The sequence below is a fragment of the Nonomuraea sp. NPDC048882 genome, assembly GCF_040649755.1.
GTDB lineage: Bacteria > Actinomycetota > Actinomycetes > Streptosporangiales > Streptosporangiaceae > Nonomuraea > Nonomuraea maheshkhaliensis.
In genome coordinates this window covers 54,653-108,624 of sequence record NZ_JBEZGB010000021.1, presented here as the reverse complement: position 1 = coordinate 108,624, position 53,972 = coordinate 54,653, and the positions used below count along the sequence as shown (strand labels likewise).

Genomic DNA, 53,972 nt, shown 5'->3' with positions numbered 1-53,972 from the left:
GGCCGTCGAGCCGATCCATCCCGAACTGGAAGAGGCGCTCGAACCCATCCTGGGCGACACCTACCACCTGGTCGTCTTCCAGGAGCAGGTCATGGCCATCGCCCAGCAACTCGCCGGCTACTCGCTCGGCGCCGCCGACATGCTGCGCCGGGCCATGGGCAAGAAGAAGAAAGAGGTCCTGGACGCCGAATGGGACCGCTTCGCGGCGGGCATGCGCGGACGCGGCTTCTCCGCCGGCGCGATCAAGGCGGTTTGGGACGTGCTCGTGCCCTTCAGCGGGTACGGCTTCAACAAGTCCCACACCGCCGGCTACGGCCTCGTCTCCTACTGGACCGCCTACCTCAAGGCCAACCATCCCAGCGAATACCTGGCCGCGCTGCTCACCTCCGTCGGGGACGACAAGGACAAGATGGCCGTCTACCTGGCCGACTGCCGGCGGCTCGGCATCAAGGTGCTGCCGCCCGACGTCAACGAGAGCCTGCTCGACTTCGCCGCCACCGGCTTCGACATCCGCTTCGGGCTGGGGGCCGTACGCAACGTGGGGGCCAACGTCGTGGACGCCATCGTCACCGCCCGGCGGGCCGAGGGGCCGTACACCGATTTCGACGACTTCCTGGCCAAGGTGCCCGCCGTCGTCTGCAACAAGCGCGTCATCGAGTCGCTGGCCAAGGCGGGCGCCTTCGACGGCCTCGGACACCACCGCAAGGGCCTGGTCGCGGTGCACGAGCAGGCCGTGGACGCCGTCGCCGACGTCAAGCGCAATGCCGCGTACGGCCAGGACTCCCTGTTCGGCGAGGCCGGGCGCGCCGGGGCCTTCACCGTCGCGATCCCGGAGGGGGAGTGGGACCAGGCGACCCTGCTCGCCTTCGAACGCGAGATGCTCGGCCTGTACGTCTCCAGCCATCCGCTCGACGGCGCCGAGCCCGTCCTGGAGGCCCATCGCGACACCACCATCGCCGGCCTGCTCGCCTCGGGACGCCCGGACGGGGCGGCCCGGATCAGCGGCATCGTCTCCGGCCTGCAGCGCAAGGTCACCAAGCAGGGCAGCCCGTGGGCGATCGTCACCGTCGAGGACCACGACGCCGCCGTGGAGTGCCTGGTCTTCCCCAAGACGTACGCCCTGTACGGGGAGACGCTCGCCGAGGATCGGGTGGTGTCGGTACGGGGGCGGATCAACGTACGCGACGAGGCCGTCAGCCTGTACGGCGAGGAGATCACCGTCCTCGACGTCACCCAGGCCGGCGCCGAGCCGCCCGTGGTCATCTCCATCCAGGAGCCGCAGCTGAACCCCCGGCTGGTGCGGGAGTTGCGGCACATCCTGAGCACGCACCCCGGCCGGGCGCCCGTCCACGTCCGGCTGCACCGGCGCGTCGGCCCGGGCGTCCTGCTGGACCTGCGGCCCTACCGCGTCACCGCGGCCCCCGCCCTGTACGGCGACATCAAGGCCCTGCTCGGCGCCACCGCGATCGGCCCCGCATGACCGGCTCGGGAGCTACCGGCATCGGTTTCCCCGACGACACCGGGACGCCGGGTGACGGCGAGGCGACCGGCGACACCGGGATGACCGGCGGCGGTGAGGCGATCGTGACCGGCGACATCGAGGTGGCCGGCGACGGTGAGCCCGGCCGGGAGTGTCCTCGGTGCCGCACCGGTGAGGTCCTGGCCGTGCTGCGCCGTCCGCACACCTGGACGAACGCGTCGGGACGGCAGGTCCGGGGGACGAGCGAGGTCCTGCTGTGCGCCCGCTGCGACGCCGGCGACCCCCTGGGCGGCCCGATCGTCGCCTACTTCGCCCGCCACCCCGTCGCACTGCCGGAACACGTCCCGGAGCTCGCCCGCCTGCTGCGCCGCTGGATCGGCGGCACGCCCCCGTCGGCCCCGTCCGGCGAGGCCCTGCGGTCGGAGGCCGACGCCTGGCACAGGGGCGAACTGTGACGGTCGCCGGCCGCGCCCGCCACACCGGAGGCGTCGGCCGCGGCGTCACGCCTGGATACGGCTGGACCGCGATGTGATGCCCGAATGAGGTCGCGGCTACCCTTGCCCGGGTGACGATCCGCCCCAGAACCTCGCAAGACCTCCCCGCATGTGTTGAAGCGCTCGCCCAGGTCCAGGCCGCCGACCGGTATCCGGTGGACTGGCCGGACGACCCGGCCGGCTGGCTGACACCTGATGACCTGGCGTCGGCCTGGATCGCGGTGGAGCCGGGCGCGGTGGTCGGGCACGTAGGGCTGACCGGGGACGGCGAGGTCGTGCGCCTGTTCGTGACCCCGGCGGCACGCGGCGGCGGGCTGGCCGCCCGGCTCCTCGAAACCGCCAGGACCGCCGCGACCGGCCCGCTCAAGCTGCAGGTGTCCTCGGAGGGCAAGGCGGCCATCGCCTTCTACGAGCGCGCGGGCTGGCGCAGGATCGGCAGCGACCGCGCCACCTGGCTCAACGCGGCCGGCGAGCCCGCCCTGGTGCACCACTACGTCAGCCCTTGACCCCGACCCGCCGCAGAGCCCGGCGACGACCCGCCCCTTTGCCTGTTTGGTCGAGACAGAGCGGCCGAGAGCCTTCGGTGATCACCTCTGTCCGTCCGGTGGCCGGACGGTGGAACCGATGCTCGGTGGCGCGCTGGTGAGCGTCACTCAGGACGATGCGGTCTGGCCGGTCAGGCAGTGCTGCACGAGTGGTCCGAACCAGCTGACCAGTTCGTCGACGGACGATGATGCGATCGGTTCGATCCGTACGATGTAGCGCGCCACGGTGAGGCCCAGAAGTTGGACGTTGACCATGCCGGCCCGCATCGCGGCGTCCGGTGTGCCGAGCAGTGTCGCCACTCGGCTGGTGATTTCCCGGTCGATGTATTCGCGGATCAAGGTTTCGGACTGGTCGTTGGTCCGGGCCGACCGGGTGAGCATCGCAAGCGGGGTGCGGCCCGATGCGTCGATGTTCTCCACGAGTGTCCGGACGATGCGCTCGCCCATGCCGTCGAGGCCGCCGGTGAAGATCGATTCGATGGCCGGCGGGAGCTGGGAGGACATCTCGACAGCGGCGGCGAACAGGCCCTGTTTGCTGCCGAAGAAGTAGAACACCATCGCTGAGTCGACTTCCGCGCGGGCGGCGACCGCGCGCACCGTGGTGCCGCCGTAGCCGTGCTCGCGGAACAGTGCACGTGCCGCGTCCAGGATCCGCTGTTTGCTTTCCGCGCCCGTTCGCCAGCGCCCGGGGCGAGCAGGGGAACTGTGTTCTGTCATGACCTGACGAGTCTATCGAAGTTTCTTCACCATAGGTGGACTTTCATGTCCGAGCCCCGGTAGCTTGAACTTCATCGGCGATGAAGAAAGGGGCTGCGATGAAGGTGATCGTGATCGGTGCCGGTCTGGGCGGGTTGACGCTGGCACAGGGCTTACGCCGGTCGGGAATCGAGGTCGTCGTGTATGAGCGAGACGGTGCACGAGGACGCGCGCAGGGCGTCAGCCTGCATGTCGACGACCGCGGCGCCAGGGCGCTGCGAGCCTGCCTGCCTCCGGCGCACGCCGCGATGGTCGAGGCCACGATGGGCGGTTCGCGCGAGCGGACACTGACGTTGTCCGAAGTGGATGGAGCGCTCACCGTGGTGGGTGCTCAGCCGTCCACCGGCGTGGCGGGCCGGCCGCGGCCCGGGCGGCAGGTTCATCGTCCGTTGCTGCGTGCGGTGTTGCTGACGGGGCTGGAGGACGTGGTTCGGTTCGGGACGGAGTTCACGCGGTTCGAGCAGCGGGCCGACGGGATGGTCCAGGTGTGGTTCGCCGACGGCGGCACGGACACGGCGGACGTGCTGGTCGGCGCGGACGGGATCGGTTCGGCGGTCCGCCGTCAGTACCTGCCCCACGCGCGGGTGGTCGACACTGGACGGCGCATGCTCATGGGCGCGACCGGGCTGCGGATGATCGCCGATACCGGGCTGCCTGAGCTGGTCGGCGACAGCCCCGCCGGCGTTCAGGTGGACGGCACGATGATGGTGCTGGGCGTGCTGCGGTTCACCGAGTCGCCGGTGGCCGCGCGGCAGCGGTGGCTGCCTGCCCTGCCTCTCGATGCGGTCACCACGGTCGAGGACTACGCGATGTGGGCTCTGCCGATCACACGGGAGCAACTCGGCCAGGCCGCGTCGCCGGCCGCGAGGTGGCGCCTGGCCAAGGAGTCGAGCGTGAACCTGCCCTCGGCCATGCGGCTGGTCCTCGCCGAGGCGTGGCCGGATCTCACGGTCGCCCTGCGCATCGGGACGATCCCGCCGATACCCGCCTGGCCCGCCGGTCCGGTGACGGTCATCGGCGACGCCATCCACCTGGCCCCGGGTTTCGGCGGCAACCTGGCCATGCAGGATGCGCACCACCTCTGCGAGGCCCTGGTCGAGACGTATCGCGGCCGGCTGGATCTGATCGACGCGATCGACGCCTACGAGGACACGATGCGCCGCAACAGCTTCTCCGCGCCTGCCGCGGTGAAGGCGGGCGCATGAGCCTCAACGTCCTGACCCAGAAGTCGTTGTCCTGGTTCGCCGCGATGGGTGGTTGGCGCACGGTCGCCGAAGGAGCCACGTCCCGGGTGTTGTTCCTGGTCGCCTATCTGGTGACCGATCAGGTGTCGACCTCCGCGCTGGTGGCGGTGGGTGGCGTGGTGGTGTTCGCCGCGGCCCGGGTGTTCACCGACCGGAAGTACTGGCAGGCAGCGGTCGGGCTGGTCGTCGTGGGCGCCTCCGCGTTGCTGGCCGGGAGTACTGGGCACGCGGTCGACTTCTACCTTCCGACCGTGCTCATGCAGGCGGGCGGGGGTGTGGTGTTCCTCGTATCGATTGTGGTGCGGTGGCCCGTGATCGGATTGGCGGTGGGGGCAGTACGCGGTGAACGCTTCGGCTGGCGGCGAGACCCTGCACGGCGACGGCGTTATCAGGTGTGCACGGCTATCTTCCTGGCGAAGTACGGCATCGCCACCATGGTGCTGGTACCTCTGTACCTGGCCGGAAAGGTGACTCCACTGGGCATCGCCGCCACACTGCTGGGCGGTGCGCCCGCAATGGGCGTCTGCGTCTATCTGTGCTGGCGAATCCTGCGCGCTCAAGCGGACCCGACGGACGCGGCCCCGGTTCCGGCTGTCATCGGGCAAAGTCACTGAGTGGGCATTTGATTTGAGTAGATTGTGGCTCGTGTTCGAGTAGGTGCCTCGCCAGGCTGGGTCAGGGCGGCAGCGGCGACCGACGCTCCCGCCTGACGCCTACCCTCCTGTCACACCCCGCGGTCCGGAATGGTCGTCGTGCCGATCAGAGGGCATCCTCAGAGCCCGGCGGCCTCGTACAGCGCGGCCAGGTCGATCTTCCGCATGCCGAGCATCGCCTTCATCGCCCCCTGCGCCGCCACCGGGTCGGCGTGGCCGAGCAGTTCCGGCAGCTGCCGGGGGATGATCTGCCAGGAAACGCCCCAGCGGTCCTTCAGCCACCCGCACTGCCCCTCCTCGCCCCCGTTCTCGGTGAGCCGGGTCCACAGCTCGTCGATCTCCTCCTGCGACTCGCAGGCCACGTGCACGGACGTGGCCTCGGTGAAGGCGGAGTCGGGGCCGCCGTTCAGCGCCATGAAGTGCTGCCCGGCCAGCTCGAACGTGACCGCCATGGCCGTGCCGGGGGTGCCGGGACCGTCCTCGCCGAACCGCTGCACCTCCAGGATCTCGGAGCCGGGGATGAGCGAGGTGTAAAGGGTCGCGGCCTCCTCGGCCTGGGTGGCGAACCAGAGGCACGTGGTGATCTTCCGCATGGTGAGTCCCTCCATCGGGAGTCGTCGTCGTGGTCGTTCACCAGAGCGTCGAACACGCCGGGCGCGGATCGACACCCGCGCGGGAAAGTTTTTCTAACCGAGGACCGCGCCGAGCGCCGCCATGATCGGGATGGACAGTCCCGTGGTCACCAGCACGGCGCCACGGGCCAGCCGCCTGCCCGTGTCGTAGGTGACGGCGTACACATAGATGTTCTGCGCGGTGGGCAGCGCCGCGAAGAGGGTGGCGGCCAGCAACTGCGTGCCCTCCAGGCCGAGCAGGCGGGCGGTCGCGTACGCCACCGCGGGCTGGGCGAACGCCTTGAGCGCCACCGCCAGGAAGATGTCCCTGGCCACGCCGTCCTCCTCAGGGGCCGGGGCGGCGCGGCGCGAGCCGTACAGGCTGAGCCCGTACGCCAGCAGCGCCACCGGCACGGCCGCGCCGCCGAGCAGGTCGATCGGGCGCATGACCGTGACCGGCAGCGCGACCCCCGACAGCGCGAACGCGAGCCCGACCAGCGAGGCCACCGTGAGCGGGTTGCGCAGCGGCAGCAGCAGCGCGGCCCGCGGCGAGCGGGAGCCCTTGTCGAGCACGAGGAAAGAGAGCGGGGTGAGCACGAGCAACTGGAAGAGCAGGATCGGGGCGACCAGGGCGGCGTCGCCGAGCACGTACAGGGAGATCGGCACGCCCAGATTGCCGGCGTTGACGTAGGAGGAGGCGAGCGCGCCGATCGTGAGCTGCCGCGCGGTACGCCGCCAGGCGAGCTTGGCCACCAGCACGAACACGAGCGCCGTGAACGCCACCGCGACGATCTGGGTCAGCAGCACCGGCGACAGCAGCGCGCTCAGGTCGGCCCTGGACACCGTGGCGAACATCAGCGCCGGGGTGGCCACGAAGAACGCCAGCCGCGACAGCACCAGCTCGTCGCTGACGCGCAGCAGGCCGATGACACCGATGACGTACCCGAGCACGGCGACCGACACCAGAGCGGCGAACGCCGCGACAACCCCCGACAACCTGTTCCCTCCAAAAGTGGACGTTCAGGAGCGTATCTGAGGGCTTTCCGGGCGTTTTGGCCGGTCCGCGCCGCTTGGGGTCTTCGGCGGGAAATGGCGTCCGGTGATGGTCATCCGGGATCGCGGGTCGTGCGAAGCAAGGGGTGGGCGGGATCGCCGTGCCCGGAGGTGTCCGTGCGCGGCGCCGGTTCCGTCCGAGGCCCCTACCTGGAGGAGACGGACATGCGTCGTACGTCGTACAAGCTCGCCCTGCCTGCCGTGGCGGCGGCCGGAATGCTGATGTTCCCCGGCGCGCTCCCCGCGTCGGCTTCGGCCACCACCTTGTCATCCGCGTCCAGCGCGGCGGCCCTCACGCTCACCGGCGGCAGCTGCGAGGGACTCGCGCGGCGCTTCCTCTGCTCGGTCGCCTTCACCGGGGCGGTCGCGCCGGTCAGCGTCCGCTGGTTCGTCGACGGGTTCCACGTGCCCGCGTACGACAACAGGACGTTCGTCGGGATCGGCTGCCAGCCGACCTTCCGTTACGACATCCGGGCGGTGATCTCGGACAGTACGGGCGCGTCCGTGGAGTTCCGCTCGTCCCCGGTCTGCCGCTCCGGCAACCCGTGACCCGCCGCACCGCCCCTGAGCAAGATCCGCTCGGGTAAGTGCGGTGAATGCCGCGTAAACGCAGGTCCGTCCGCGCCATCGTCCTCGACCCTGACGATCGGGTCCTGCTCTGCCGCCACGACCTGACCGCCCTGGACGGCCCCGTCGTCTGGGTGATGCCGGGCGGCGGGGTGGAGCCGGGCGAGTCGGACCTGCGCGCGCTCGGGTGGCGGTGACGACCTGTTCTCGCCTCGCGACCTGGCCGGGACGCTGGGTGCGCTACTGGCGGACGGCGTACCGGACGAGCCGATCAGACTGGGCCTGTGAGCTGGGCTTGAGCGAGGCGTGAGCGCGGTCCAGGGGCGGGGCCGTCAGCGGCGGTCGCGGAACGTGCGGCGCAGGTCGTCCACCCATTCCGCCGGAGTCTCCCACGGGATGAAGTGGCCGCCGCGGTCGTGGGCGGTGATGTTGACGTGGTTGTACCAGGCCGCCCGGTCGCTGCCGAGGAACCCGCGCACCCGCTCCTCGCTGGTCCGCACGCCGGGCGGGTTCTCGTGGCCGACGAACGTGATGCCCGTGGGCGCCTCGACCACCGGCCACCGGTCGTGCGACGGCGTCCACGGGTAGCGGTTGTTGTTGGCGTACGTGCGGATCGAGGTGCCGATCCCGCCGCCCGCCCAGAAGATCGTCGCGTGGGTGAGCAGGTCATCCTTGCTGAAGACACTCTCGACATCCCCGCCGTTGTCCGACCATTTCGCCCAGCGTTCCAGGATCCAGGCCAGCATGCCGGCGGGGGAGTCGTTCAGCCCGTGGCCGAGCGTGGACGGCGCCATCATGTGCGCGGCCAGGTGCACGGCGAAGCGCCGGTCCATCTCCAGGAATCTCGCGTGGACGTCGGCGGGCAGGCCGGAGGGGATGGGCGCGCCGCCGCTGAAGTCCCAGGCGCGGTCGCCGTTGAACAGGGTGAGCTTCAGCGCCGAGCCGATGTGGATCCCGTACAGCTCGCCGGCGTACTTGTGGCCGAGCTGCCCCGTGATCAGCGCGCCGACGTCGCAGCCGCCGGCCGCGTACCTGTCGTGCCCGAGCACGCCGGTCATCAGCTCGTGCCAGATCTCGGCGATCTTCCAGAAGTTCATGTCCGGACGGTTCGTCAGCGGGGTCGAGAAGCCGAAGCCCGGCAGCGACGGCACGATCACGTCGAACGCCTCCGCCGGATCGCCCCCGTGCGCGCCCGGGTCGGCGAGCGGGCCGATCACCTTCGACCAGTGCCAGAACGTCCACGGCCAGCCGTGGCTGAGGATCAGCGGAACCGGGTCGGGGCCGACGCCGGGCTTGCGCATGAAGTGCACGGGCACGCCGCCGATGTCCACGCGGTAGTGCTCGAACGCGTTGATCGCCCGCTCGGCGGCTCGCCAGTCGAAGCCGTCCGCCCAGTAGGAGACCAGCTCCTCCAGGTACGCGCTGCGCACGCCGTAGTAGCCGTCGTCGTTGCCCACGTCCGGCTGCCACCGGGTCATCACCAGTCTGCGCCGCAGGTCGTCGAGCACGTCGTCGGGGACGTGCAGGGGCTGCGGTTCGAGCGGGAACGGCCGGGTCGGCATGGGTCTCCTCCTGGGTTCTGGAGCTGATGGGGCTGGTCGTACGGGATCAGTCGTCGAGGCTCGCGGCGATCTCGGTCAGGCGTCCGAGCACCCGCGCCGAGCCGGCCAGCGCCGCCCGTTCCTCGTCGTTCAGGTGGTCCACCAGCCGTGACAGCCGCGCCACCCGGTCGGCGTGGCGGGAGCGGACGATCCCCAGGCCCTCCTCGGTGAGCTCCAGCAGGACGGCCCGGCCGTCGCGCGGGTCGGGGCGGCGCGAGACGAGCCCGTCCTGCTCCAGCTTGGCGACCAGGCTGGTGAGTGCGGGCTGCTTGAGCTGCTCGGTCGCCGTCAGCGCGGTCAGCCGCATCGGCCCCCGGCGCTGCAGCGTGTGCAGCACCGACAGGGTCGAGAAGCTGAGCTTCCTGACCGACGGGAGCCGGATGAAGTAGGTGTTGAAGTCCTCGATCGCGGTGGCCAGCTCGTCGAGGTCGAGGTCGAGGTCGAGGTCGAGGGCAGGGCTGGGTGCGGAGGCGGGCTCCGGATCGGGCGGCGCGGGCGTCACGCCCGTATTTATATCAAATATCGATGTATTTCACCCGAACGCCAAGGGGCGGTCAGCCCGTGGCGGAGTCGCGAGTACGGCCGTGGGCGTCGTGCGGCAGGTCGGCGTAGTGCCACTGGTGGTCGCGAGCCTCCCGGCACGCCGTCTCCAGATCACCCGCCTCGATCGCCGCCAGCAACTCGGCATGATCGCGGGCGACGTCGTGCAGATCGACCTCGGTGGCGACCATGGTGACCGACGTGCGCGCCTCGATCTGCAGGCTGTCCCAGGTGAGCTTGAGCAGCTCGTTGTGGGCCGCCTCGACGATGTGACGATGGAACGACACGCTCGCCCGCGCCGACGCCTCGGTGTCACCGCGATCGGCGGCGGCCTTCATCGCCTCGACGTCGGCCCGCATCGCCTCCGCCGGAACCGTCCCGGCCAGCAGGGCGAGCCGGGTGGCGGTCTCCTCCAGCGCGGCCCGCACCACGTAACTCTCGCGCAGGGTCTCCTGGACGAACGGGCGCACGAACGTGCCCCGGCGCGGCAGGGTCTCCACCAGCCGCATGGCCTCCAGCTCGCGCAGCGCCTCGCGTACGGGTGCCTGACTGGTGCCGTAGGTGGCCGCGAGCCGGGTCTCCACCAGCCGCTCGCCCGGCCTGACCTGCCCGGAGACGATCCTGCTGACCAGCGAGTCGCGGATCTGCCGAGCCAGCGTGAGCCGCGGCAGCTTCGGGGGCTCTTCGGTCATGGGCAGATCCTACCGATCGGCGATGAGGGAAGATCTCTTGACGCGGGAATCTCGATAATCAATTATCGAGAATTATAGCGCCGGAAACCCCGAGCAGGGAGGCCGCACATGCTGATCGAGGCGGTGCACGTGCCCGAGTCCGTCGAAGCCGTGGTGACCCGCTCGGCCGCGGGCGGCCTGGTCATGGGCGGGGGAACGGTCGTGATGCCGCTGGTCAACAGCGGATCCGCGGGCGTGACCGAGCTGATCAGCCTGCGCCGCGCGGGCCTGGACGGCATCGAGGTGAGCGACGGCGTGGCCGTGATCGGGGCGGCGGCCACGCTCACCGCCGTCGCCGAGCATCCCGCTCTCGCCTTCCTGCGCCCGGCGCTGCGCACGATCGCCTCCCCGACCCTGCGCAACCAGGCCACCGTGGGCGGGAACCTGTTCGTCGCGCAGCCGTACGGGGACCTGGCCGTCTGCCTGCTCGCCCTCGACGCCGCCTGCGAGATCGCCGGCCCCGCCGGTCGGCGGGACGCACCGGTCGCGGACGTGCTGGCCGCCGGGCTCGCTCCCGGCGAGCTCGTCGTCGCGGTACGGTTCACGCCGCCCCCGCCGGGCGCCTGGCACTACCACAAGGCCATGCGCCGCCGGCTGAACTCCGCCTCCATCGTCACCGTCGCCGCCGTCACCTTGGAGGGGGCCTCGGACTGCAGGATCGCGCTGGGCGGCGTGGCCCCTCGTCCCGTACGGGCGCTGTCCGCCGAACGCGTCCTGCGCGGTCGTCCCCTGACCGAGGAGAGCGTCAACGAGGCGGGCCTGGCCGCCCGCGCCGACATCGACCCCTTCGACGACGCCTACGCCAGCGCGTGGTACCGGACCCGCGTCCTGCCCGTGCACTTCCGCCGCACATTCTTCCCCGAAGCGCCTCATAACGCCTGAGGTCACCCCTGTAAGCGCCCGCATCAGAAGAGGTGGGACCGTGCCGTCACAGATCGTCTCGCTCGTCGTCAACGGCGAGCACCATGAGTTCATCGCCGCGCCGGGAGCCACCCTCCTCGCCTGCCTGCGGGAGTCGCTGGGCCTCACCGCCGCCAAACGCGGCTGCGCCCAGGGCGCCTGCGGCAGCTGCACGGTCCTGGTCGACGGCCGGCCGCAGGCGTCCTGCCTGGTCGCCGTCGAGACCGTGGCCGGCGCCTCCGTCCGCACACTGGAGGGCGTCGCCACCGGCGGCGACCTGGACGAGGTGCAGAGCGCCTTCGTGGAGTGTTTCGCCACCCAGTGCGGCTTCTGCACCTCCGGCATGATCATGGTCGCCGAGGCGCTGCTCGACCGAAACCCCGACCCGAGCGAGGAGGACGTGATCGAGGCGATCTCGGGCAACGTCTGCCGCTGCACCGGCTACCGGCCCATCGTGCAGGCCGTCCTGGAGGCGGCCCGCCGACGCGGGGAGGGGGCGGTGACGCGATGACGTACCGGCTCGCCCCCATCGACACCACCACCTTCGCCGCCGAACGGGACGGCGGCGACCTGACCGTGATCGGCTCGGTGGTCCAGCGCTCCGACGCCCGCGGGCACGTCACCGGCAGGACCGAGTTCTTCGAGGACGTGGCCCCGCCCCGGCTCGCCCACCTGAAGATGCACCGCTCGGCCCGCCACCACGCCAGGATCGCCGGCGTGGACCTGAGCCAGGCCCTGGCCGTGCCCGGCGTGCTGCGGATCCTCACCCACGCCGACGTGCCGAACAACCTCTTCACCCCGCTCAAGCTGATCGGCGTCGGGCCCGACGACGAGCCGATCCTGGCCGTGGACAAGGTGCGCTACCTCGGCGAGCCCATCTGCGCCGTGGTCGCCGAGACCGAGGCCGCCGCGCTGGAGGGCGCCGCCCGGATCCAGGTCACCTACGAGGACCTGCCGCCCGTCTTCGACGTCGAGGAGGCGCTGCGGGAAGGCGCGCCACTGGTCAACGAGTACCACGGCCAGAACCACTTCATCTACGAGGGCCACCACTGCCGGCGCATCCGCTTCGGCGACGTCGAGGCCGCCTTCGCCCGCGCCGACCACGTCCTCGAGTGGCGCTACCAGTCGGCGCCGATCGAGCAGGCGCCCGTCGAGACCACAGGCTGCGTGGTGATCCCGCAGGCCGACGGCCGGCTGCGGATCCACTCCGACACCCAGGCGTGCTTCTTCACCCTGGACAACACCGCGCTGATCCTGGAGACACCGTTCAACAAGCTGCGCATCGTCGGCGGGACGGTCGGCGGCGGCTTCGGCGGCAAAGTGGACGTGGTGGTCGAGCCGATCGCATGCGTGGCCGCGATGGCGATCGACCGCCCGGTCAAGTTCGTCTACGACCGCGCCGAGGAGATGCAGGTCTCCTCGCCGCGCGCCGCGGAACGCCTCTACATCAAGGACGCCGTCATGAACGACGGCAAGATCATCGCTCGTAAGATCACCCTGTACGTGGACGCCGGCGCGTACGCGCGCCACAGCCCCTACGGCGTCACCAAGGCCGCCGCGCACCTGCCGGGCCCCTACGCGATCCCGAACGTGTGGGCCGACTGCCACTGCGTGTTCACCAACCGCACCCCGTCCAGCGCCATGCGCGGCTTCGGCGTCACCATCGCCGACTTCGCGCTGGAGTCGCAGATGGACCAGGTCGCTCGCGCCCTCGGCATGGACCCGCTCCAGCTCCGGCTCATCAACGCCTACCGCGACGGCGACGTCAAGGCCCACCGCAAGGTCGCCGAGGGAACGGCCCTGGTCGAGGTGATCCAGAAGGCGGCGGAGATGTCCGGGCACGAGCTGCCCGAGACCTACCGCCGGATGTCGTCCACGACACGAGAGGGGCTGTGATGGCGAAGCTGCGCGGCCGGGGGTACGCGTCGGTCAACTACCCGACCGGCATGAACCTGGGCGGAGACCCCTCGCAGGCCCTGGTCCACGCCACCACCACCGGCACGTTCGTGATCTCGCTGTCCTCCGTCGACCTCGGGCAGGGCATCAAGACGATCGCCGCCCAGTGCGCCGCGGAGACGCTCGGCCTGCCGATGGAGAACATCCTGGTCGACACCGCCGACACCGACACCGGCCCGCACTGCATGGGCACGTTCGCCAGCCGCGGCACCCACCGCGTCGGCAACGCCGTCATCATGGCCGCCGCCGAGGCGCGCGGCGTGATGCTGGAGGTCGCCGCCGAGGAACTGGAGGTCGACGCCGCCGACCTGGAGACCGACGGCACCGGCTACATCGCGGTCAAGGGCGCCCAGGACAAACGCGTGCACATCACCGACCTGGCGCTGGCCGCGCACTTCAAGCACGGGCGGACGATCTCCGGGCGCGGCATCTACCTCAAGGAGCCCAGCGTCCCGGTGCCCGAGACGGGGGAGATGGACCCCGACTCCTGCCAGGCGCACGCGTGCACGGTCGCCGTCGTCGAGGTCGACGACGAGACCGGGGTGGTCGAGGTGCTGGAGCTGTTCAACGCCTACGAGATCGGCCGGGCGCTCAACCCCGCCATGGCGACCCAGCAGGTGGAGGGCGGGGCGTGGATGGGGCTGTCGCACGCCCTGTTCGAGACCACCGAGCCGTACTACCCGGCCCGCGACCACGGGCCGCGCGACTTCGCCGGATATCTGATGCCGGGGCCCGCCGACCTCCCCGTCCAGCACAGCCTGCTGCTGGAACGCCCGTCCGCCAACGGCCCGTACGGGGCGAAGGGGATCGGCGAGATGACGGCGAACGCCCCCATCCCGGCCATCGCCAACGCGATCTTCGACGCCTGCGGCGTACGCCTGACGTCGATGCCGTTCACCCCCGAACGCGTCCTGCGAGGGCTGGACGCCCTGAAGACGGAGGAAACATGCTGAAGGTCATCTCCCTGCTCAAGCGGGCCGAGCACCTGTCCCACGAGGAGTTCGCCACGTGGGTGGTGGAGGAGCACGTCGCGTTCGCCAGGAAGCTGCCCGGCCTGCGCAAGTACACGGTCAGCGTGAGCAACGGCGAGGACGGCGCGTACGACTCGGTGAACGAGCTCTACTTCGACGACGAGGACGCCCGCGCCGCCGCGTTCGGCTCCGAGCACGGCAAGGCCGCGGCGGCCGACGCGGCCGCGCACACCTCCCAGCGCGTGCACCTGCTGACCACCGAGCACGCGCAGCTGTGACCCTCAGCCCCGGCGAGCTGGCCGCCGCGCTGGAGGGCGAGGGGTACTTCGCGGACGAAGGGCTGTGCACGGCCGTCCACCTGGCGCTGCGGCTGGGCCGGCCGCTGCTGCTGGAGGGCGAGCCCGGCGTCGGCAAGACCGAGGTGGCCTCGGTGCTGTCGCGGGTCACCGGGCTAGAGCTGATCCGCCTGCAGTGCTTCGAAGGGCTGGACTCCGGCCAGGCCCTGTACGAATGGGACTACCCCAAGCAGCTCCTCCAGGTCCGCGTGGCCGAGAGCCGGGGCCAGGACGTCGGCGAGCTGTATCGCGAGGAGTTCCTGCTGCGCCGGCCGCTGCTGCGCGCCGTACGGGCGGAGCGGGGCGCGGTGCTGCTCATCGACGAGATCGACCGGGCCGACAGCGAGTTCGAGGCGTTCCTGCTCGAATTCCTGGGCGACTTCCAGATCACGATCCCCGAGCTGGGCACCGTAAGGGCGGGCACGCCGCCGATCGTGGTGCTGACCTCCAACCGCACCCGCGAGCTGCACGACGCGCTCAAGCGGCGCTGCCTCTACCACTGGATCGCCTTCCCCGAGCCGGACCGGGAGCGGGCCATCCTGCGCGCGTCGGTGCCCGGGCTGGAGGAACGGGCGGCCGAGGGGCTCGTCGGGGCGGTGCAGCGGGTACGGCGGCTGCCGCTGCTCAAACGGCCCGGCATCGCCGAGTCGGTGGAGTGGGCGCGCGGGGCGGTGGCGCTGGCGGAGGACGGAAGCCCGTGGCCCGTGGCGCTCCGCCGCGCCCTCGGACTGCTGATCAAGGACGAGGAGGACACCCGGCTCCTCCTGGACCACGCCGAGGAGCTGTTCACCGATGCCTGACCCGGCCGCGCACGGGGACCGACCGGCGGCGGATGAGGTCCCCGGGAATGACGGCCTGGTGGCGGCGGGTCCGGCTGGGCCGGCCGCCGACCACCTGTGGGGGTTCCTCATGGGGCTGCGTGCGGCCGGGCTGCCGGCGGCGCCGGCCAAGCGGGCCGACCTGCTGCGCGTGATCGCCGAGACACCGCCGCCCGACCCGACCGCTTTGTACTGGTACGCCCGCGTCACTCTCCTCCAGGACGTCGCCGACCTGCCCGCCTTCGACCGTGTCTTCGACGCCTGGTTCCGGCACGGCCTCCTCGACGACCCGCCGCTCGCGCGCGACGACGAGCGCACGCCGTCCCCCGGCGCGCCGGGCCACGACGATCCGCCTCCCCACGAGCTGCGCCCCGGCGACGGCACGCGGGCCAGCACCCTGAGCACCTACGGCACGCGGGACCTCGGCCGAACCGGCGAACGCGAGCACGCCCTCATGCGCGCACTCGAAGCCGTCTGGCCCGCCGCCCTGCCCGCCACCCCGTCCAGACGCCGCCGCCCGGCCAGGACCGGCGACCGGCTGGACGTCCGGCACGCCTGGCGGCGCGCCCGCCGCCACCACGGCGAGATCGCCGAGCTGCGCCACCTCGCCCGCCCGCCCCGCCCCCGCCGCCTGCTGCTCCTGGTCGACGTCTCGGGCTCGCTTCGGCAGCACACACCCGACCTGCTGCGCGTGGCGCACACCGCGCTGCGTGCCGCGCCGGCCCGTACCGAGGTGTTCACCTTCGGCACCCGGCTCACCAGGATCACCACCGCGCTGTCGCACCCGTACGCCGACCACGCGCTGATGTCGGTCTCGCGGCTGGTCACCGACGCCGACGGCGGAACGGCGATCGGCGCGGCACTGCACCGCTTCCTGGCCAACCCGCGTTACGCGGCGCTCGCCCGCGGCGCGCTCGTGATCGTCCTGTCCGACGGGCTCGAACGCGGCGACCCCGCCCCCATGGTCCGGGCCACGGCCCGGCTGTCGCGGCTCGGTCACCGGCTCGTCTGGTGGACGCCGCTGGCCTGCTCGCCCGGCTACCGTCCCGTCACCCGCGCCATGTCGGCCCAGTTGCCGAGCCTGGACCATCTCGGCGGCGTACGCGACCTGGCCACCGCGCTGGCGGAGGTCCGGCGCCTGCCCGCCGTCCTGTCCGGCCCGCGCCACACCGCCGCCAGGCACTGGCCCGACCCGCACCGGCCCGCCCCGCATGGGCCGACCCCGCACTCCATGGGAGCCGCCCGATGACCGATCCGTCCCACCACCGCGCCGGAATCGTGGACGCGCACCACCACATCTGGCGCGCCGCCGACCTGCCCTGGCTGCAAGGGGAAATGGTCCCGCGCATCTTCGGCCCGTACGAGCCGATCCGCCGCGACTATCCCATCGCCGAATACCTCGCCGAAGCCGCGCCCTGCGGCATCACCTCGTCGGTCTACGTCCAGACCAACTGGCCGCTCGACCGCGCGGTGGACGAGGTCCGCTGGCTGCGCGACGTCCACGCCGAGACCGGCTGGCCCACCGCCGTCGTCGGCAGCGCCGACCTCTTCGACGCCGGCGCCCCCGACGTCCTGCGCCGCCAGGCCGCGCTCACCCCGCTCGTCCGCGGCACCCGGCTGCAGCTCCACTGGCACGAACGGCCCGAATTCCGCTTCGCCGAGGCCCCTGACCGGATGAAGGACGCCACCTTCCGGCGCAACCTCGCCACGCTCGCCGAACTCGGCTGGCTGTTCGAACTCCAGGTCTTCCCCGCCCAGATGCCCGACGCCGCCGACCTCGTCGCGGACTTCCCCGAGATCACGTTCGTGCTCGTGCACGCCGGCATGCCGGTGGGCCCCGGCGCCTTCGCCGAGTGGACGCGCGGCATGAAACTGCTGGCCGAACAGCCCAACGTCGTGGTGAAGCTCAGCGGCCAGGGCACCTTCGTCCACCGCGTCGACCGGGAGCTGATCGAACGGGTGACGGCCACGTGCCTGGACCTTTTCGGCTCCCGCCGCTGCATGTGGGGCAGCAATCTGCCCATCGAGAAACTCTGGACCGACCTGCGCACCCTCCTGTCCGCCTGGCAGGACGCGCTCGCCGGTCGCTCGGCCGAGGAGATCCACGACGTCTTCACCGCCACCGCCACCCGCGTCTACCGCCTCTGACCGGCACAACCGACCAGCACGATCAATCCGCACGGTGGATCGACACGGTGGATCGACACGGTGGATCGACACGGTGGATCGACACGGTGGATCGACACGATCAACCTGCACAACCGACCCGAATGCTCAGCCCGCACGCTTACCTGGTGCGGTTGCCCGGTGCGGGGGAGTGGTGCGATCGAACGCGGCGGTCGCTTACGGGAACGCGGCGGTCCCTTACGGGTACTGTGGGTGAGCGCTGGGGTTCGGTGCCGGCCCCGGCGGCGACGCAGCTCACGTCTGCTCGCCAGCCGACGCGGCCACCATGGGGAGGCGGGATGCCCGGCAACGCGATCGCCGTGACCGTGGCCGAGGAACACGGCGTGCTCGTCGTCAGACCGGCCGGAGAGCTCGTGTGGGAGACCGTCGCGGACTGGCAGACGTGGCTCGACGGGCATGTGGCGGGCGATTCGGGCGTACCCGTCCTGGTGGATCTGTCGGCGCTGACGTTCCTCGACTCGGCCGGCATCTCCAGCCTGCTCTCGACCAGCGAACGCCTGCGCCAGGCGGGCGTGCGGATGGCCTTCACCCAGCCCGCCCCGCTGGTGCGGCAGTGGCTGCGGATCACCGGGCTGTACGCCCATCTACCCATCTTCGACACCGTCGAGGCAGCCCTCCCGGCCGTACGCCCACCGCGGTAACCGCCGACCCGGCCGCAACTCGGCACGGGACCGCTTTGCCGGACCCGCGCGTCCGGCCTGGAGCGCTGTTCGACGGGGCGACGGCTGCGGAACCTCACCTTCACGGACGCGTCGTCACCGGCTGCCCGGCACCCGGGGCAGCACGGGGGACCGCCGCCATGATCGTCGCCGCGAGCGCCATCCGGTGATCCTTCGTCCAAGGCGGTCCGAGGGCCGCCTTGGGGCCGTGCAGGACCTCGTCGGCCCGCCCGGCCAAGACGCGGGCCGCCTGGGACTCCACGTCCTTGGCGTCGTAGAGGTGCACGAGCCAGCCACGCGCCCGGGCGACCTCGGCCAGGACCTGGCGGTACATGACCGAGTCCGCCCTGGCCTCGTACGGCGCCCGCCGCAGGACGGCGAGGTCGTCGGGAAAGTCGTCCGGCCAGGCACGCAGCGACACCGACACGATCGGCCCCGGCAGCGCGGCGGCGAGCTCGTCCAGCGAGGCGGCCGTCGCCCGGAGCGCCGACGCCCGCACCCGCGCCACCAGAGCCGAGAACGCGTCGTCGTCGAGGGGCTTGCCGTCATGGTGAACGGGCGCCGCCGGCACCCCCGGCTCGACCAGCTCGATCCGCCTGCGATCGACGACCCGGTGACCGTCGGACGCGGTGACGGCCACGGCCCAGCCGAAATGATGCGCTATGCCGACCCGCATGGCCCGATTATGCCCCCGGCCGCACCAGCGAGCGAGAACCGCGCAGAGGCTGACCCCGTGGCGAGGTCGCGAGGAGTCAGCCCGTGCTGAGGTCGCGGCGGCGCACACCGTACAGGCCGAGGGCTGTCAGCGTCGCGGCGAGCCCGAGCAGCACCACCGTGGCCACCGGCGCCGCCGCCCCCAGCGGATGCCACGGCAGGTGGGACAGCACCGACGCGTTCACCAGCCACCCCGGAACCCGCAGGTACGTCCCCAGAACCGAGACGAATCCGCTGAAGACGAGCACGCCCCAAGCCACCCCGCCGGCCGCACGTGGAGCCGGCCCGAGCAGGGCGGCGGGCACGGTGAGCAGGACCAGCACCTCCGGAACGCGGCGCAGGCTCGCCCAGACGACCTCGGCCACGAGCCCTCCGTCCCCGGTCGACAGGGCAGCGCCGACGCCGAGCCCCACCCCGTACACCATGAGCAGTGCCACCACGGCGAGCGCCGACACCAGCAGAGAGGACCCGAGCCACGCCACCCTGCTCGTCGGCCCGGCCAGCAGAGGGCCGGCGAGCCCGCGCACCTCCTCAGCACGCAGCCGCAGCACCGACAGCACCGCGTGCACGCCCGTGTAAAGGGACCCGGTGAACACCATCAGGCCTAGCCACGCCCGCCCGAAGTCCGCCCCGGCGAAGATCGGCAGGTCGGTGACCGACATCCCGCCGGTCATGCCGCCCAGGACGAGCCCCACGGCGAGGAACGCCGCCGCCCACGAGACGACGGCCGCCCGCCGCAATCTCAGGGCGAGCGCGAACGGCGAGCGCAGCCAGCCGGGAGCGCCGGCCCGGCCGGGACGCGCGGCCACCAGGGCGGCGCCGAGATCCCTCCGGCTCGCCAGCGCGTACGCGCCCGCCACCAGCAGCGCGGCGAGCAGCACCGACAGGCCGAGCGGCCACCACCGATCCCCGGCCAGCACCCGGGTCTGCTGCGACCAGCCGATCGGCGACAGCCAGAACAGCGGCCCGCCCTGCTCCGCCTGCAACGACCCCGCACCGCGCAGCAGCCACGCCACGAACAGCACCGCCCCGGCGAGCCCGGTGGCTCCCCTCGGATGCTCGGTGAGTTGCGCGGTGACCGCCGTGACCGCGGCGAACACCATCCCGGCGGCGGCGAGGGAGGCGCCGAACAGCAGCGCGCCACCGACCGCGAACCCGATGCCGGCGGCCCCGCCCGCGGCGAGCAGCGCGAGCACGGCGTTGCCCGCCCCTGCCACGACCAGCGCCGCCGTGAGCTGGGCGTGCCGGCCCACGACCGCCGCCCTGACCAGCTCGGCCCGGCCGCTCTGCTCCTCCGCCCGGGTGTGGCGGGTGATGAGCATGATGTTCATCAGCGCCGCGGCCAGCAGGAACTCCACCCAGTACGCGGCCAGGAAGTACTTCTGCGACGTGACGGCCTCGGCGCCGAAGAAGGGCCCGGCCAGCACCCGCATGAACGAGACCCGGATCAGCCGCGTGGCGTCGGCCAGCGCCTGCGGCGTCGGGACGACCGCGGACGTGGCCGCGTAGTAGAAGCGCGGGACGAGGGCCACGATGACCAGCACCCAGATCGGCAACTTGAGCCGGTCGCGGCGCAGCGCCAGCCGGACCATGGCCCCGGTTCCGGCCAGCGAGCCGCCGCCGGCCCGCTGCAGCGATCGGGCACGGGCCGGGGAGAACGTGGCGGTCATGCCGCGGCCCGCCTGGTCCCGTAGTGGCGCAGCATGAGCTCCTCCAGCGTCGGCGGATGGCTGACCAGCGAGGTGATGCCGAACGTGGTGAGATGCCTGACGGCCGCGTCCAGGTGCTCGGCGTCCACGCTGAAGCTGACGCTCCCGGCCTCGGCCCGCGCCTGGTGCACGCCGGGCAGCCGGTCGAGGCCGGTGACGGGGGAGGCGGTCCGCGCCACGATCGTCGTCCTCGTCAGATGCCGCAACTGCGCCAGCGTCCCCGACTCCACCGCCTTGCCGTCCCTGACGATGGTGATCCGGTCGGCCAGCATCTCGACCTGGGCCAGGATGTGACTGGACAGCAGCACGGTGCGCCCGGCGGCCTTCACCTCGGCGACGACCTGCTGGAACACCGCCTCCATCAGCGGGTCGAGACCGCTCGTCGGCTCGTCCAGGATGAGCAGCTCGACGTCCGCGGCCAGGGCGGAGACGAGGGCGACCTTCTGCCGGTTGCCCTTGGAGTAGGTGCGCGCCTTCTTCTTCGGGTCGAGCTCGAACCGCTCGATCAGCTCGTTCTTGCGCCGCTCGTCGATCCCGCCGCGCAGACGCCCGAGCACGTCGATGACCTCACCTCCGGTGAGGCCCGGCCACAGCTCGACATCACCGGGTACGTACGCCAGCCGCCGGTGCAACGCGACCGCCTCGGCCCAGGGATCGCCGCCCAGCAGCCGGACGGTGCCGGAGGTGGCGCGCATCAGGCCCAGCAGGACCCGGATGGTGGTGGATTTTCCGGCGCCGTTGGGGCCGAGGAAGCCGTGCACTTCGCCGGTGTTCACGGTGAGGTCGAGGCCGTCGAGCGCGCGGGCGGGGCCGAACGTCTTGACGAGTCCTGAGATGGCGATGGCAGGGGTCATGGGTGGTTCTCCGATGGGGAGGGGCCGGCTCAGAGCAGCGGGGCGGTGACGCGGGCGTCGAAATCGCGGTCCGTGAGGGATTTGTGAAGGGTCAGGAGCGCTTCGGCCTGCCAGCCGACGACGTAACGGGTCTCCGGCCGATCCGCCTCGACGGCCCGCCGGATCACCTCCGCCACCACGTACGGGTCGGACGCCTGGCGGTGGCCCTGCTCAGAAGCCCTCTCTGAGGCCCGGACCGATCCCGGGCCGCTCACCTCCGCGTCCGCGTTCCTCTGCGTCTGCGCCGGCGCGTCCGCCGGCGCCGGCGCCGCATCCATCTCCGGTTCCGTTTCCCCCTGCGTCTCGGCCGCGCGTGCCATGGCCTCGGCCATCCGGCCGTAGGGGCCGTGCCCGGAGATCTCCCGCAGCTGCCGGGCGGCATCGGCTTCGAAGCCGGTCCTGATGATGCCGGGCCGGACGACGACCACATCGACGCCGAACTGCTCCACCTCCATGCGGAGCGTGTCCGAGAAGGCCTCGAGCGCGTGCTTGGAGGCGTAGTACCAGGCGCCGAGCGGCAGGGCGATCACGCCGCCGATCGACGACACGTTGACGATCGTGCCCGACCCGCGCACCCGCATCCCCGGCAGAACGAGCTGAGCCAGCCGCGCCGGAGCGAACACGTTCACCTCGAACAGATCACGCGCCATGGCCGCCGGCGTGTCCTCGGCCGCGCCGTGGACGACGGATCCGGCGTTGTTGACCAGCACATCGATCCGCCCGTGCCGGTCCAGGACGGTGCCGACGACGCGCTGGAGATCGTCCTCCTCGGTGACGTCCAACGGCAGGGCGTACCCTCCCGCCGCCACGATCGGCGCCATCCTGGGCACGCGGCGGGCGGCGCCGTACACGATGTGGCCGGCCCGCAGCAGCTCCAGCGAGGTGGCCAGCCCGATGCCGGACGAGGCGCCGGTGACCAGGCAGACCCGGCCGGCCGTCTCCCGGGCCCCCGCACGATGCGATGCCATCACGCCTCCCACGCCACGGGACGCATATAGGCGCCCCCGGCAGCCGGAAGACGAAGCCGCGTGAGCTCCGCAGGAGGATCGAAGGGGCGTTCTGCCGCACGCTCGATCGGCAGGTGTGACTGGGTCATGTCGGTTCTTTTCTGCGGGAACGGCCATCGTTCACGCACCGGGAAAGCTACGTCCGCGTTCGAGTAGACAGCAACGTGAAATCAACGTATTCGCAGGTCAAAGCGGATCGATTGGCGCAACGACGCTGCCGCCGAATGCAACATCCGCCCACCGCGTGTCGCAATGACCCTCGAACGGCGGCATACTCGGGCGGGCAGGACCGATCGGGAGGGGCTCATGCCTGGAGGCCATCTGACGTACGAGGACCGCCGCAAAATCGCCGACGGGCTGGCCGAAGGGCTCGCCTACGCGGAGATCGCCCGCCGCCTCGGACGACCGAGATCGACCATCGGCCGCGAGATCGCCCGCAACGGCGGCCCGCACGGCTACCACGCGGCCCGGGCACAGCAGGCGACCACCTGGCGAGCCCGCCGCCGCCCCACCCCGCCGCTGACGCCACCCGCCGCCGGTGGCATCGCGCGACCTGACCAAGCGGGACGCGACCCGGAGGCGGTACGCGAGTACGAGCAGAAGCTCACCGGCCTGCTGGCGGGAGGATGGCCACCGATGGCGGCCAAGGTGATGGTGTGCCTGCTCACCAGCGACAGCGGCAACCTGACCGTGGCCGACCTGATCGAACGCCTGCGAGTGAGCCCCGCGTCGATCTCCAAGGCGGTCGGCGCACTGGAACAGCTCGGACTCGTCAAGCGCGAGCGTGACAACCGGCGCGAACGGTACTTCATCGACGACGACGTCTGGTACCGAGCGTGGCTGGTGGGCACCCGTTCGATGGCGCTGTGGGCCGCCACCGTCAGGCAAGGTGCGGACGTGCTCGGCGCGAACACCCCGGCCAGCACCCGACTCCTGACCGCGAGCCGCTTCTTCCAACTGCTCAGCGACGACATGGCCGCCGCCGCCGAACACTACAGAACCGCCTTCGCCGGTTCCTGGACCCCCACCCCCTGACCAGGCTTCCCCCTCGGGCCGCCCCGCAGCCGGTCGCGTTGCCGTCCGCGAGGCCGGCGGACAGGCCGAGCGGGCGGCGGCCGACGAACGCCGGGTCATGCCGTCCTGCGTCCCTGCCATCCCGTCCTGTGCCCCGGCCCTCGCGCCCCTGCCCGGACCCGCCGCTCTCCGAACAGACCCGCTGTTCTCCGAACAGACCCGCCGCCCCAGGCCGCGTTGGCTACCCAGGTCCACATCACCCTGGCCCCGGGTCTACGTCCGGCCCGAGCCGACTATCCCTGCGCCCGCCCGCTCTCGACCTGGGTCCGATGACCAGCCGACCCCGCCTGCGATGAAATCTACCCGTGATCGAGCACGACCACCTCGGCGCAAGTGCCGACCTCCTTCCCCCTGTCGCTGCCGTCGTCCAGGGCGGGCCGGCATGAGGATCCGGCCGTTCCGCAAGCTTGCGACCATCGCCCTGAGCGGCCTGACCGCGTTGACGGCGGCCGGCTGCGGGGGAGTGGACACCTCCCGGGTGACAGCCTGCGACGTGGTTCCCCTCGACCGGGCGCCGCTCTCCGACGCCGCGCCCGCCCGCGTGGTCGGCATCGGTGAGGCCACCCACGGCAACAAGGAGTTCGTCGAGACGCGGCTGCTGGTCATCCAGAAGCTGGTGCGCGACCACGGCTTCCGCGCCGTCGCCATCGAGGCCGACTTCGGCGGTACGGCCGTGGCCGGCGACTATGTCATGGGCGGCGAGGGCAGCGCGGAGGACGCGGCGAAGGCGCTCGGGTTCGACCTCTACCGCACCCGCGAAACGGCCGACCTGATCAAGTGGATCCACGACCACAACGCCGCCGCCCCGGACCGGGACAAGATCCGCCTCTACGGCTTCGACATGCAGCGTTACGACCGCAACAAGGAGCGGCTGCTGCGCTACCTCGCCAAGGTCGATCCCGCCCTGAGACGCGAGGCGGAGACGTCGCTGGCCGACCTCACCGACGCCACCCGGACCACTCAGGACCCGAAGAAGATCACCGCCGCGGCCTCCGCCGCCGCCCGGCTCGTCGTCACCATGAAAGCCGGACGGGAGCGGTACGTGACAGCGAGCTCCGCGCAGTCGTACGCGCTGGCCCTGCACCACGCCGAGACCATCTGGCGCGGCGCGCAACTACAGACCTCGGGCAACGCCTACGCCGCCAAACGCGACGCCTGGATGGCCGAGAACATCCGCTGGATCGCCGCCACCGAAGCAACCAGGAAACAGGAGAAACTCATCGTGGCCGGGCACAACGGTCACATCGACAAGAGCGGCGCGGCGTTCTCGTTCGAGTCGATGGGGCAGCGGCTGGCCAAGACCTACGGCGGCGGCTACTTCGCCATCGGCACCGAGTTCGGCAAGAGCACCTTCATCAGCAAGGACGACGGCTCCGGCGAACGCAGGCGCTTCACCGTCAGCCACGACTCGCCCTTGGCCAAGTTGTTCGGCGGCGAGCCGATGGGCTACGTGAACATCGCGCGGACCTCCGCCGAGCCGGGCAACCGTGAGCTGCTCACCTCGAAGATCAGGATGGGCAGCGTCGGCGACGGCTTCCGGTCGGCCTACAGCTCGATCCTGTGGGCGTACACGGTGGAGATGGTGCCCGCCAAGTCCTACGACGCCCTGGTCTACGTACCAGAGGCAGAGCCGGTGACCCCGCTGTGACCGGCTTGGGGACCGAGCGCTTGATTACCAACCGGTCAGTGACAGCGCAGGTCGAACCCGGCGTCGTGCGGCCCGCCGCAGAACTCCACGATGACGTTCTTGGATCCGTCACCCTGCAACGACCCGCTCGGGCTGACGTACACGGTGCCGGAGAGGTCGTGCGGTGAAGTGGCCCCGGGTAGTGACGCGCGGCGAACCGGCGAGGTGGGTGGCACGGCGAAGTGACGTGGCGCGGCGAAATGGTGCTGGCTAGTGGCGTGGCCCCGGGTAGTGGAGCCGGGAAGGGACGCGGCACGGCGAATCGGAGTGGCGAACCGGCGGGGAACGGTGTGGCGAACTGGCGCGGCGAATCGGCGTGGGGAACCGGCATGGGGAACCGGCGCGGGGAACCGGCGCGGCGCTGGCGGGCGCCTAGCCGCGTCATGCCGGTCAGCCGGGACCGGAAGGGTGGGCTGACAGCGGCTGACGGGAGGTTATCGGGAGGGGAGTGGCTGGGTGGATTCGGCGTGCAGGCCGTCGACGAAGAAGGACAGGCAACGGCGCCACGTGTCCGGCGCCGTGTTCATCGACTCCCGGATGACCTGCGACATCGCCCAGACCAGCGTGACCAGATCCTGGACGTCGAAGTCGGCCCGTAGCCGGCCGGCGGCCTTGGCGCGTTCGATGATGCGTTCCACGTCCCCCAGGCCGCCGCCGCAGGCCTGGCTCATGTCGGTGTTCAGGGAGAAGCTCTGGACCATGGCGTCGTTGAGGCTGTGATCCTCGGCCTGCAGCGTGAAGATCCCCTCCAGCAGGCCGACGAACCCTGACCACGGGTCGGGGTCGGCCAGGGCGGAGGCGTTGATCTCCGTCAGCGCGGCCAGTCGCTGGGGGAGGATCGCCTCCAGCAGCGCCTCCCGGGTCGGGAAGTGGTTGTAGAGGGTGCCGATGCTGACCCCGGCGCGGCGGGCGATGTGTTCCAGGGGCGCGTCGAGGCCGCGTTCGGCGAAGGTCTGGGCGGCTGCGACCAGCAGTTTGTCGCGATTGCGTGCGGCATCCGACCGCAGCGGCTTCGATTCGGCTGCCATGCCCTCCATCATACGAAATCGAGGACGCCCTCAAGTTCCGTGATACGGTCTGAGGAGAAAGTTGAGGCAACCCTCGATTTGTCTGGAAGGGGATAGTCATGTCCGCAACAGCAAGGAAGACCATCGTCGTCATCGGGGCGGGACCCGGGCTCGGCCTGTCCGTCGCGCACCGGTTCGGGCGCGAGGGGTACGCCGTGGCGCTCGTCTCCCGTTCCGGGGATCGCCACCCCGGATACGTGGCGTCCCTGGCCGAGGCGGGCATCGAGGCGGCCGGCTTCGCCGCCGACGTGCACGACCGCGACCGGCTGCTCGGCGCGCTCGACGAGATCACCGAACGGTTCGGGACGATCGACGTCGTCTACTACGGCCCCGGGGCGGCAGACCCGTCCGTCTGGCCCGAGCCGATCACCGACACCACCCCGGCGCAGGCCCGGGAGGCGATGGAACTGCTCTATCCGGCGGTAGACGTGGTGGCCAAGGTGCTGCCGGGCATGGTCGCCAGGGGAGAGGGCGGGCTGCTGTTCGCCGGCGGCCTCAGCGCCGTCATGCCGATGCCCACCCTCGGCGGCCTGGCTCTCGCCGCGGCGGCGCTGCGCAACTACGGGCTGACACTGAACGCGGCGCTGGCCGAGCAGGGCGTGTACGCCGGAAACCTGATCATTGGGGGCCTGATCGAACGAGGCGACATCTACCAGGTGGTCGCCTCCCAGCCTGAGCTTTTCGGCGGAGAAATCCGATCCCTCGACCCGGACGTGATCGCGGACGGCGGCTGGGAGCTGTTCACCAAGCGCGACCGCCCGGAAACGACGTTCAGCGCGTTCTGACCCCCGGTAGATCGACTGACCGGTAGATCGACTGATCGATCGCGGGCGCGGCTGATCAGACCCGCCGGTGGGGTACGGTCTCCGCCGGTCAGGCGTGACTCGGTCGATGAGGCGCGACTTCGGCGATCAGTCGTGGCCTCCGCAGATCGTGCGCCGCCTCCGCCGTACGGGCTGGGCGTTGTCGGTCAGGTGCGGCGCTCGGTGGTACAGGGTTCGCGCTGGGGTGGTGGAGGCTGCCGATTCGCCTCGGTCGCCGTCACGGTGCGTTGGCCCGGCCAGCCTGCTGATTGGGCACGGTCGCCATTGGTCACTGAGGTCCGGCCCCGGTGATCGTGCACCGCCCGCCGATCAAGTGCGGCATTTGTCGGTCGTGTACTTCCCCCGCCGGTCGTACACCGTGTTCGCCGATCGCTTGCCCGGCCGGAAGAGCCACCCGCGTGGTGTGCTCATCGTGGTCGGAGGGGTGCTTGTCGGGCCCTGGGCAGAGGTCGCATGCGTTCAGGTGCGGAGGAGCGGGAGGAGTTGTTCGCCCTGGCGGGTGATCTCCGGCAGGTAAGGGGTGTCGGAGAGGACGAAGTGGGTGATGCCGAGGGCCTGGTAGCGGCGGAGTGACTTCGCCACGTCCTCGGCGGACCCCACCAGCCAGGTCGTCCCCGCCCCACCGGCCCCGTACCGGCCTGGCGCGGTGTAGAGGTTGTCGTCGAGGACGTCGCCCCGTGCGGCCAGGTCCAGCAGGCGCTGCTGGCCGACGGCCGCGCGCCAGTTCGGGTCGCGCGGGATGTGGCCCTGCGCCAACTGCGCGACCTTGGCCTCGGCGTCGGCCCAGGCCTGCTCGCTGGTGTCGCGTACCAGCGTGGTGATGCGCAGCCCGAACTCCAGCGGGGCGTGCTCGCGCCCGACCTCTTCGCTGAGCGCCTTGAGCCGCTCGATGCGCTCGCCGACCCCGTCGAGCGGCTCGCCCCAGAACAGCTGCACGTCGGCCTCGGCGGCGCTCACCCGCTCGGCGGCCTCGGAGGCGCCGCCGAAGTAGAGCGGGGGATGCCGGCGCTCGCCCCGGACGACCGGGCGCGGCACCACGGTGGAGTCGGTGACGCCGAAGTGCTCGCCGCGGTAGGTGACGTTCTCCTCGGTCCACAACCTGCGCACGATCCGGATGAACTCCCTGGTACGGGCGTAGCGGTGGGCCTGGTCGCCTTCGCTGTCACCGTACGCGGCCAGATCGTCCTTGCCCGAGACGATGTTGACCAGCACCCGCCCCTCGCTGATGTGATCGAGTGTCGCGGCGGCCGAGGCGAACTTGGCCGGATGCCAGTAACCGGGCCGCACCGCGATCAGCGGCTGGAACGTCGTCGTCCGCGCGGCCAGCGCGGTCGCGACCGTGAACGTGTCGGGCCGCCCCCATCCGGTGCCGAGCAACGCCCCGTGCCAGCCGTGCTGTTCGAGCGCCAGGGCCTGGCTCGTGAGGGTCGTCAAGCTGTTGTGGTCCTCGACGACGTCGTCGCCCCGGTGGCCGGGTTGCGCCTGGTTCGGGATGTACCACAGGAACGTGAGACTCATCAGCGACCTTCCTCCAAAAACCTACTCTACATGTAGGTTAAGTATAAAAGGCGGTGGGATTGTCGCAAGTGGGTGCCCCCGCGCCCGTGCGGGGCCCGTGTGACCTTAGGGAGACGTTCGGGAGACTTTTGGGAGAGGCGAACGAGCGGCCGGATGCTTACCGGGATCCACCCCAGGGGAAGGCCCTGAGCAGGGCTTATGGGGGGAGGAGCAGGATGAGCACCGACAAGATCAGCGCACGGCCGGACAGGACGCGAGCGCTGATGCTGCTGCTGGCGACGGCGGGGTTCGCCGTGAACTTCTGGGCGTGGGCCCTGCTCAGCCCCCTGGGCCCGAGGTTCAAGGAGACCCTGAACCTCACGGCCGCCCAGCAGGCGCTGCTGGTCGCGGTCCCCGTGATCGTCGGCTCGCTGGGCCGCATCCCCGTCGGAGCGCTCACCGACCGCTTCGGCGGCCGGACGATGTTCCCACTGATCTCGGCGGCCACCATCGTGCCGGTGCTGTTCATCGGCCTGATCGGGCAGGGCTCCCTGGCGGCCCTGCTCGTCGGCGGGTTCTTCCTGGGCATCGGCGGTACGGTCTTCGCCGTGGGCGTGCCGTACATCAGCGGCTGGTTCCCGCCCGAACGGCGCGGCCTGGCCGTCGGCGTGTTCGGGATGGGCATGGGCGGCACCGCGATCAGCGCGCTGACCACGGTCAACCTGGTCAGGACCGGCGGCGCGGCCACCCCGTTCCTGCTCACCGCCGCCGTGCTCGCCCTGTACGCCGCCGTCGCCTGGCTCCTGATGCGCGACCCGCCCGGGCGCGCCGGGCCGGTCGCGCCGATCACGGCACGCCTGGCCGCGGCCGTGCGCCTGCCGATCACCTGGCAGGCCTGCATCCTGTACGGGGTCGCGTTCGGCGGTTATGTCGCCTTCTCCGTCTACTTGCCCGTCTACCTGGAGTCCGCCTACGGCCTGGAGCAGGCGGACGCGGCCAACCGGATGGCCGGGTTCGTACTGCTGGCCGTCGTGGCACGCCCGGCGGGCGGCTGGCTGTCGGACCGGATGGGCCCGATCCCCGTCCTGGCCGCCGTCTTCGCCGTGGTGGCGCTCTGCGCGGCGGCCCAGGCGTTCACCCCGCCGCTGATGATGGCGGGCACGGCCGCGTTCCTGGTCATGGCCGCGGCGCTCGGCGCGGGCAGCGGCGCCACCTTCGCCCTGGTCGCGACGGCGGCTCCGGCCGACAAGGTGGGGTCGGTCACGGGTCTGGTCGGGGCCGCGGGCGGGCTGGGCGGGTTCGTGCCGCCGCTGGTCATGGGCTTCGTGTACGGCCGGTCCGGTTCGTACGGGCTGGGGCTGGTCCTGCTGGCCGGCGTGTCGGCGCTGACGTTGCTGCTCACCGTCACCGCGGTACGCGCCACGGCCCGGCGGCGCGTGGACGCGCCCCGCGTCCGCCCGGCCTCCTGACGGCGATCCGATGTGCGGACGAACGGACGGCCATCGCAGGGAGACCGCCCTCTGCGAGCCGGCGACGGGTGATTCGGGCTGAGGATACGCGGCATGGTGCTCGGTGGCGGCGGTGATGAGTGGTGGTGCGTGATGGTGCGTGATGGTGTGCCGGGTGGCGGGGCATACTCGAGACGGCGAGCGGCGTCATGTCCCGGCCCGTGCCGCCGTCCGGAGCCACCCCGCTTCTCCCGAGGAGACGTGCCGTGACCCTGATCGACGACCTGGCCCGCCCGCCGCACGCCGCAGTCCCCTCCTTCCCGATCCCTCCGACGGGCAAGATCCCTCCGACGGCCCCGGCTCCTCGTACGGGACCGATTCCCCGTGCGTACGTCCGGGAGCGGATCCCGCTGCTGCTCGGCGCGCTCGCCACCAGCGCGCCGATCGCGCTGGCCTGCGAGGCGGCGCTGCCCGTCGAAGAGGTCCTGATGATGGGTGGCCTGCCCATGCGGCTGCGCTCGCTGCGCCGCAGGTTCGCCCGTCTCCTGTACGACCGCCGCTACGGCGTGAGCACCGCCGACTTCGCCGATCTCGCCGACTTCGGCCTCGACCATCCCGAACGCGTCTACTACTCGCCCGCCCACTGGGGCACGCTGCGCCGGGCGCTGCCCGCCCGCGACGTCGCCGGCGACGACGTGTTCCTCGACCTCGGCGCCGGCAAGGGCCGCATGGTGCTGGAGGCGGCCAGCGCGTACACGTTCAAGCGGGTGATCGGCGTCGAGCTGTCCGCCGAGCTGACCGAGGTCGCCCGGGCCAACCTGTCCGGCGCGAGGCTCCGGCTGCGGGCCGGCGAGGTGGAGTTCGTCCGCTCCGACGTGCTCGACTACCGGATCCCCGACGACGTCAGCGTGGTCTTCCTGAACAACCCGTTCAGGGGCGAGACGTTCGCCGCCGCGATGGGCGGCCTGCTCGACTCGGTCGACCGCAACCCGCGCCCGCTCACCCTGATCTACTTCAATCCGGTCGAGGAGCACCGCCTGCTGGGCACGGGCCGCTTCCGCCACCTGCGCACGGTCGCGCCCTGGCGGCGGCGGGGCGGCGAGGGCGTGTTCGGCACCACCCGCGTGTACGAGGTCTCGTAACGAGGCTCGGCCCCGCGCCCCACCCAAGCCGCCCCCGCCCCACCCAAGCGACCCGCACCGCAGTGCTTCGCGCGTACGGCGACGACACCGCACCGCCACCGTCCGCGTGCCTCAACTATGCAAACGATCGGTCGTTAATGTAGTTTGGCCGGCATGACACACGACGGCCGGCGACTGCGTGGATCACGTAGCCGCGAGGCGATCCTGGAACGGGCCGTGAGCCTGGCCTCGGCCGAAGGGCTGGACGGGCTGTCCCTGGGGCGGCTGGCGGCCGCGACCGGCACCAGCAAGTCCGGGTTCTTCGCCCACTGGAACGGCAAGGAGCAGCTCCAGCTCGACGCCGTCGAGTGGGCGCGGCGCCAGTGGAGCGAGCAGGTGGTGGGGCCCGCCCTGCGGGCGCCGGCCGGCGTGCGGCGGCTGTTCGCGCTGCACGAGTCGCGGCTGCGGTTCTACGCCGATGGCGTGCTGCCCGGCGGTTGCTTCTTCTTCACCGTGCAGGCCGAGTTCGACGACCGTCCCGGGGCCGTGCGCGACCGGGTCGCGGAGGTCATGCGCGAGTGGCTGGAGTACGTCCAGCGGCAGGTGGAGCAGGCCGTCGCCCTGAGCGAACTGGCAGCGGACGTGGACGCGGCCCAGCTCTCGTACGAGATCGACGCCCTCGGTCAGGTGGTCGTCGTCCACTCCCGCCTGCTCGCCGGATCGGACGCGCTCGTCCGCGCCCGCCGCGCCGTCCTGCAGCGCCTGCGCGCGCTCTGTCCCGACCCATCGCTTCTCCCGGAGGACTGACGTGATCTACGAGCCGGTATATGTGCATTTCGACGAGCTCGACGCCATGGGCCTGCTGCACAACTCCCGCTACGCCCTGCTGGTCGAACGGGCCATCGGCACCTACTGGCAGCGCCTCGGCTGGGTGACGGACAAGGACCCGTCGGCGTTGAAGGGCGTGTTCATGGCCGTGCGGGAGTTCAAGGTCACCTACCATGTGCCCATCGCGGGGCCGGGTGAGGTGGCGGTGCATTTCTGGATGGACCGCATGGGACGCACCAGCGGCGTGTACGGCTTCCGTGTCGTGTCGGCCGACCGCGCGGTGGTGCACGCCGAGGGCTACCGGGTGAACGTCAACCTCGACCCCGCCACGCTGCGGCCGAAGCCGTTCAGCGACGAACTGCGCAGCGCCGCCGAACCCCTGCTCCGCACGCCGGTGGCCTGATCTCCCAGGCCCAGCCGGAGTCGCGGATCACGCCATCCGGATCTCGCTGAACAGCCGGAGCGTCACCATCCGCGGCCGTGGCCACCTCACCCCGGGCAGGCGCAGGCTCCAGGACGAGAACGCCGTCTCCAGGACGATCTTCACATACGGATGCGCGCCGGGAACCTCCGCACACAGCACGGACACCGCCCGGCACACCTCCTGACGTCCGAACCGCAGCCAGGCCCGCCCCTCGCTCTCCAGTTCGGCCGACTCCCATGCCAGCACCGGCGCCTCGGCCCCCGGGACGGGCGGCCGCAGCGGCAGACGCAGGGCGAATCCCGCCAGCGCGCCACTCGGCCGTAGGTAGAAGGCGCCGCTGACGCCGGGCGGATCGGACAGCGAACGCCGCCGCCCCGACGTGCCCACGGACAGCGTCGCCTCGGTGGCGTCCATGGCGATCCGCCATGCGCTTGGACCGGTGTGATCGATGTGTGAAGAGGTCGCCATGTTCGTCCCCGTGCGGTTTCAGACTTTCGTCCAGACACCTTCATGACGGGATACGACCCCCGAATGTGACACATCGTGACCGTTTCCCCCAGATCAGATGATCGCCCGCCGCACGCCGCCCAAACGTCGGCAGCCCAAAGGCGGATCACGTGGTCCCGCGCCGCCGGAAGCCGTGCTCCCGGCGGCCAGGCATGCCGGCCCTCCGAGCCGGCCACCAGGAGCGGGATCGTTCAGGCCGGTGCGGGACCGGGCTGCGGGGAGGCGACGAATCGTTCGTGGTTGGCGATGGTCGAGAGCGAGCGGAGATCGGCCCGGTCGAGGTACAGCAGGCCGTTCAGGTGGTCGGTCTCGTGCTGGGCGATGCGGGCCGGCCAGCCGGACAGCTCCATGTCGTACGCGCGCCCGTTCCCGTCGACCGCCGACAGCCGGACCCGCGCATGGCGGGCGACGACGGCGGTCAGCCCCTCGACGCTCAGGCAGCCCTCGTAGAAGGCGCGGGAGTCGGAGCCGAGCGGGGTGACGACGGGGTTGACGAGTTCGAGCGGCGGCTGCGGCGGGCGTTCACGCTCGGCGGCGACCTCCGGCGGGACGTCGGCCGGGTCCTCGATGACGGCCAGCGCCAGCGGGATGCCGATCTGCGGCGCGGCCAGCCCCACCCCGACGCCCGGCAGGTGCCGGAACATCGCGTCGAGCAGCTCGCGCAGCAGCCCGTCGGGCAACTGGCCGTCGTAGGGAGCGGCCGTGCGGCGCAGCACGGGGTCGCCGACCTGGGTGACGGACCAGGGCCTGGGCGCCTCCAGCACGGCGTGCACGCGCTCGATCAGCTCCGCGCCGCTCATCGCCGGCCACCCGGCCCAGCGGCCGCGCTCTCGTGGTGCCTCATGTACGGAAGATCCTCTCTGTCGGCACTCGCTCAGTAGAAGGTAGGGCACGTGCCGATATATCCGTCAGCCACCGTCCCGCACAGCCGGCCCTTGCCCCTTCCGCATGGCCGGATCCGGGCCGCTCGCGTGCTGAGGCCGCTTGCGCGCGGCGCCTTTGCATTCGGCGCGGCCGTCTCCCCATCCGGCCCTGGCGCGCAGGGTCGTTGGGCCCATGGGAGTCGGGACGTTCGTCGCTGCCGGTCCGGCCCGGCGCGGAGGACCGTTGGAGGAGAAGGTGAGGTGGACGTCATGCCGATCGAAGTCAAGGACGTCATGGGCAGGGTGGCCATAGCGGTGCCGCAGGACGCGTCGTTCGCGGACATCGTGGCCGCGATGAAGCGGTTCGCGGTGGGCGCGGTGACCGTCATCGACGCCGACCGCCGGCCGGTGGGCGTGGTCTCCGAGGACGATCTCCTGCTCAAGGAGGTCGATCCGGTACGGCACAGCGTGTCGATCTTCGAGTCGTCCAGGCGCCGCCTGGAGCACCGCAAGGCCGCTGCGGTGACCGCGGGCACCCTCATGACCTCCCCGGCGATCACCGTCACGCCCGAGACCCCCGTACGCGACGCCGCCCGCCTGATGCACGAGCGGCACGTCAAGCAGCTTCCCGTGATCGACCCGGTCACCGGGCGGATCGCCGGCACTCTGCACCAGCGCGACGTCCTGCGCGTCTTCACCCGCCCCGAGCACGAGCTGGCGGCCGACGTCGACGCGGCGCTCGCCGGTCCGGACGAGGTCGGCGCGCGGATCGAGCGCGGCGTCGTCACGATCACCGGCGAGGTCGCGACCCGGTCGCGGGCCATCGCCCTCACCGAGGCCGTCAGAGCGGTCGAAGGCGTCATCGACGTCGTGTGCGAGCTGACCGCACGCAAGGACGACCTTTACGTCGTTCCTCCGCTCATGTGACCGACCCGCCCAGGCCCGCCCAAACCCGCCGTCCAGGCCCGCCGCCCGCACCCGCCGCCCGCAACCTGGGCGGCAGCGGCGCGCGGACCTACGGCCGCACCCGGCGGGCCCGGGACTCCAGGTAGCGTTGCTCGGCCAGGCTGGCGGTGGCCTTCGCGGCGCGCCGGTAGTGCTCGTACGCCCCGCCCGGATCCCCGTCCTTCTCCAGCAGATGCCCCCGCACGGACAGCAGCCGGTGATGCCCGGCCATCCGCGCGTCACCGTCCAGCGTGGCCAGCAGGGCCAGCCCGGCGGCCGGCCCCTCGATCTCGGCCAGGGCGACCGCCCGGTTGAGGGTGACCATCGGATTGGGTGCGATGCGTTCCAGGATCAGGTAAAGCGCGTGCACCTGCGGCCAGTTGGTCTCCTCCGCCGAGGCGGCGTCGGCGTGCGTGGCGGCGATGGCGGCCTGGAGCTGGTACGGCCCCAGCTCCGGAGCGCCCAGCGACGACCTGGCCAGCTCGATGCCCTCGTCGATCAGCTCGCGGTCCCACCGTTTGCGGTCCTGCTCGTCCAGCGGCACCAGGTCACCGGCCGCCGTCGTACGCGTCTCGCGGCGCGCGTGGGTGAGCAGCATCAACGCCAGCAGCCCGGTCACCTCGGCGTCCCCGGGCAACTGCGCGTGCACCATCCTGGTCAGCCGGATCGCCTCGTGCGCGAGGTCGGCGCGGTGCAGCTCGCTGCCCGACGAGGCGGTGTAGCCCTCGTTGAAGATCAGGTAGAGCACGTGCAGGACGACCCGCAGCCGCTCCTGCCACTCCGCGCCGTCCGGCAGGCTGAACGAGCTGCCCGCAGCCTTGATCCGCTGCTTGGCCCGGCTGATCCTGGCCGCCATCGTGGCCTCGGGCACCAGGAACGCGCGGGCGATCTCGGCGGTGGTCAGGCCGCCGACCGCACGCAGCGTCAGCGCCGTCTGCGAGGCCGCGGTCAGCGTCGGATGGCAGCACAGGAACAGCAGGACCAGCGTGTCGTCGGTGCCCGGGACCTCCTCGGGCGTCACCTCGGCGGCCGTCGCCGACTCGCGCTCGCGCCGCGCGTGGTCGCTGCGCAACTGGTCGATGAACCGCCGGGACGCGACGGTCATCAGCCAGCCGCGCGGGTTGTCCGGCACGCCCTGGACTGGCCACTGCACGGTCGCGGCGAGGACGGCCTCCTGCACGGCGTCCTCGCACCCCTCGAACTGCCCGTGGCGGCGGGTCAGCGTGCCGAGGACCTGTGGCGTGAGCTCACGCAGCAGGTCCTCGACGGCCGGAGTCGTCATGACTCCAATTGTCCGTCAGCGAACATCACCTGCCGCACCTCCACCCCCAGCCCCTCGATCGCGCTGTCCGGGATCCGCGCCGCCAGCTCGATCGCCCGCTCCTTGCTCTCGCAGTCGATCAGGTAGAAGCCGCCCAGATACTCCTTGGCCTCCAGGAAAGGGCCGTCGGTCACCACCGGCCGGCCGTCGCGCACGGTCACCACCGCCGCCTGGGAAGGGTCGGCCAGCGCCTGCGTCGTGATCAGCTCGCCGGACCGCTTCAGCGCCTCGATGAACGCGGCGTGGCCGTCGCCGATCGCGGCCTTCTCCTCGTCGGTCAGGGCGTCCAGCACGGCCGGGTTGATGTGCAGGTTGATCAGGAATTTCATCGCGTACTCCTCGTGTGGGCGAGCCCCATGGGCGGGGCCCTTCGCCGGTCGGTCGGAGCCGCCGCCGCCGTCTTGACGTCCTCGCCCGGACTTTCTCCAGAAATCTTCCCGCGGGGCCTCGACATGCCAGGCGGTACGGATACGAACGGAAACGGGCCCGCGCCGATGTCGATAAACGTCCGGCCGCTCCGACCTCCCGGCGAAACGTCGAGAGAACAGGAAGTTCGCCACATGCGTGTCAACCGGGCCTGGCTGGGACTGGCCGTCCTCACACTACCGACCCTGCTCGTCGCCATGGACATGACGGCCCTGCTCCTGGCGCTGCCGCAACTGAGCGCCGACCTGGGCGCGACCGGCGTCCAGCAACTGTGGATCACCGACGGGTACGGATTCACCGTGGCCGCCCTGGTCATCACGATGGGCACGCTCGGCGACCGCATCGGGCGCAGGAGGCTGCTGATGATCGGCGGGGCGGCGTTCCTGGTGCTGTCGGTCGTGGCCGCGTTCTCGGTCAGCCCGCTGATGCTGATCGTCGCGCGTGCGCTGCTGGGCGTCGCCGGCGCGACGCTGACCCCGTCCACCCTCGCCCTGATCATCGACCTGTTCCGCGACGAGCGGCAGCGCGGGCGGGCCATCGCGATCTGGGCGACCTGCCAGTTCACCGGCGGCGCCCTCGGGCCCGTGCTGGCCGGGCTGCTGCTGCAGCACTTCTGGTGGGGGTCGGTGTTCCTGGTCGCGGTCCCGGCGATGGCGGTGCTGCTGCTCGCCGGGCCGTTCCTGCTGCCGGAGCACCGCGGCGACCAGGCCGGCCGGCTGGACCCGGTCAGCGTCGGGCTGTCCCTCGTGGCGGTCCTGTCGGTGGTGTACGGGATCAAGCAGCTGACCGTCGAGGGCGCGCAGGCCGGGCCGGCGGTGGCCCTCGTCGCCGGGGCGGCCGTCGGAGCCGTGTTCGTACGACGCCAGCTGCGCCTGGAGACCCCGCTGCTGGACCTGCGGCTGTTCCGCAACCGCCCGTTCACCGCCGTGCTCGTCGCGCTGGTCCTGGCCGGGGTCGCCATGGCCGGGACCGGGCTGATGGTCACCCAGTACCTGCAAGGCGTGCTGGGACACTCGCCGGTCGCCGCGGCGGTGCTGTTCGCGCCGATGGGCCTGGGCACGGCGGCCGGCACCATGCTCGCGCCGGCCCTGGCCAGGCGGATGGACGGGACGACCGCGATCGCCGCCGGGTTGGCCTGCTCCGCGCTGGGCGCGCTGCTGCTGGTCGCCGTGGGCGGCGCCGGCTCGCTGCCGCTGGTGATGACCGGCATCACCGTGCTGGCGCTCGGCACCGGCCCGCTGTTCGCGCTCGGCACCGGGCTGGTCGTCGGATCCGTGCCGCCGCACCGCGCGGGCTCGGCGGCGTCGATGTCGGAGACCGGCAACTACCTCGGCGGCTCCCTCGGCCTGGGACTGCTCGGCGCGGTCGGCACGCTGGTCTACGCCAGCCGCATGAACGACATGTCCGGCTCGCTCGCTGATTCCCTGCCCGGCTCGCTGAAGGATTCGCTGGCGGGCGCGGTCGCCGCCGCCGGGCACCTGCCCGCAGGCCAGGCCGCGGAGCTGCTGCACGCCGCGCGGGCCGCGTTCACGACGAGCCTGCACGTCACCGGCCTCGTCGGCACCGCCATCTTCGCCGGGCTGGCCCTGCTGGTCCACGTCATGCGCCCCGCCGCTCCCGCACGCGCGGGCACGCCTGAGCGGGCGGCGACAGCGCAGCGGTGACGTTCCGGGGGCGCAGCCGTTCGGGTGGGGATCGCGGGGCGGGCGAGCAGGAAGCCGCCCGCCGGCATCGGGCCCGCTCCCGGAGCCGGCGGTGGGCGGTCGTGGGGTCAGCGGGGCACGAGTCTGATCGTGGCGGCCCTGGCGGCGGGGTTGACGACGCCGGCCAGGAGGTTCGGCCCGTAACGGTGGTACTTGGCGAGATACACCCCGTCGATCTCGTCGTCGAGGGAGTGGCCGGCGTCGGCGAATTCCACGTCCCGTTCGACGCCGCCGGCCGAGATGTGGCCCTCGTGCCGCGTCTGCGTGCCCCGGAACCAGGCGCCCTCGCGGCCGTGCAGGGAGCGGACGTACAGGTCGTCGCCGTGGCGCACCACCCACACGGCCACGGGCCGGCGCAGGCTGCCGTCGCTCCGCCGGGAGGAGAGCTGCAGCTTCTCGGCCGTGCCGATCGCGGTGAGCTCGTGGATGCTCCAGCCGGACATCGGCGGCCCCCTTTCGAGTCGACCGCCGCCGACGGCGATCCCCTTTCCCCCATCGACTCACCCGTACCCGGGAGCCGTCGTCGCGGCTGCCCGGGTGCGCATGGTCTTGGCAAAGGCGCTCCCGGCGACGGCTTCCCGGGAGTGCCGTCAGCCGGTCTGGTGCGGTGGCTCGCGGTCGGTGAAGATCCCGATCAGCATGCTGATGGGCAGGTCGGCCTCGGTCGGGTAGCGGAAGTGCTGGTCGAGGTTGAGGCTGTAGTGGTTGCGCCGGCCGACCCGCTCCCGGGTCAGATAGCCGGCCTGGTAGAGGTCGGAGACGATCTTCTGCACCGCCCGCTCGGTGATGCCGATGACCTCGGCGATCTCCCGCAGCCGCACCCCGGGGTCGCGCGTGATCGCCACCAGCACCCGGGCGTGATGGGTCAGGAAGGTCCAGGTGGACGGTTCGTTCTCGGTTGCGTGCACGGTCGTGTGTGCTTCCTCCGCGGCTTCTCCGGCTCTGCGGAGATGGATGAAAAGTTTTACATGAAGATCCTATGACGAATAGTCTTTCGTGCAACAGTCTTCAGCCGTAACCTAAGCAGCGGACGGCATTCACCGCAATGCCTGTGCACCCTGTCGGCACTCTGACCGTCACAGCGAGGTCGCCATGTCTGCCCTCAGCCTGAGCCACCGGCGTGTCGCGGCCGGCGAAGCGATCAGCGTGATCACGATCGCGGGGGAGGTGGACGCCAGCACGTCCGCCGACCTGGAGACGTACCTCGATCGGGTGCGCCGGCGGCTGGACGAGCATCTGGTCGTCGACGTGAGCGAGCTGACGTTTCTGGACAGCTCCGGGCTGGCCGTGCTGCTGGCCGCGGCCATGCTCGCCCGGGTCCACGGCGCGGGCGTGCACCTGGCCGGGGTCCGGCCCAGGGTGGCCCGGCTGCTGCAGATCACCGGCGCCGATCGGGCGGTGACCGTGCACGACCACGTCGAGCAGGCGCTGGCCGCGGTGGAGCGGTACGACCGGGCCGAGCCGACCGAGCCCGCCTAGCCGCTGCGGCAGGTCAGGGGCTGGGGAGCAGTTCGACGTAGCCTTCGCTGCCGTTGACCCGGATGAGCCGGCCGTCCTCGATCCGCTCCGTGGCCCCGTCCACCCCGGCGACCGCGGGCAGGCCGTACTCGCGCGCCACCACGGCGCCGTGCGTCATCACGCCCCCGACCTCCATCACCACGCCCTTGACCGAGACGAACAGCGGGGACCAGCTCGGGTCGGTGCAGACCGTCACGAGGATGTCCCCCTCCTCCACGTCGGCCTCGGCGAGGTCGCGGATGACCCGGGCGCGGCCCTCCACGACGCCGGACGACACGGCGATGCCCGCCAGCGCCCCCTCGGGCAGGGCGCCGGCGTCGTAGGCGCCGGAGAAGACCTTCCCCTCGGAGGTGATCACGCGCGGCGGGGTCAGCTTCCGGTAGACCTCGTGGGCCTCGCGCCGGGCGGTGACGAGCGCGGGGTCGAGCTCGCCGGTGGCGACCGCGGTCCTGAACTCCTCGATGGACAGGAAGAACACGTCCTCTGGCGCCTCGACGACCCCGCGCTCCGCCAGCCCCGCCGCCTCCGCCATGAGGGCCCGCTTGTACAGCCCGTACCGCAGCAGCAGGGAGTGCTTGGAGTACTCACGGTAGCCGATGAAGTGGCGGATCAGGCTCATCTTCCTGGCCGCCCGCCTGGCCTTGGCCGCGCCGCCGGGCAGCTTCCCGACCCGGCCGAGCAGGTCCTCCATGGCGCGTTCCGCCTCGGCGCGGCCCTGTTCCGTCCTGCGGCGGCGCTCGCCGGGCGCGAAGGTGCGCACGTTGGCCAGGATGAGCGGGACGAGCGGCGCCGGGTCCTCGCTCCACCTGGTCCTGGTGATGTCGATGTCGCCGGCGCAGTGCATGCCGTACGCGCGCAGGTAGCCCTCCAGCGCCTCCCGCACCTCGGCGCCGCCGTCGAGCCCGTCCAGGCCGGCGAGGAGGGTGTCGCGCGGGGCGGTCTCCAGGTGGCGCACGACCTGCGGGTGCGCGCGAACGACGTCGGCCACGTCCAGCAGGCCGAGCCCCATGGCGGCCACCACGTTGTGGTCGGCGGACCTGGCGATGGCGTCGGCGGCGTTCTTCACGCCCAGCCAGGACTCCATGTGCTTGTCGACCCAGTTCACCGCCTGGATGCCGACGAAGGCCGCGGCCACGCTGCGCGGGTCGAAGGTGAGCTCGGCCAGGACGGCGTGGTCGTCGATGATGTACTGGAACAGATCGTCGCCGGACTTGCCCGCCAGGTCGGCGCGCAGCCGTTCCACCGTCTCCTCGGTGTGCGTGATGAGGGCGGGAACGACGCCGGGGTCGTCCTCACGGGAGAGCTTGAGGTACTGGCGCGCGATCGTCAGCGGGCCGGCGTCGCCGAAGTCCAGCATCGAGGTGCGGCCGCGCGCCAGCGAGGCGGTGAAGTCCCTGTCCTTGAGCACGGTGCGCAGGCCGTCCGCCATGAGCACGTCGACCTGGGCGAGGCTCTTGAGGGTGGCCGGCCTGGCCCAGGCGGAGGTGAGCTCGGCGGAGACGTCCTTGTAGAAGCGGTTGCCCGCCACGACGCCGGCGGTGCGGCCGAGCCGGTCGTGCAGCAGGGCGAAGAACGACAGGCCGAGCGGGGCGAAGGCGTCGGTCATCATCTGCCGGTGCCCGTAGGAGACGTACACGTGGTTCCTGCCGTCGTCGGCGGGCGGCACGGGGTAGAGCGTGGTGACGGGGCGGCTCTGCAGCACGTACAGGCGGTCGTCGTGCAGGGCCCACTCGATGTCCTGGGGCTCGCCGTAGTGCGCCTCGATCCGCCGGCCCAGGCTCTCCAGCCGCAGGATCTGGCCGTCGGTGAGCTTCTGGACATTCTGGTGTCCCGGCTCGACCGGCTGCTCCCCGGTGCCGCCGTCAGGGGCGGCGCGCAGTTCCTTCGTCTGTACGGCGACCTTCCTGCCGATGATCCGCCCGCCCCTGACCCGGTAGTTGTCGGCGTTGACCAGCCCCGAGACGAACGCCTCCCCGAGGCCGAACCCGGCGTCGATCGAGACCACGGTCCGGTTGCCGGAGACCGGGTCCGCGGTGAACATGATGCCGGCCGCGTCGGGGAAGACCATCCGCTGCACGACCACCGACAGCCGCACGGCGCGGTGGTCGAAGCCGTTCCTGATGCGGTAGGCCACCGCCCGGTCGGTGAACAGCGACGCCCAGCACCGCCGCACGCCATCGATCACCGCCGCCGCGCCGCGGACGTTGAGGTAGGTGTCCTGCTGGCCGGCGAAGGAGCTGGAGGGCAGGTCCTCGGCGGTCGCGCTGGAGCGCACCGCGCACGCCACGCCGTCGCCGCCCGCCTCCTCCAGGTGCCGGGCGATCTCGCGCCGGATCTCCTCGGGCACGCTCAACGCCTCGATGACGGCACGCAGCCGCGCCGCGGCGGCGGCGATGCCCTCCCTGTCGTCCGCCCGCAGCCCGGCCAGCCCGTCGATCAGCGCACCGGCCTTCGCGTCGGCCTCCACGACCTCCCGGTAGGCGTCGGTGGTGACGCAGAACCCGTACGGGACCTCGACACCGCCGATGGACGACAGCTCCCCGAGGTTGGCACCCTTGCCTCCGACCAGGGGGAGCTGGGCCCTGCCGATGTCGTGGAACCCGAGCACGTACGCACCCATGGCTGATCTCCGTCCCTTTCCATTCAAATACAGAGCAGAACTGTATCGTAATAGGGGGAGCGGGTCGCGATCAGGGGCTGCCTCCGAGCCGTTCGAAGACGAGCTGGGTGCGGTGTACGGCGCGCACGCCGTACACCCGCGCGATCAGTTCGGGGGTGAGGACCTGATCGGGCGGGCCGCCCGCCAGGATGCGGCCGGCGCCCATGACGTAGAGGCGGTCGCAGAACGCGGCGGCCTGGTTGAGGTCGTGCAGGACTGCCAGCGTGGCGATGCCCAGCTCCGCCCCCAGCTCGCGGACCAGATGCAGGATCTCCAGCTGGTGGCGGACGTCAAGGTGAGAGGTGGGCTCGTCGAGCAGGAGCAGGCGGGTCTGCTGAACCAGGGCACGGGCGACGAGCGCGCGCTGCTTCTCGCCGCCGGACAGGGTGGCGTAGACGCGCTCCCGCGCGCCGGACAGGCCGACCCGGTCGAGGGCCCGCGCGCACCGCTCCTCGTCGGCGGCGGGAACGCGCCGGTACGGCGTGCGCCCCATCAGCACGACCTCGCCCACCGTGAAGTCGAGCTCGGCGGGCGTCTCCTGCGCCACCACGGCCGTCCGCCGGGCCGACTCGCGCCAGGACAGGCGGTGCACGTCGTCGCCGTCCACGGTGATGAGCCCGGCCGAGGGCCGCAGTGCCCGGTAGATCGTCCGCATCAGGGTGGACTTGCCGCAACCGTTCGGCCCGACCAGGGCGACGAACTCGCCGTCGGCCACCATCAGGCCGGCCTCGTGCACGATGGGACGGCCGTCGAGATGCGCCGAGACGCCGCTCAGATCGAGCCTCATGCGACGCTCACCGCCCGCTCGGCCGAGCGGCGGCGCAGCAGCCACAGGAAGAACGGCACGCCGAACAGCGCGGTGACGATGGTCAGCGCCAGCTCCTGCGGCGCGCTGACGGTGCGCGCCGCGACGTCCACCAGCTGCAGGAACGCCGCGCCCAGCAGCGCGGTGACCGGGAGCACCCGGCCGTGGTCGGCGCCGACGAGCAGGCGGGCCGCGTGCGGCGCGATCAGCCCGACGAACGCGATCGCGCCGCTGGTCGCCACCAGCACGCCGACCAGCAGGGAGGTGAGGACGAAGAGCGTGACCCGCAGCCGCTGCACGTTCACGCCGAGGGAGACCGCGCTCTCCTCGCCGGCGGCCAGCGCGTTCAGCGGGCGATGCCGGCTCAGCAGGTACGCCAGGCCCGCCGCCAGAACGGCGGCCGGCAGCGGCAGCATGTGCCAGCGGGCCCCGCCCAGGCTGCCCATGAGCCAGAACAGCACCTGCTGGGCGGCCCGGCCGCTCTGCGCCTGCTGCAGCACGAAGCTGTAGAGAGCCTGGAAGAGGTAGGCCAGCGCCACCCCGGCCAGCACCAGCCGCGACGGCGTGATCCGGCCCGCCCGCTGTGCCAGCGCGTACACCAGGCCCAGGGCCAGCAGGGAGCCGGCGAAGGCGGCGCCCGACAGCGACAGCCCGCCCAGCGCTCCCGCGCCCAGGATCAGCACGAGCACGGCGCCGAACGACGCGCCGGAGGAGACGCCGAGCAAGAACGGGTCGGCGAGCGGGTTGCGCACCAGCGCCTGCAGCACCGCCCCGACGACTGCGAGCCCGGCTCCGACGAGCAGCGCCAGCAGCGCCCGCGGCAGCCGGAACTCCCACACGATCTGCTCCTGCACCGGCGTCCACGTGCGCGGGAACAGGCCCGGCGCCAGCCGGTCGGCGACGATGCCCCACGCCTGCGGCAGCGCGACGTGGACCGCGCCGATGCTCACCGCCAGCCAGGTCGAGGCGAGCACGGCCACGGCCAGCCCGGCGACGAGCGCGAGGTAGCGGGCGCGGCGCCGGCCCGGCCCCGCGGTGGCGGCGCTCGCCTGGTCAAGGGTGGTCGCCGTGGTCATGAGGGGAACGCGCCGGGGTGCAGGAAGCGGGCGATGTCGGCGACGGCCAGCAGGTTGCGGTAGCCGGGATGCTGGGCCGCCACCGGCAGCGCCAGCACGCGCCGGGCCTTGGCGGCGGGGCTGTTCCTGATCACGGCGAAGGTGTCGGCGGTCTTGGCCCGCACGGTCGGCGTCGTCTCGCCTCGCAGCGTGGCGTACTCGCTGACCAGGACGGCCTCCGGCTGCGCGGCGCTGACCTGCTCCACGCTGACCTCGGTGTAGTCGCCTTTGACGCCCTCCAGCACGTTGCGCCCGCCGGCGGCGGTGATCAGCTGGTGGGTCAGGCCGGCGCCGCCGTAGGCGTTGACCGGGCCCCTGCCGCCGTCGGTGGCCAATACCTTGACCGGCGGCCGGCCGCCGACCCGCCTGCGCACGTCGTCGAGCCCGGCCCGCAGGCCGGCGGCCAGTTTGGCGGCGCGGTCGGGGACGCCGAAGATCCGGCCCAGGTTGTGCAGGTCGGTGAAGGTTTCCTCCAGGGTGGACTCGAGCGTCTCCCTCGGGCCGCACCAGCCGCCCAGGATGTAGACCGGGGAGCCCGCCGCGTCCAGCTCCGCCACCGTGGCGTAGCCGCCGGCGGCGTCGAAGGAGGCCATCGCGTTGTCCAGGACGAAGTCGGCGCCCTGGGCGAGCATGACCTCCTTCTGCGGCAGCATGATCGTCGGGGAGATCTCCGGGATCCGGGCGTACAGCTCCCTGTGGCCCGGCAGGAAGGCGCTTTCGGAGAAGTTCGTCCGCCCGGCGACCCGGTCGCTCAGGCCGAGGGCGAACAGGGTCTCCAGCGAGGGGTGGTAGCCGCTCACCACTTTGACCGGCGGCCGGTCGAAGGTGAGGGTGCGGCCGCAGTTCTGGATCGTGACGGGGAAACCGGCCGGCACCGTGGCGGGCCCGGCCTCCTGGGCGGGGGGCGCCTGCCCGCAGGCGGTCAGCGTCAGAGCCGCCAGCAGGACGAGCAACCTTCTCATGTGGTGCGTCTCCGGAGGTGAGAGGTGGCGTTCATGATCTGAGGAAACACCACATTCTGCACAGAACACGCAATTGCCAGCAAGTTGCAATTAGTGGGCGTGGTGCCGCTCCGGAGGTGAGGGGCGCCGGGTCTGGGCACGCCGAAGGCGCCTCGCGGCGTGCCCGGGAGCGGGCGCGCCGGAGGTTTTCGTACGGGTTCCGGGGTTTTCGGGGTTGTGGGAGCTTAGTCCCCGGCGTCGTCGCCGGCCCAGCTCAGCACGACGAACGGCGCGTTGCACGAAGGATGGTGGACGCGGCCCGCGGTGATGCGGTAGCGGACGCCGCGGGTCTGGAGATCGGGTTTTAAGCGCACCCGTACGACGCCGACATCCTGCTCGATGTGGGTGAGCATGCCGTCACAGGGGCCGCCGACGCAGATGGCGTTCGGTTTCGGTCTCCTGGCGGGCCGGGCCCCTGGGATCCCACTCACCACAGAGCGTTCCTCCGAGTCTTGGCTGGTCTCCTAGAGACTACGCGGGGACCTCCGCTCCGGTTCGACCGCCCCTGCCTCCGCCGCCCGCCGGGAAATGCCGTCGCGAACGCCTGCCGTATGGTGTACGGTACAACGTACGACAAGGAAGGGGTTCTCATGGTCTACCAGCCGAGCGACGACGACCGGGCGAGTGTGGAGGGCTGGTTCGCACGCTACGACGCCCTGGCCGAGCAGGGGGCGATCGAGGAGCTCGCCGACCTGGCGGTCTTCCCGATGAACGTGGTCACCGACGTGCCCGGCGGACACGCCGCCGTCAAGCAGTGGAGCAGGCAGGAGTACGTCGAGGCGATGAAGGAGGCGATGGGCGGCGGCACCGCGGGCCTCGGCCTGACCTCGGTCCGCACCCCGCACTTCGTCAGCCCGAACCTCGTGGTCGTCGAGACCGACGCCACGATGTCGATCGAGGGCCGCGAGGAGCGCATGCACTACGCGGACCTGCTCGTCCGCACGGAGGAGGGGTGGGCGTTCCAGGCGATGATCCAGGGCGGATGGGGGCACGGCTGGGCCCCGGCCCGCCGCGGCTGAGCCCACTTTGCCGACCCGCCACGGCTGAAGTCGCGGCGGGGAATGCGCCGAGGCCGGTCGCACGCCGGACGTGCGCCGGACGTGCTCGGCCGCCGGGCACGTACTGACGGGAGCCGGTCAGGCGGCGGCGTCGTGACCGTAGACCCAGGCCAGCGCCTGGAACGACATGCCGGGCACCCCACCGGCCATCCGGGCGTCGCGTTCGACCTGGGCGGGCCCGTCGGGCAGGTGGAACTCCGTCTTGTTGGCGGTCGACATGGCCTGCAGTCGTGACGTACGCGGGATGCGCGCGGCTTCGTACCGCAGCAGGGCGGCGGCGAGGTCCTGCCGGGGGCCGGCCTGGGCGGCGGCGAGGCGGGCGGCGAGGGCGGCGGCGTCCTCGATTGCCATCGCCGCCCCCTGGGCCATGAACGGCAGCATCGCGTGGCAGGCGTCCCCCAGCAGCGTCACCCGGCCGGCCGACCAGCGCGGGAGCGGGGCGCGATCGAACAGGGCCCACAGGTACGTCTCGTCCACCGCTTCGATGATCGCCCGCACCTGCGGATGCCAGCCCTCGAACGCGGCGAGCGCCTCGGCGACGTCCCGGCGGTCGGTCCAGGACTCCCGCGTCCAGGTGTCCCGCTCGACGATCGCCACGAAGTTGACCAGCCGTCCGCCGCCGACGAAGTAGTGCACGAAGTGCCCGCCGGGCCCCATCCACAGCTGCGTGGTGACCTCCAGCCCCAGGCCGCGCAGCCGCTCGGCCGGCACCAGGCCGCGATAGGCGACGCAGCCGGTGAAACGCGGATGCTCGGGCCCGAACAGGGCGGCGCGCGTGGGGGAGTGAATGCCGTCCGCGCCCACCAGCACGTCGGCCTCGGCGCGGGCGCCGTTCGCGAACCTCGCCTCGACGCGATCCCCGTGATCGGTCAGTCCGGTGAGACGGTGCCGCAGATGCAGCCGCTCGGCGGGCAGGCGCCTCGCGAGCGCGGCGAGCAGGTCGGCGCGGTGCATCAGGTAGTGGGGGAAGCCGAAGGCGGCCTGCAGCGGCCCGGCGAGCGGCGAACGGGCCAGGGTGCGGCCGTCGTCCCAGCGCCGCTGGTGCAGGGCCACCGGCTTGATGCCCGTCCGCTCCAGGTCCTCGGCCAGGCCGAGCCCGTGCAGCACGCGGGAGGCGTTCGGGCTGATCTGCACCCCCGCGCCGGCCTCGCTCAGCTCGGCGGCCTGCTCGTACACGTGCGCGTCGACGCCGCGGCGCAGCAGTGAGAGTGCGGTGGTGAGCCCTCCGATGCCGCCGCCCACGACGCTCACCGAGATCGCGTCGCCGCTGGTGTGAGGGTGGTCGCTGTGCGCGCTCATGGCCGGCTCCCCGCCGTCGTGGTCGCTCCCCCTGCTTTCACTGTACGGAAGGGGAGCCGGACCATCCCTGACGCCGCCACTCACGGACTGCTGATTGACGAGCCCGTTCACCAAGTTCTAGTCTTCTAGAACACTAGATAAGGGAGGTGCCCGATGACGGAGACCCTGACCGGCCGCGCCGGGCCGTATTTCGGCCGATTCGGCGGCCGGTTCACCCCGGAGGCCCTGGTCGTGGCCCTGGACGAGCTGGACGCCGCCTACCGCGACGCGCTCGGCGACCCGGCGTTCCGCGACCGGCTGGAGGAGCTGCACCGCTCGTACTCGGGCCGCCCGAGCATCATCACCGAGGTGCCGTCCTTCGCCGGGCACGCCGGGAACGCCCGCGTCCTGCTCAAGCGCGAGGACCTCAACCACACCGGCTCCCACAAGATCAACAACGTGCTCGGCCAGGCGCTGCTCACCCGGCGTATGGGCAAGCGCCGGATCATCGCCGAGACCGGCGCGGGCCAGCACGGCGTGGCCGCCGCCACGGCCGCCGCCCTGCTCGGGCTGGAGGCGGTGATCTACATGGGCGAGGTCGACATGCGCCGCCAGGCGCTGAACGTGGTCAGGATGCGCCTGCTCGGAGCCACGGTCGTCCCGGTGACCTCGGGCTCACGCACGCTCAAGGACGCCATGAACGAGGCCATGCGCGACTGGGTCACCAACGTCGAGCACACCCACTACCTCATCGGCTCGGTCGCGGGGCCGCACCCGTTCCCTGCCATGGTGCGCGAGTTCCAGCAGATCATCGGCACCGAGGCGCGGCGGCAGATCCTCGACCTGACCGGACGGCTGCCCGACGTCGTCTGCGCCTGCGTCGGCGGGGGCTCCAACGCGCTCGGCATCTTCCACGCCTTCCTCGACGACCCCGGCGTCGAACTCGTCGGCCTGGAGGCAGGCGGCGCCGGGATCGGCACCGGCCGGCACGCCGCCGCCGTCTCGGGTGGCACGCCCGGCATCCTGCACGGGAGCCGGACGTACGTGCTGCAGGACGAACACGGACAGACCCAGGAGAGCCATTCCATCTCCGCCGGGCTCGACTATCCCGGCATCGGCCCGCAGCACGCCTGGCTGCACGACACCGGCCGGGCCCGCTACGAGGCCGTGGACGACGCGGCGGCCATGGAGGCGTTCCAGCTGCTGTGCCGCACCGAGGGGATCATCCCGGCGATCGAGAGCGCGCACGCGCTGGCCGGGGCGATCAGGGAGGGGCGGCGGCTGGGACCGGACGGGATCGTCCTGGTCAACCTCTCCGGGCGCGGCGACAAGGACATGGACACGGCCGCCCGGTACTTCGGGCTGATGGAGGCGGACGCATGAACACCCGTTCCGAAGCCGGGCACGCGAGCTTTGAGCAGATTCAGGAAGTCGGGAGCGCGGGCTTGTCCGGGGAGAGGCGGGAAGGCGGGCATGGAAGTGTCCGCGCGGTGGTCGAGCGGGCGGGGCGGGAAGGCCGGGCCGCGCTCATCGGCTACCTGCCCGTCGGCTTCCCCGACGTCGCGACCTCGGTGGCGGCCATGCGGGCCATGGTCGCGGGCGGGGTGGACGCGGTCGAGGTGGGCCTGCCGTACACCGACCCCCTCATGGACGGCCCGCTCATCCAGCGCGCCACCGAGGCCGCGCTCGCCCGCGGGACCACCCCGGCCGACGGGCTGAGCGCCGTTCGCGCCCTGCGCGGCACCCCCGCGCTGATCATGACCTACTGGACGCTGATCGACCGGTACGGCGTCGCCCGCTTCGCCGCCGACCTGGCCGCGGCCGGCGGCGCGGGGCTGATCACCCCGGACCTCCTGCCCGAGGAGGCCGCCGCCTGGCACGCCGCCGCCGACCGGCACGACCTCGACCGCGTCCACCTGGTCGCCCCCACCTCCACCCGCGAACGCATCGAGGTGGCCGCCCGCTCCTCGCGCGGCTTCCTCTACGCGGCCTCCGTGATGGGCGTGACGGGGGAGCGGGAGCTGGTGAGCACCGGGGCGAAAGACCTGGTGGCGCGTGTGAAGGAGGTCACGGACCTGCCGGTGTGCGTAGGGCTCGGCGTTGGGGACGCGGCACGGGCCGCCGAGGTCGCCGCGTTCGCGGACGGCGTGATCGTCGGCTCGGCGTTCGTCCGCGCCCTGATGAACGCCCCCGACCCGGCCGGCGGCGTGGCTGCCGTGGAAGCGCTCGCCCGCGAACTCGCCCAGGGCGTGAGACGCAGCCCCGCCAGGGCACGCCGACCCCCCGGTGCCGGGCGTCCACGTAGCCGGCACTGAGGTGCCGGCCAGTCAGATGCCGAGCACTCGAGTGCCGAGCGGTCGGGGCTGCGAGCGGTCGGGCGCCGGTCAATCACGTGTCGGGTGGTCAGGTGGTGGGGTGGTCGAGGCGTAGGGCGACTGCTGGGCGTTCGGGGGCCTGGCGGCGGGTCGTGAACACCACCTGCGACGCGCACATGATCGCCCGGTCGGCCAGCACCGGTCGATCGTCCACGTCGTACGTCACCCGCTCGCTCAGCAGCGCGGCGCCTCCGGCGGGCTGCTCCAGCAGGCGGGCCTGCTCCTCCGACAGGACCACCGGCCTGATCGCCTCGGTCGCCCACGACGGCGTGACCCCGCCCCGCTCCTCGATCAGCCGGTAGAGCGGCGTCCGCTTCAGCTCGTCGGCGTCCAGCCCCGCCTCGAAGCCGGCGTCCAGGTCGGCGGCCAGGCCGGGCGGCAGGTAGGAGAGCTGGTGGATCACCGGCGTCCCGCCCACCACGCGCAGCCGTTCGACCACCGTGACCTCGTCGTGCGGCCCCAGCCCCAGCTGCGCGGGCACCGGCGCGGGAGCGGGCCCGCGGCGCACCCCGAGCAGCACCGTCTCCAGATCGATGCCCTGCTCGGCCAATTCTTCCGCCAGGCTGCCCAGGCTGTTGAGCTGGTAGGGGATCACGGGCGGGCCTGCGACGAACGTGCCGAGCCCGTGCCGCTGCTCGATCCGCCCCTCCGCGCCGAGCCGCTGCAGCGCCTGGCGGACGGTCATCAGGCTGACCCCGTAGTGGTCGGCGAGCTCCCGCTGTGAGGGCAGCGGCTGTCCGGTCGCGACGTCGCCCGCCTCGATCCGGGCCAGGAGGTCGCGGTAGATGGCCTGATATTTCGGCTCGCCGCCCGCCGTGCCGGTCAGGCGCGGCCTGGGCTCTCCCTCCGGGAACATGCGCCAAAGCCTATCCGTGGCCACCGCCGGGCACGGTCACCAGCACGGTCACCAGCACGGTCACCAGCACGGTCACCAGCACGGTCACCAGCACAGTCACGAGCACAGTCGCGAGCACGGTCGCCGTCCGCTCCAGAACCCGCCGGCGAGCACGGTCGCCAGCCGCACCGCAGCCGGTGCGGACCACGGTTGCCGTCCGGTAGAGGGCGGATGTCAAGATACGGACCATGTCAGATGCCATGCACTACCCCCTGGAGCCAGGCCCGGAGCAGGTGCGTCAGATGGGTGAGGCCGTGCTGGCCTTCGCCGAGGAGTACCTGCGCGACCTGCCGGAGCTGCCCGCCTTCGACCCGGCCGGCGGCGAGGACCTGGCGAAGGCGCTGCGCGAGCCGGCTCCCGAGCTGGGCAGCCCGCTGCCGGGCCTGCTGTCCACGCTGCACGCGGCGGCCCGCGTCGGAGCCGCCAGCGCCGGGCCGGGCTATCTCGCCTACGTGCCGGGCGGCGGCCTGTACGCGGCCGCGCTCGCCGACTTCATGGCCGCGGTGATGAACAAGTACGTCTCCGTCTGGCAGCTGGCCCCCGCCTGCGCGCAGATCGAGGCCACGGCCGTCCGCTGGCTCTGCGACCTGTTCGGCTACCCCGAGCAGGCGCGCGGCATCCTCACCTCCGGCGGCTCCATGGCCAACTTCTCGGCCATCGTGACCGCCCGCGTCGCCCGGCTCGGTGAGAGCTTCCTCGACGGCACCGTCTACGTCACCGAGCAGACCCACGCCTCCTGCGCCAAGGCGGCCCTGCTGGCGGGTGTCCCGCGCGCGTACGTACGCGCCGTGCCGACCGGCCCTGACCTGGCCATGGACCCGGCCGCGCTGGAGCGGATGATCGAGGACGACCGGGGGGCCGGGCTGCGGCCGTTCCTGGTGATCGGCAGCGCGGGCACGACGAACACCGGAGCCGTCGACCCGCTCACCGAGCTCGCCGCCGTCGCCGGGCGGGCCGGCGCGTGGTTCCACGTCGACGCCGCCTACGGCGGCCCGTTCCAGCTCACCGAACGCGGCCGGGCCCGGCTGCGCGGCATCGAGCTGGCCGACTCGATCACGATGGATCCGCACAAGGCCCTGTTCCTGCCGTACGGGATCGGCGCGCTGCTGGTACGCGACGGCGCCCTGCTGCGCCAGGCCCACCACATGGACGCCGCCTACCTCCAGGACCTGAGCGAGGAGGAGGAGATCCCCAACTTCAGCGAGTACTCCCCGGAGCTGACCCGCGACTTCCGCGGCCTGCGGCTGTGGCTGCCGATCAAGCTGCACGGCCTGGCCGCCTTCCGCAGCGCCCTGGACGAGAAGCTCGACCTGGCCGAACTCGTTCACGACCGGCTGCGCGAGCAGGGTTTCGAGGTTCCGTGGCGGCCGAGCCTGACGGCCGTCGCCTTCCGCTGGGTTCCGGAGGACGGGAGCGATGCCGACACGTTCAACGCCGAGCTGCTGCGCCGCGTGATCGCGCGGGGCCGGGCGCTGCTGTCCAGCACGCGGATCGGCGGCCGGTACATGATCCGGGTCTGCGTCGTCAGCCACCGCACCCACCGGGACCGGGTGGAGCAGCTCCTCGACATCATCGGCGAGAGCTGCGCCGAACTGCGGGCGGAACGCGCCGCCACCGGCGCCGCGCGAACGTGAGCGGGGTCAGGCGTCGGCGCCGAGCAGGCCCTGCTTGCCCAGCCAGTCGGCCGACACCTTGCCCGGCTCCTCGCCCTCGACGTCCACCCGGGCGTTGAGCTGCTGCATGGTGGCGTCGTCCAGCTTGGCGATGACCGACTGCAGCACCTTCTCCAGCGCGGGGTACTTCTCGTAGGTCTCCTGACGCATCGTCATCGCGGCGTTGTAGATGGGGAAGAACTTCTTGTCGTCCTCCAGCACGGTCAGGCCGAGCGCGGCGATACGGCCGTCGGTGGTGAACACCTCGCCGAAGTTGCAGGTCTGGCCCTTGTCGGTCTCGGTGTAGACGACGCCGGTGTCGAGCAGCTTGGGCACCAGGCCGATGTTCTGGGCGACCGTCTGGTGGGGGAAGAGGCCGACCTGCTGGATGGCGTAGCCGATGTGCCGGCGTAGCTGGTCGGGGTCGAGGCCGAGCACGTCCTGGCCGCCGATGCGGATCTCGCCGGAGGTCGGCTCGACGAGCCGGTTGATCATCTTCATGGTGGTCGTCTTGCCGCAGCCGGACGGGCCGACCAGCACGACGAGCTCTCCGGCGGGGATGTCGAGGGTGACGTCGTCGACCGCTGGGGCGGGCTGCCCCGGGTAGTGCTTGGTCAGCGAGCGCAATTCGATGCGCACGCCTTCGGTGTCACGGTCGAACACGAAGCCCCCTCGGGGTGGTGAGCCGGCGGACGGCGAAGAAGAACAGGTCGAACAGGATGGCGACGACCACGATGCCGAGCGTTCCGGCGAGCGTGGCGTTGAGCGAGTTCACCGAGCCGAGGCGCGACAGGCCCTCGAAGATCTGCGTGCCCAGGCCGGGGCCGTCGACGAAGGCGGCGATGGCGGCGATGCCGATGAGCATCTTTCCCGGGCGTTGCGCGGGCTCGAGGCCGAGGGCATGGTCGAACGCGACCCGCTCACCCGGCGCTACCGGCTCGGATGGCGGCTGTTCGCCCTCGCCGCGCGGACCGAGCAGTCCCGGCTCGTCCGGGTCTCGGCCCCCTACGTGCGGCGGCTGGCCGCGGCGTTCGACGAGGACGCCTACCTGTGCGTGCTGCGCGGCAACATGGTGCTGACCCTGCTGTCGGTGCCCTCCTTGCGCGCCTACCACCGGGTCTGGGAGGGCGTCTCCGTCCCGGTGATCATGGCGGTGGCCGGCCGGTCGCTGCTGGCCGAGTGGGACGAGGAACGCGTGCGTGAGCTCCTCGCCACCGTGCTGCCCGCCGGGCTCGACGGCAGCGTCGGCGGCATCGACGCGTGGCTGAAGGAGCTGGCCTCGGCGCGCACGGACGGCTACGCGGTCTCCGACGTCGAGCTGGACGACAGCGAGGCGGGCCGGCCGGGCTGAGCGCTCAGCCGGGGCTGGAGCTGGGCTTGACCGACATCCCGGCGGGGCTGTGAGTGACGCCTGGGCAGGGGCTGGCGCTGGGTAACTGATTCCCGACTTGTACACT

General features: G+C 71.9%; 59 protein-coding genes (1 of these 59 cut by a window edge). 31 read left to right on the top strand and 28 right to left on the bottom strand.

The genetic code is table 11. The features are described from left to right. The 3 genes from dnaE to AB0C27_RS47385 form a co-directional block, all read left to right on the top strand. Positions 1 to 1,480, top strand: partial view of a DNA polymerase III subunit alpha gene (gene dnaE, locus AB0C27_RS47395; RefSeq protein WP_357859813.1) — the 3' end only. 2,066 nt of this gene lie to the left of the window's left edge; only the last 1,480 of its 3,546 coding nucleotides appear in the window; its start codon lies beyond the left edge, outside the window; it ends in the stop codon at positions 1,478 to 1,480. Continuing rightward, positions 1,477 to 1,935 (top strand): DUF6300 family protein, encoded by a 459-nt coding sequence (locus tag AB0C27_RS47390; protein ID WP_357859810.1) that lies wholly within the window; start codon positions 1,477 to 1,479, stop codon positions 1,933 to 1,935. The genes dnaE and AB0C27_RS47390 overlap by 4 nt, the downstream gene beginning before the upstream one ends. A 110-nt stretch (positions 1,936 to 2,045) precedes the next feature. Then, positions 2,046 to 2,480 (top strand): GNAT family N-acetyltransferase, encoded by a 435-nt coding sequence (locus AB0C27_RS47385; RefSeq protein WP_357859807.1) that lies wholly within the window; start codon positions 2,046 to 2,048, stop codon positions 2,478 to 2,480. A 147-nt stretch (positions 2,481 to 2,627) separates the two neighbouring features. Here AB0C27_RS47385 and AB0C27_RS47380 read toward each other — a convergent pair whose 3' ends face one another. Beyond that, positions 2,628 to 3,236: a TetR family transcriptional regulator gene (locus AB0C27_RS47380; RefSeq protein WP_357859804.1), complete on the bottom strand. Its 609-nt coding sequence runs from the start codon at positions 3,234 to 3,236 to the stop codon at positions 2,628 to 2,630. Between the two features lie 98 nt (positions 3,237 to 3,334). Between AB0C27_RS47380 and AB0C27_RS47375 the strand changes: the two genes are divergently transcribed. Further along, the gene (locus tag AB0C27_RS47375) at positions 3,335 to 4,480 is read left to right on the top strand and encodes an NAD(P)/FAD-dependent oxidoreductase (protein ID WP_357859801.1); all 1,146 of its coding nucleotides are present in this window, start codon (positions 3,335 to 3,337) and stop codon (positions 4,478 to 4,480) included. Next, entirely contained in the window at positions 4,477 to 5,133 is a 657-nt protein-coding gene (locus tag AB0C27_RS47370; RefSeq protein WP_357859798.1) for a DUF3159 domain-containing protein, read from the top strand. Before AB0C27_RS47375 ends, AB0C27_RS47370 begins: the two co-directional genes overlap by 4 nt. Before the next feature lie 158 nt (positions 5,134 to 5,291). Here the strand turns inward: AB0C27_RS47370 and AB0C27_RS47365 are convergent, their stop codons facing one another. Further along, the gene (locus AB0C27_RS47365) at positions 5,292 to 5,765 is read right to left on the bottom strand and encodes a VOC family protein (protein WP_357859796.1); all 474 of its coding nucleotides are present in this window, start codon (positions 5,763 to 5,765) and stop codon (positions 5,292 to 5,294) included. 93 nt (positions 5,766 to 5,858) lie between these two features. Further along, on the bottom strand, positions 5,859 to 6,779 hold the full coding sequence (locus AB0C27_RS47360; protein ID WP_357859794.1) for an AEC family transporter: 921 nt from the start codon (positions 6,777 to 6,779) through the stop codon (positions 5,859 to 5,861). 222 nt (positions 6,780 to 7,001) lie between these two features. On the opposite strand from AB0C27_RS47360, the gene AB0C27_RS47355 reads away from it, so the two are divergent. Together AB0C27_RS47355 and AB0C27_RS47350 are read left to right on the top strand one after the other, a co-directional pair. Then, the gene (locus tag AB0C27_RS47355) at positions 7,002 to 7,385 is read left to right on the top strand and encodes a hypothetical protein (protein ID WP_357859790.1); all 384 of its coding nucleotides are present in this window, start codon (positions 7,002 to 7,004) and stop codon (positions 7,383 to 7,385) included. A gap of 47 nt (positions 7,386 to 7,432) precedes the next feature. Next, positions 7,433 to 7,600 carry an NUDIX domain-containing protein gene (locus tag AB0C27_RS47350; protein WP_357859787.1) on the top strand — a complete coding sequence of 56 codons (168 nt, stop codon included), beginning with the start codon at positions 7,433 to 7,435 and terminating at the stop codon, positions 7,598 to 7,600. A gap of 135 nt (positions 7,601 to 7,735) precedes the next feature. Here the strand turns inward: AB0C27_RS47350 and AB0C27_RS47345 are convergent, their stop codons facing one another. Genes AB0C27_RS47345 through AB0C27_RS47335 form a run of 3 tightly spaced genes read right to left on the bottom strand, consistent with a single transcriptional unit; the run spans position 7,736 to position 10,236 of the window. Beyond that, a complete protein-coding gene (locus tag AB0C27_RS47345; protein WP_357859784.1) occupies positions 7,736 to 8,965 on the bottom strand; it encodes an epoxide hydrolase in 1,230 nt (409 codons plus the stop codon). A 46-nt stretch (positions 8,966 to 9,011) separates the two neighbouring features. Then, a complete protein-coding gene (locus AB0C27_RS47340) occupies positions 9,012 to 9,506 on the bottom strand; it encodes a MarR family transcriptional regulator (protein WP_357859781.1) in 495 nt (164 codons plus the stop codon). Positions 9,507 to 9,558: 52 nt separating this feature from the next. Next, positions 9,559 to 10,236, bottom strand: coding sequence for a GntR family transcriptional regulator (locus AB0C27_RS47335; protein WP_357859778.1), 678 nt, complete (start codon positions 10,234 to 10,236; stop codon positions 9,559 to 9,561). 108 nt (positions 10,237 to 10,344) lie between these two features. Here AB0C27_RS47335 and AB0C27_RS47330 point away from each other — a divergent pair, with 108 nt between their 5' ends. The 9 genes from AB0C27_RS47330 (at position 10,345) to AB0C27_RS47290 (ending at position 18,083) form a co-directional block, all read left to right on the top strand. Beyond that, positions 10,345 to 11,157, top strand: coding sequence for an FAD binding domain-containing protein (locus AB0C27_RS47330; protein ID WP_357859775.1), 813 nt, complete (start codon positions 10,345 to 10,347; stop codon positions 11,155 to 11,157). Positions 11,158 to 11,197: 40 nt separating this feature from the next. After that, the gene (locus AB0C27_RS47325; RefSeq protein ID WP_357859773.1) at positions 11,198 to 11,686 is read left to right on the top strand and encodes a (2Fe-2S)-binding protein; all 489 of its coding nucleotides are present in this window, start codon (positions 11,198 to 11,200) and stop codon (positions 11,684 to 11,686) included. Further along, on the top strand, positions 11,683 to 13,071 hold the full coding sequence (locus AB0C27_RS47320; protein ID WP_357859769.1) for a molybdopterin cofactor-binding domain-containing protein: 1,389 nt from the start codon (positions 11,683 to 11,685) through the stop codon (positions 13,069 to 13,071). Before AB0C27_RS47325 ends, AB0C27_RS47320 begins: the two co-directional genes overlap by 4 nt. After that, positions 13,071 to 14,084: a molybdopterin cofactor-binding domain-containing protein gene (locus AB0C27_RS47315; RefSeq protein ID WP_106239398.1), complete on the top strand. Its 1,014-nt coding sequence runs from the start codon at positions 13,071 to 13,073 to the stop codon at positions 14,082 to 14,084. Before AB0C27_RS47320 ends, AB0C27_RS47315 begins: the two co-directional genes overlap by 1 nt. After that, positions 14,078 to 14,380 (top strand): EthD family reductase, encoded by a 303-nt coding sequence (locus AB0C27_RS47310; RefSeq protein WP_346101866.1) that lies wholly within the window; start codon positions 14,078 to 14,080, stop codon positions 14,378 to 14,380. The genes AB0C27_RS47315 and AB0C27_RS47310 overlap by 7 nt, the downstream gene beginning before the upstream one ends. Then, the gene (locus AB0C27_RS47305) at positions 14,377 to 15,237 is read left to right on the top strand and encodes a MoxR family ATPase (protein WP_357859765.1); all 861 of its coding nucleotides are present in this window, start codon (positions 14,377 to 14,379) and stop codon (positions 15,235 to 15,237) included. Before AB0C27_RS47310 ends, AB0C27_RS47305 begins: the two co-directional genes overlap by 4 nt. Further along, on the top strand, positions 15,230 to 16,504 hold the full coding sequence (locus AB0C27_RS47300) for a VWA domain-containing protein (protein ID WP_357859762.1): 1,275 nt from the start codon (positions 15,230 to 15,232) through the stop codon (positions 16,502 to 16,504). Before AB0C27_RS47305 ends, AB0C27_RS47300 begins: the two co-directional genes overlap by 8 nt. Then, positions 16,501 to 17,403 carry an amidohydrolase family protein gene (locus AB0C27_RS47295; protein WP_357859758.1) on the top strand — a complete coding sequence of 301 codons (903 nt, stop codon included), beginning with the start codon at positions 16,501 to 16,503 and terminating at the stop codon, positions 17,401 to 17,403. The genes AB0C27_RS47300 and AB0C27_RS47295 overlap by 4 nt, the downstream gene beginning before the upstream one ends. Positions 17,404 to 17,720: 317 nt before the next feature. After that, positions 17,721 to 18,083, top strand: coding sequence for an STAS domain-containing protein (locus AB0C27_RS47290; protein ID WP_357859755.1), 363 nt, complete (start codon positions 17,721 to 17,723; stop codon positions 18,081 to 18,083). Positions 18,084 to 18,183: 100 nt separating this feature from the next. On the opposite strand, the gene AB0C27_RS47285 is transcribed toward AB0C27_RS47290, so the two are convergent. The 4 genes from AB0C27_RS47285 to AB0C27_RS47270 all read right to left on the bottom strand — a co-directional run bounded on the left by AB0C27_RS47285 (position 18,184) and on the right by AB0C27_RS47270 (position 22,385). Then, entirely contained in the window at positions 18,184 to 18,777 is a 594-nt protein-coding gene (locus tag AB0C27_RS47285) for a hypothetical protein (protein WP_357859752.1), read from the bottom strand. A gap of 76 nt (positions 18,778 to 18,853) precedes the next feature. Beyond that, entirely contained in the window at positions 18,854 to 20,485 is a 1,632-nt protein-coding gene (locus tag AB0C27_RS47280; protein ID WP_357859747.1) for a hypothetical protein, read from the bottom strand. Then, positions 20,482 to 21,378, bottom strand: coding sequence for an ABC transporter ATP-binding protein (locus AB0C27_RS47275; RefSeq protein ID WP_357859744.1), 897 nt, complete (start codon positions 21,376 to 21,378; stop codon positions 20,482 to 20,484). Before AB0C27_RS47275 ends, AB0C27_RS47280 begins: the two co-directional genes overlap by 4 nt. Before the next feature lie 29 nt (positions 21,379 to 21,407). Beyond that, entirely contained in the window at positions 21,408 to 22,385 is a 978-nt protein-coding gene (locus tag AB0C27_RS47270; RefSeq protein WP_357859741.1) for an SDR family NAD(P)-dependent oxidoreductase, read from the bottom strand. 345 nt (positions 22,386 to 22,730) lie between these two features. On the opposite strand from AB0C27_RS47270, the gene AB0C27_RS47265 reads away from it, so the two are divergent. After that, positions 22,731 to 23,459, top strand: a complete 729-nt coding sequence (locus tag AB0C27_RS47265) for a helix-turn-helix domain-containing protein (protein ID WP_357859738.1) — start codon at positions 22,731 to 22,733, stop codon at positions 23,457 to 23,459. A gap of 421 nt (positions 23,460 to 23,880) precedes the next feature. Next, positions 23,881 to 25,146, top strand: a complete 1,266-nt coding sequence (locus AB0C27_RS47260; RefSeq protein WP_357859735.1) for an erythromycin esterase family protein — start codon at positions 23,881 to 23,883, stop codon at positions 25,144 to 25,146. A gap of 473 nt (positions 25,147 to 25,619) precedes the next feature. Here the strand turns inward: AB0C27_RS47260 and AB0C27_RS47255 are convergent, their stop codons facing one another. Beyond that, entirely contained in the window at positions 25,620 to 26,213 is a 594-nt protein-coding gene (locus AB0C27_RS47255) for a helix-turn-helix domain-containing protein (protein WP_357859732.1), read from the bottom strand. A 98-nt stretch (positions 26,214 to 26,311) separates the two neighbouring features. Here AB0C27_RS47255 and AB0C27_RS47250 point away from each other — a divergent pair, with 98 nt between their 5' ends. Continuing rightward, on the top strand, positions 26,312 to 27,037 hold the full coding sequence (locus tag AB0C27_RS47250; protein WP_357859729.1) for an SDR family NAD(P)-dependent oxidoreductase: 726 nt from the start codon (positions 26,312 to 26,314) through the stop codon (positions 27,035 to 27,037). 498 nt (positions 27,038 to 27,535) lie between these two features. Here AB0C27_RS47250 and AB0C27_RS47245 read toward each other — a convergent pair whose 3' ends face one another. Further along, entirely contained in the window at positions 27,536 to 28,594 is a 1,059-nt protein-coding gene (locus tag AB0C27_RS47245) for an LLM class flavin-dependent oxidoreductase (RefSeq protein ID WP_357859726.1), read from the bottom strand. Between the two features lie 215 nt (positions 28,595 to 28,809). On the opposite strand from AB0C27_RS47245, the gene AB0C27_RS47240 reads away from it, so the two are divergent. The 4 genes from AB0C27_RS47240 (at position 28,810) to AB0C27_RS47225 (ending at position 32,373) form a co-directional block, all read left to right on the top strand. After that, positions 28,810 to 30,042, top strand: coding sequence for an MFS transporter (locus tag AB0C27_RS47240; protein ID WP_357859724.1), 1,233 nt, complete (start codon positions 28,810 to 28,812; stop codon positions 30,040 to 30,042). 245 nt (positions 30,043 to 30,287) lie between these two features. Continuing rightward, positions 30,288 to 31,163, top strand: coding sequence for a methyltransferase domain-containing protein (locus AB0C27_RS47235; RefSeq protein ID WP_357859721.1), 876 nt, complete (start codon positions 30,288 to 30,290; stop codon positions 31,161 to 31,163). A gap of 153 nt (positions 31,164 to 31,316) precedes the next feature. Continuing rightward, a complete protein-coding gene (locus AB0C27_RS47230) occupies positions 31,317 to 31,949 on the top strand; it encodes a helix-turn-helix domain-containing protein (protein ID WP_357859718.1) in 633 nt (210 codons plus the stop codon). Between the two features lies 1 nt (position 31,950). Further along, a complete protein-coding gene (locus AB0C27_RS47225; RefSeq protein WP_357859715.1) occupies positions 31,951 to 32,373 on the top strand; it encodes a thioesterase family protein in 423 nt (140 codons plus the stop codon). A 27-nt stretch (positions 32,374 to 32,400) separates the two neighbouring features. On the opposite strand, the gene AB0C27_RS47220 is transcribed toward AB0C27_RS47225, so the two are convergent. After that, on the bottom strand, positions 32,401 to 32,808 hold the full coding sequence (locus AB0C27_RS47220) for a hypothetical protein (RefSeq protein WP_357859713.1): 408 nt from the start codon (positions 32,806 to 32,808) through the stop codon (positions 32,401 to 32,403). Positions 32,809 to 33,092: 284 nt separating this feature from the next. Then, a complete protein-coding gene (locus AB0C27_RS47215; RefSeq protein WP_357859710.1) occupies positions 33,093 to 33,701 on the bottom strand; it encodes a peptide deformylase in 609 nt (202 codons plus the stop codon). Between the two features lie 333 nt (positions 33,702 to 34,034). Between AB0C27_RS47215 and AB0C27_RS47210 the strand changes: the two genes are divergently transcribed. After that, the gene (locus AB0C27_RS47210; RefSeq protein ID WP_357859708.1) at positions 34,035 to 34,691 is read left to right on the top strand and encodes a CBS domain-containing protein; all 657 of its coding nucleotides are present in this window, start codon (positions 34,035 to 34,037) and stop codon (positions 34,689 to 34,691) included. Between the two features lie 88 nt (positions 34,692 to 34,779). On the opposite strand, the gene AB0C27_RS47205 is transcribed toward AB0C27_RS47210, so the two are convergent. Continuing rightward, positions 34,780 to 35,991, bottom strand: a complete 1,212-nt coding sequence (locus AB0C27_RS47205) for a DUF6596 domain-containing protein (protein ID WP_357859705.1) — start codon at positions 35,989 to 35,991, stop codon at positions 34,780 to 34,782. Next, positions 35,988 to 36,359 (bottom strand): YciI family protein, encoded by a 372-nt coding sequence (locus AB0C27_RS47200; RefSeq protein ID WP_357859701.1) that lies wholly within the window; start codon positions 36,357 to 36,359, stop codon positions 35,988 to 35,990. The genes AB0C27_RS47205 and AB0C27_RS47200 overlap by 4 nt, the downstream gene beginning before the upstream one ends. A 231-nt stretch (positions 36,360 to 36,590) precedes the next feature. Here AB0C27_RS47200 and AB0C27_RS47195 point away from each other — a divergent pair, with 231 nt between their 5' ends. Next, complete coding sequence (locus tag AB0C27_RS47195; protein ID WP_357859698.1) at positions 36,591 to 38,120, top strand: MFS transporter; 1,530 nt, start codon at positions 36,591 to 36,593, stop codon at positions 38,118 to 38,120. Positions 38,121 to 38,227: 107 nt separating this feature from the next. Here AB0C27_RS47195 and AB0C27_RS47190 read toward each other — a convergent pair whose 3' ends face one another. Both AB0C27_RS47190 and AB0C27_RS47185 read right to left on the bottom strand, forming a co-directional pair. Further along, positions 38,228 to 38,602, bottom strand: coding sequence for a DUF2255 family protein (locus AB0C27_RS47190; RefSeq protein ID WP_357859695.1), 375 nt, complete (start codon positions 38,600 to 38,602; stop codon positions 38,228 to 38,230). A 147-nt stretch (positions 38,603 to 38,749) separates the two neighbouring features. Further along, positions 38,750 to 39,067, bottom strand: a complete 318-nt coding sequence (locus AB0C27_RS47185; RefSeq protein WP_357859692.1) for a winged helix-turn-helix domain-containing protein — start codon at positions 39,065 to 39,067, stop codon at positions 38,750 to 38,752. A gap of 184 nt (positions 39,068 to 39,251) precedes the next feature. Here AB0C27_RS47185 and AB0C27_RS47180 point away from each other — a divergent pair, with 184 nt between their 5' ends. Next, entirely contained in the window at positions 39,252 to 39,638 is a 387-nt protein-coding gene (locus tag AB0C27_RS47180) for an STAS domain-containing protein (RefSeq protein ID WP_357859690.1), read from the top strand. Positions 39,639 to 39,651: 13 nt separating this feature from the next. Here the strand turns inward: AB0C27_RS47180 and rph are convergent, their stop codons facing one another. From rph to AB0C27_RS47155, 5 genes are all read right to left on the bottom strand, one after another. Next, positions 39,652 to 42,297 carry a rifamycin-inactivating phosphotransferase gene (gene rph, locus AB0C27_RS47175; RefSeq protein ID WP_357859687.1) on the bottom strand — a complete coding sequence of 882 codons (2,646 nt, stop codon included), beginning with the start codon at positions 42,295 to 42,297 and terminating at the stop codon, positions 39,652 to 39,654. Between the two features lie 70 nt (positions 42,298 to 42,367). Further along, entirely contained in the window at positions 42,368 to 43,123 is a 756-nt protein-coding gene (locus tag AB0C27_RS47170; protein ID WP_357859684.1) for an ABC transporter ATP-binding protein, read from the bottom strand. Further along, the gene (locus tag AB0C27_RS47165) at positions 43,120 to 44,217 is read right to left on the bottom strand and encodes an iron ABC transporter permease (RefSeq protein WP_357859681.1); all 1,098 of its coding nucleotides are present in this window, start codon (positions 44,215 to 44,217) and stop codon (positions 43,120 to 43,122) included. Before AB0C27_RS47165 ends, AB0C27_RS47170 begins: the two co-directional genes overlap by 4 nt. Continuing rightward, a complete protein-coding gene (locus tag AB0C27_RS47160; protein WP_357859678.1) occupies positions 44,214 to 45,218 on the bottom strand; it encodes an ABC transporter substrate-binding protein in 1,005 nt (334 codons plus the stop codon). Before AB0C27_RS47160 ends, AB0C27_RS47165 begins: the two co-directional genes overlap by 4 nt. 224 nt (positions 45,219 to 45,442) lie before the next feature. Further along, the gene (locus AB0C27_RS47155) at positions 45,443 to 45,610 is read right to left on the bottom strand and encodes a hypothetical protein (RefSeq protein WP_357859675.1); all 168 of its coding nucleotides are present in this window, start codon (positions 45,608 to 45,610) and stop codon (positions 45,443 to 45,445) included. A gap of 237 nt (positions 45,611 to 45,847) precedes the next feature. Between AB0C27_RS47155 and AB0C27_RS47150 the strand changes: the two genes are divergently transcribed. Then, complete coding sequence (locus AB0C27_RS47150; RefSeq protein ID WP_357859672.1) at positions 45,848 to 46,276, top strand: nuclear transport factor 2 family protein; 429 nt, start codon at positions 45,848 to 45,850, stop codon at positions 46,274 to 46,276. Between the two features lie 117 nt (positions 46,277 to 46,393). On the opposite strand, the gene AB0C27_RS47145 is transcribed toward AB0C27_RS47150, so the two are convergent. After that, positions 46,394 to 47,614, bottom strand: a complete 1,221-nt coding sequence (locus AB0C27_RS47145; RefSeq protein ID WP_357859669.1) for an FAD-dependent monooxygenase — start codon at positions 47,612 to 47,614, stop codon at positions 46,394 to 46,396. 153 nt (positions 47,615 to 47,767) lie between these two features. On the opposite strand from AB0C27_RS47145, the gene trpB reads away from it, so the two are divergent. After that, positions 47,768 to 48,976 carry a tryptophan synthase subunit beta gene (gene trpB, locus AB0C27_RS47140; protein WP_357859666.1) on the top strand — a complete coding sequence of 403 codons (1,209 nt, stop codon included), beginning with the start codon at positions 47,768 to 47,770 and terminating at the stop codon, positions 48,974 to 48,976. A gap of 107 nt (positions 48,977 to 49,083) precedes the next feature. Beyond that, the gene (gene trpA / locus AB0C27_RS47135) at positions 49,084 to 49,908 is read left to right on the top strand and encodes a tryptophan synthase subunit alpha (protein ID WP_357859911.1); all 825 of its coding nucleotides are present in this window, start codon (positions 49,084 to 49,086) and stop codon (positions 49,906 to 49,908) included. Between the two features lie 88 nt (positions 49,909 to 49,996). Here trpA and AB0C27_RS47130 read toward each other — a convergent pair whose 3' ends face one another. Then, the gene (locus tag AB0C27_RS47130; protein WP_357859663.1) at positions 49,997 to 50,824 is read right to left on the bottom strand and encodes a GntR family transcriptional regulator; all 828 of its coding nucleotides are present in this window, start codon (positions 50,822 to 50,824) and stop codon (positions 49,997 to 49,999) included. 10 nt (positions 50,825 to 50,834) lie between these two features. Continuing rightward, entirely contained in the window at positions 50,835 to 51,041 is a 207-nt protein-coding gene (locus AB0C27_RS47125) for a hypothetical protein (RefSeq protein WP_357859660.1), read from the bottom strand. Between the two features lie 10 nt (positions 51,042 to 51,051). Here AB0C27_RS47125 and AB0C27_RS47120 point away from each other — a divergent pair, with 10 nt between their 5' ends. Next, the gene (locus tag AB0C27_RS47120; RefSeq protein ID WP_357859657.1) at positions 51,052 to 52,497 is read left to right on the top strand and encodes an aminotransferase class V-fold PLP-dependent enzyme; all 1,446 of its coding nucleotides are present in this window, start codon (positions 51,052 to 51,054) and stop codon (positions 52,495 to 52,497) included. A 6-nt stretch (positions 52,498 to 52,503) separates the two neighbouring features. Here AB0C27_RS47120 and AB0C27_RS47115 read toward each other — a convergent pair whose 3' ends face one another. Next, positions 52,504 to 53,178 (bottom strand): glycine betaine ABC transporter substrate-binding protein, encoded by a 675-nt coding sequence (locus AB0C27_RS47115; protein WP_357859654.1) that lies wholly within the window; start codon positions 53,176 to 53,178, stop codon positions 52,504 to 52,506. Beyond that, positions 53,165 to 53,380: a hypothetical protein gene (locus AB0C27_RS47110; protein ID WP_357859651.1), complete on the bottom strand. Its 216-nt coding sequence runs from the start codon at positions 53,378 to 53,380 to the stop codon at positions 53,165 to 53,167. Before AB0C27_RS47110 ends, AB0C27_RS47115 begins: the two co-directional genes overlap by 14 nt. 12 nt (positions 53,381 to 53,392) lie before the next feature. Here AB0C27_RS47110 and AB0C27_RS47105 point away from each other — a divergent pair, with 12 nt between their 5' ends. Continuing rightward, positions 53,393 to 53,866 (top strand): hypothetical protein, encoded by a 474-nt coding sequence (locus tag AB0C27_RS47105; RefSeq protein ID WP_357859648.1) that lies wholly within the window; start codon positions 53,393 to 53,395, stop codon positions 53,864 to 53,866. The last annotated feature ends 106 nt before the right edge of the window (positions 53,867 to 53,972 follow it).

Coding starts and splice junctions, on each gene's coding strand:
- AB0C27_RS47390 (WP_357859810.1), top strand. CDS start 1,477: ATGACCGGCTCGGGAGCTACCGGCATCGGTTTCCCCGACGACACCGGG.
- AB0C27_RS47380 (WP_357859804.1), bottom strand. CDS start 3,236: ATGACAGAACACAGTTCCCCTGCTCGCCCCGGGCGCTGGCGAACGGGC.
- AB0C27_RS47375 (WP_357859801.1), top strand. CDS start 3,335: ATGAAGGTGATCGTGATCGGTGCCGGTCTGGGCGGGTTGACGCTGGCA.
- AB0C27_RS47370 (WP_357859798.1), top strand. CDS start 4,477: ATGAGCCTCAACGTCCTGACCCAGAAGTCGTTGTCCTGGTTCGCCGCG.
- AB0C27_RS47365 (WP_357859796.1), bottom strand. CDS start 5,765: ATGCGGAAGATCACCACGTGCCTCTGGTTCGCCACCCAGGCCGAGGAG.
- AB0C27_RS47355 (WP_357859790.1), top strand. CDS start 7,002: ATGCGTCGTACGTCGTACAAGCTCGCCCTGCCTGCCGTGGCGGCGGCC.
- AB0C27_RS47350 (WP_357859787.1), top strand. CDS start 7,433: ATGCCGCGTAAACGCAGGTCCGTCCGCGCCATCGTCCTCGACCCTGAC.
- AB0C27_RS47345 (WP_357859784.1), bottom strand. CDS start 8,965: ATGCCGACCCGGCCGTTCCCGCTCGAACCGCAGCCCCTGCACGTCCCC.
- AB0C27_RS47335 (WP_357859778.1), bottom strand. CDS start 10,236: ATGACCGAAGAGCCCCCGAAGCTGCCGCGGCTCACGCTGGCTCGGCAG.
- AB0C27_RS47330 (WP_357859775.1), top strand. CDS start 10,345: ATGCTGATCGAGGCGGTGCACGTGCCCGAGTCCGTCGAAGCCGTGGTG.
- AB0C27_RS47320 (WP_357859769.1), top strand. CDS start 11,683: ATGACGTACCGGCTCGCCCCCATCGACACCACCACCTTCGCCGCCGAA.
- AB0C27_RS47315 (WP_106239398.1), top strand. CDS start 13,071: ATGGCGAAGCTGCGCGGCCGGGGGTACGCGTCGGTCAACTACCCGACC.
- AB0C27_RS47310 (WP_346101866.1), top strand. CDS start 14,078: ATGCTGAAGGTCATCTCCCTGCTCAAGCGGGCCGAGCACCTGTCCCAC.
- AB0C27_RS47300 (WP_357859762.1), top strand. CDS start 15,230: ATGCCTGACCCGGCCGCGCACGGGGACCGACCGGCGGCGGATGAGGTC.
- AB0C27_RS47295 (WP_357859758.1), top strand. CDS start 16,501: ATGACCGATCCGTCCCACCACCGCGCCGGAATCGTGGACGCGCACCAC.
- AB0C27_RS47290 (WP_357859755.1), top strand. CDS start 17,721: ATGCCCGGCAACGCGATCGCCGTGACCGTGGCCGAGGAACACGGCGTG.
- AB0C27_RS47285 (WP_357859752.1), bottom strand. CDS start 18,777: ATGCGGGTCGGCATAGCGCATCATTTCGGCTGGGCCGTGGCCGTCACC.
- AB0C27_RS47280 (WP_357859747.1), bottom strand. CDS start 20,485: ATGACCGCCACGTTCTCCCCGGCCCGTGCCCGATCGCTGCAGCGGGCC.
- AB0C27_RS47275 (WP_357859744.1), bottom strand. CDS start 21,378: ATGACCCCTGCCATCGCCATCTCAGGACTCGTCAAGACGTTCGGCCCC.
- AB0C27_RS47270 (WP_357859741.1), bottom strand. CDS start 22,385: ATGGCATCGCATCGTGCGGGGGCCCGGGAGACGGCCGGCCGGGTCTGC.
- AB0C27_RS47265 (WP_357859738.1), top strand. CDS start 22,731: ATGCCTGGAGGCCATCTGACGTACGAGGACCGCCGCAAAATCGCCGAC.
- AB0C27_RS47260 (WP_357859735.1), top strand. CDS start 23,881: ATGAGGATCCGGCCGTTCCGCAAGCTTGCGACCATCGCCCTGAGCGGC.
- AB0C27_RS47255 (WP_357859732.1), bottom strand. CDS start 26,213: ATGGCAGCCGAATCGAAGCCGCTGCGGTCGGATGCCGCACGCAATCGC.
- AB0C27_RS47250 (WP_357859729.1), top strand. CDS start 26,312: ATGTCCGCAACAGCAAGGAAGACCATCGTCGTCATCGGGGCGGGACCC.
- AB0C27_RS47245 (WP_357859726.1), bottom strand. CDS start 28,594: ATGAGTCTCACGTTCCTGTGGTACATCCCGAACCAGGCGCAACCCGGC.
- AB0C27_RS47240 (WP_357859724.1), top strand. CDS start 28,810: ATGAGCACCGACAAGATCAGCGCACGGCCGGACAGGACGCGAGCGCTG.
- AB0C27_RS47230 (WP_357859718.1), top strand. CDS start 31,317: ATGACACACGACGGCCGGCGACTGCGTGGATCACGTAGCCGCGAGGCG.
- AB0C27_RS47220 (WP_357859713.1), bottom strand. CDS start 32,808: ATGGACGCCACCGAGGCGACGCTGTCCGTGGGCACGTCGGGGCGGCGG.
- AB0C27_RS47215 (WP_357859710.1), bottom strand. CDS start 33,701: ATGAGCGGCGCGGAGCTGATCGAGCGCGTGCACGCCGTGCTGGAGGCG.
- AB0C27_RS47210 (WP_357859708.1), top strand. CDS start 34,035: ATGCCGATCGAAGTCAAGGACGTCATGGGCAGGGTGGCCATAGCGGTG.
- AB0C27_RS47205 (WP_357859705.1), bottom strand. CDS start 35,991: ATGACGACTCCGGCCGTCGAGGACCTGCTGCGTGAGCTCACGCCACAG.
- AB0C27_RS47200 (WP_357859701.1), bottom strand. CDS start 36,359: ATGAAATTCCTGATCAACCTGCACATCAACCCGGCCGTGCTGGACGCC.
- AB0C27_RS47195 (WP_357859698.1), top strand. CDS start 36,591: ATGCGTGTCAACCGGGCCTGGCTGGGACTGGCCGTCCTCACACTACCG.
- AB0C27_RS47190 (WP_357859695.1), bottom strand. CDS start 38,602: ATGTCCGGCTGGAGCATCCACGAGCTCACCGCGATCGGCACGGCCGAG.
- AB0C27_RS47180 (WP_357859690.1), top strand. CDS start 39,252: ATGTCTGCCCTCAGCCTGAGCCACCGGCGTGTCGCGGCCGGCGAAGCG.
- rph (WP_357859687.1), bottom strand. CDS start 42,297: ATGGGTGCGTACGTGCTCGGGTTCCACGACATCGGCAGGGCCCAGCTC.
- AB0C27_RS47170 (WP_357859684.1), bottom strand. CDS start 43,123: ATGAGGCTCGATCTGAGCGGCGTCTCGGCGCATCTCGACGGCCGTCCC.
- AB0C27_RS47165 (WP_357859681.1), bottom strand. CDS start 44,217: ATGACCACGGCGACCACCCTTGACCAGGCGAGCGCCGCCACCGCGGGG.
- AB0C27_RS47160 (WP_357859678.1), bottom strand. CDS start 45,218: ATGAGAAGGTTGCTCGTCCTGCTGGCGGCTCTGACGCTGACCGCCTGC.
- AB0C27_RS47155 (WP_357859675.1), bottom strand. CDS start 45,610: ATGCTCACCCACATCGAGCAGGATGTCGGCGTCGTACGGGTGCGCTTA.
- AB0C27_RS47150 (WP_357859672.1), top strand. CDS start 45,848: ATGGTCTACCAGCCGAGCGACGACGACCGGGCGAGTGTGGAGGGCTGG.
- AB0C27_RS47145 (WP_357859669.1), bottom strand. CDS start 47,614: ATGAGCGCGCACAGCGACCACCCTCACACCAGCGGCGACGCGATCTCG.
- trpB (WP_357859666.1), top strand. CDS start 47,768: ATGACGGAGACCCTGACCGGCCGCGCCGGGCCGTATTTCGGCCGATTC.
- AB0C27_RS47130 (WP_357859663.1), bottom strand. CDS start 50,824: ATGTTCCCGGAGGGAGAGCCCAGGCCGCGCCTGACCGGCACGGCGGGC.
- AB0C27_RS47120 (WP_357859657.1), top strand. CDS start 51,052: ATGTCAGATGCCATGCACTACCCCCTGGAGCCAGGCCCGGAGCAGGTG.
- AB0C27_RS47110 (WP_357859651.1), bottom strand. CDS start 53,380: ATGCTCATCGGCATCGCCGCCATCGCCGCCTTCGTCGACGGCCCCGGC.